Below are 52254 nucleotides of genomic sequence, written 5' to 3' on the forward strand. Positions count from 1 at the left end.
GTTCAGTTGGTGCTTAGCCCAGACTTTAAGCAAGTCGTGGAGTCTACGCCCATGAAGCAGTTTGAAACCATCTATGACCACAACCTGCGGGTCAGGGTAGGTTGGAAAAAGGAAATGTTCAGCACCTGGTACGAGCTTTTCCCGCGGTCAACGGCTCAGGAGCCTGGCCAGCATGGCACTTTCAAGGATGTGGAACGGCTATTGCCCCGGGTACAGGAGATGGGCTTTGACGTCCTCTACATGCCGCCGGTACACCCCATCGGCAAGATCAACCGCAAAGGCAAAAACAACAGCACCAATGCCCAACCCGGCGAGCCGGGCTCCCCCTGGGCCATCGGTAGCGATGAGGGCGGCCACAAAGCCATCCACCCCGGGCTGGGCACACAGGAAGACTACGAAGTGCTGATTGAGAAAGCTCGTGGTATGGGTATCGAAGTGGCGCTGGACCTGGCGTTTCAGTGCGCCCCGGACCATCCTTACATCAAGGAACATCCAGAGTGGTTTGCCTGGCGGCCCGACGGGACCATCGCTTACGCGGAAAACCCACCGAAGAAGTACCAGGATATTGTGCCCATCAACTTCGAAACCGAAGACTGGAAAAACCTTTGGGAAGAACTGAAAAGCGTGGTCATCCACTGGTGCGAAGCGGGGATCCGGATTTTCCGGGTAGACAACCCCCATACCAAGCCATTCCGCTTTTGGGAATGGTGCATTACAGAAGTGCAAAAGGAATACCCCGATACCATTTTCCTCGCCGAAGCCTTCACCCGCCCCAAAGTTATGGCAGAGCTGGCTAAAGTGGGCTTCAACCAGTCTTATACGTACTTCACCTGGCGCAATACCCGCAAGGAGCTGGAAGAATATATGACCGAACTGACCCGGACTGAGTCCCGGGAATACTTCCGGCCTAACTTCTGGCCCAATACGCCGGACATCCTGGCTTACGAGCTGATGAACGCCGGCCCGTCTACCTTTGCGAAGCGTTTCCTGTTGGCAGCAACGCTGTCTTCCAACTATGGCATGTACGGGCCTTCCTACGAGTTCATGGAGCACAGCCCTCATACCAATGGCAAAGAGGAGTACCTCAACTCTGAGAAGTATGAAACCCGCCACTACGACTGGAACCACCGCAACCGGCTTACGGAGCTAATCACGAAGGTCAACCACATCCGCAAGGAGCAACCGGCCTTGCAGGACACCTGGAATATCCATTTCACCCGCACCGACAATGAGTCACTGATGAGCTATGTCAAGCTCACAGGGGACAAGAGCAACATCATCTGGTGCGTCGTCAACCTTGATACCGATTACCGGCAGTCGGGTTTCGTGGAAGTGCCTAAGGCATTGCTGGGTGTAACCGGCAACGTCAACCTGCGGGTGACCGATCTGATGACCGGGCAAATCTACCATTGGTTCAATGACTGGAACTATGTGGAACTCAACCCCGATCAGCAGCAAGGGCATATCTTCAAAGTAGAACTGAACAACCGGCGATAGGCTATGCCTGAAATATTACAACTCAGTGGAGGGGATGCCTCTGACTACGTAGAGCACCTCGCCCGGTTGCGCATTGAGGTCTTCCGGGAATACCCCTACCTCTACGATGGTGATTTGGCCTACGAAGTCGCTTATGTGGATACTTTCCTTCAGGCCCGGCAAAACTTCATGGCGGTGGTGAAGGATGGGGATGCTGTGGTGGGTGCAAGTACCGGGCTACCGCTTGTAGAAGAGACCGACAACATCAAAGCCCCTTTCCTGGAAGCCGGATGGGACATCACTAAAATTTTCTACTTCGGGGAGTCCGTGCTTTTGCCGGCTTACCGGGGCCAGGGCATTGGCAAGCAGTTTTTGGAGCTGCGGGAGCAATTTGCCCGGCAGCAGGGCTTCTCCACGCTAACCTTTTGCGCGGTTGTCCGCCCCGATGACCACAAGATGCAGCCGGATGGCTATCGGCCGCTCGACCCGCTGTGGCGCAAGCAGGGGTTTCAGCCCGAAGATTTGCATTGCCTGATCAGCTGGCAGGAAGTAGGCGAAGCGGAAGAGTCCGCTAAGTCCCTCCAATTCTGGATTAAGCAGTTGTAAAAGCCGGGCTGCACAGACTGATTCATACCCGGATTTGAACCCTGCCGCTAAATGGGTGTACCTTGCTATAACTCAACTACACCTCAGTAATGAATAACCTGCTGTACTTTCGTTTAATGTGGGGAGCAGGTCTTTGTATACTGCTATCCCAGTGTACCCGGCCCGCCATCCTGCCTCAGCCCGTTGCTGCTTATTTCCCAGCCCCTACCCTCTTGCGGGAAGGGGTCGCCCAAAAGTACTACTTCCACTATCAGCGCCCCGGTCATTCAGAGACCTGGACCGATATCAATTACCTTTCCTACCAATGGAATGATGCTCAGGAGCTCGTTATTACCAACTACCGTACAGACCTGACGCCCAATCGGATGCGCAGAGTCACTTTTGAAGAAGGCCAAATGAAAACCCTGGAAGATGTGCAGTACAATGGAACAGACACCCTCCGGAAAACCCTGCTGCAACCGGTCATGCGCAACTGGCAGAGCGATACCGCCACTTCGGTAAAAACCAGTACGGAGGGCATATTCCTGGACCGCTCTGTAGAACGTCAATTGCAACGGAGAGACACCCTGGTGGAAAACCGCCCCGCCATCCTCTTCTCGGGCGTGTACGAATCCGTCCGTATTTCGGATAGCGATACGCTGCGGTTCTCGAGTGCCTTTTCGGAAATCTATGCGGAGGGGATCGGCCTGTATGGTCAGGCTTTCCAGTCAGACCGCTACCAGGGCAGCCTGGAACTCATTGAGCAAATGACCTTGCAGGAATTCAAACGACGTCAGCAGCACGGGCTAGAACGAGCCGCCTTTATCGATCCGGCTACGGTCCTGGGCTACCGGCCTGATTTCAAGCTTTGTACCCGCACCGAAGACATCATTGACTACTACAACCCCGACCCTGATATCCACTACCGGGGTGGCAAGTATGCGCTTTGGAAGGCGATAAAGCCACAGCTGAAAACGGAGCTGCTGAAGGGGGCATCCGGTTACCTGACCTTCCGGTTTGTTATCAACTGCGAGGGGGAGGCCGGGCGCTTCATCCTGGAGACGGCAGACCTGGACTTCCAACCGACCTCATTCCCGAAGGCAACTGTAGCCCATTTGGGTAAAATCACTGCCGGGCTTACCGACTGGCCACCGGTGCAACTCAGGGGCGAACCGGCTGACGCCTACGCTTACTTAACCTATAAAATCCAGGAGGGTGAACAAATTGAATTGCTTCCATAGCCTGGCTCTGTTGACCCTGCTCCTGCAGAGTTGCCAGCCGAAGCCTGTGTTGTACCAGAAAAACATTCCCGAGGCAAGCCGCAAAGCTTTGTCCCGGCAACTGGTTAGTGGCCATCAATTCCACTATCAGGGCACCGTAAGTGAAACCCTGCTGATGCAGGAAGCCTTGCTTTATGATTCGACCAATGCGGTCCCCTACCGCGAACTGGCAGCACCGGCCGTTAAACGGGGGCTCACCAAAGATTTCTACCGGTATTATCAGGGGGCTGTACGCCACGACCCGATAGAGTGGCAGGGCTGGAGGGGCTACCTGTACCTTTACTTCTACCACGATTACGAACGTGCCCTGGCTGATTTTCAGGCGCTGGATGCTCTGACGCCCAACTTCGTCGACTATCCGCAATCGACTTCCATACTGTTCATGAGCGGCATCTGCTACCTGCAACTGGAGGATTACGACCAGGCCATCCTGTTTTTTGACCGCCACATCAACGAGGAACTGAAAACCGTGGAAGAGGCCTACATCGGTACCGAGACGTTTTTGTTCAAAGGCATTGCACAGTATAAGCAAAAGGACTGGGCCGCCGCCAAAGCTACCTTCGAACGGGGGTTGCGCAATGCAGATGGGAAAAGCGCTGACCTTTGGTTTTGGCTGAGCCGGACAGAGGCTGAGCTGGGCAATCCGGAGGCAGCAAAAACTGCGGTGGCGAACGCCCAGCTGCAATTTGACCGCGGCTACTACCACGATCGTACTTATGTGGATGAGTTCTACCAGACTTACCGGGAACAACTGGAAGACTGGGCCGGTCATTTTGAATAAGAGCTTGTTGGACTTTCACACTTCGGGCGGCTCTTGCTAAAGCTACCGGGCAAACAGTTGCCGCAGTGCCTGTATGTCTTCCGGCCGGGTGCGGCAGCAACCGCCGATGAGCCCCGCCCCCGCCTGCAACCACGCTTCCGGCAGGGAACCAAATCCCTTTGGCACCCGATAGGACGGCAACCAGCATTGCTGTTCAGCGTCCCACCCTTCCCCGCTATTAGGGTATATCACGAGCGGTTTGGAGGTATGCCGGGCCAGATTGGCCAGCAGGGCCGTGCCCAGATGCGGTGGCACACAATTGAACCCAATCGCCACCACCTGAGGGTGGGCGCCCAGCAACTGGCCAGCTTCTGCCAGAGGTTGCCCTTCGCTTATGTGGGCAGCATCCTTTGCCGTGAAGCTAAACCAAGCCTGTGCTTCAGGGTACGCTTCCAGCATCTCCAGCAATACTTTTGCCTCCTGCAAGCTGGGCAGGGTTTCAAAAGCGAGCAGGTCGGGGGTTTCGGAGAGTAACCACTCTATTCTGGGCTGATGGAAATCCCGCAGAGCCTCGTCACTTAACCCGTACCGACCTCGGTATTCAGCCCCATCGGCCAGGTAGGCACCGTAAGGGCCAACCGATGCCGCAATCAGGGGCGTAGACATGCCGCTGCTTTCGGAGCAAAATAAGGTGCGGGCCTCTTTTGCCAGTTTTACACTACGCCGTAAGAGCGCCTCTGCCTCCGTAGCGCTGTACCCTGCCTGCAGAAAACCTGGTAAAGTCGCCTGGTAACTGGCTGTAATGGCCACGTCTGCTCCCGCCCTGAAATAATCCAGGTGAACCTCCCGGATGAGCTCCGGCTGCGCTTTCAGGATATGTGCCGACCACAGCCCTCCGGACAAGTCTGCCCCGCGGTGCTCCAGTTCGGTGGCAAGTGCTCCATCCAAAAGGAGTGGTAAAGCCCGGTTTAATAGTCGTTGCATTCGTAATGGTTTTGATAAAAGCCAGCATGAGAGGTGCTTATAAGGCCTTCTTGCTGTTTGGCGCTAGACTACGAAGTAGATGCAAAGCGGATTTCCAGAACTGTAAAACGTAAAAAACCGCCGGCAAAATCATTGCCGGCGGTATTACAATATTTGAAGGAAAACGTGGTGTTCGAGTTTGAAACTACCCGAATATCATGCTTACAACCCCTCGAGGGCAAGCATGATATCGGATAGGGACGCCGCTTCGGGCGTTATACTAATGGTCAGATTCTCCATAATGGTTACGGTCTTTTCTTCCAGGAAGTACATCCCTTCTTCTCCTTCCGCAATCACAATAATTTTGGCGGGTTCGCCTGAAGGCAGGCCATCCCGACAGCAATCCGGGCGGAGCGCATTCTCCTGTTCAAAGGGAATCGTCGTTAGCCCGTTGTAATCGCGCAGAGCGATGAAAGCAACCGTATTTTTAGCATCGAAGCTGTAAGGCAGGTTGAGGCAAACCTCAGCAGTGCCTTGCTCATCAGACAGGTAACTACCGCATTTCAGGTACCCTAATTCGGGGCTGGAATATTCAAACCCCGGAACAAGCTGCCCGGACTCCGGGTCTTCCAGTTCGACGGAGCGTACGGGAGCTTCGCCCAGGCTATACTCTACCCACTCCAGGGTCTCATCCTCTGCCAATTTGCCTGTGAAAAGGCGCATCCGTGAATTGTAACGGGCGGTAGCCATCTGAATACGGATCATCTCATCCTGCTTCAGCCGAAGCGCTTGCCCGGCTTGCTCCACCTCGATGAAGACCGTACCTGCTGATTCGATGATGCCATCAGCAGTGGCGGTGGTGATCCGATTGCGCAATAAATCTTCTTTGCTGTAAAGCTCAAGCACTTTTGCCTGAACTGTTCCCGATGCTTCTGATCCATCCGGGAACAGAAAAGCATTGGGAGGAACAATTACCCGGCCGTAGCCGGGCAATGTGATCAGTTTCTCTTGCGATGCGTCCCAACTAACCAAAATTGGACTGGATTGTACCGCCTCAAAGAAACGGTTGATATTGCCGGAAGTAAGCTCTAGGGGCTGGAATTGATCAACTTCTTCCACGCACCCTGTCAGTAGCACCGCAATTCCAAAGTATGTAAAAAGCCTTCTCATTCAGTATAGAGATTTGTCTAAACCTCCGGTATTTTCCGGCAATTGGATTGTATGTATATTTGCTAGACCCGGTAAGTTGCCTGTGCGTTGCCTGACCTCAAACTTTTTTTTACTTTCGGTTGATTGTATTATCCATTTCACACCAAATGCCCATGCAAGAGAAGCTATCCTGCCCCGAATGCCGGTCGCCCGTAGCCGCAGACCAGATCAATATCAACCTGCTGCTGGCCAAATGCAGCAAGTGCGGTATGGTATTTAGTTTTGAAGATCGGGTGGCGGCAGTGGTGCCGTCTGCACCGGCTATGCCCCCCCGCCCTCGGGTGAAGGACCGGGGCTATATCCCTATGCCGCCCGGCATTGAAGCACAGGCGATGCTCAGCGAGCTCAACATCCAAATCAGGTGGCGCAACCGGGTACAGGGCTTCCTTGTCTTTTTTACAATTCTCTGGAATATTTTCGTATTCCCTTTCGCCATATTTGCCTTTTTGATCGGAGAGCTTCAGATACTTTTGTTCATGAGCCTGCATTTGTCCGTTGGCGTGTGGCTACTCTATACGCTTGTTGCCAACCTGGTCAATAAAACGACCATTCAGGCCACCAATCAAAAGCTGATTGTCGAGCATGCCCCCCTTCCCATCCCTTTCCGGGGCAATCAGGAGGCAGACACTCGTGACATCCGGCAATTGTACGTAGAAGAGTACGTCGCAAGTACCACCAACGGCCGCCCAAACATTCGGTATGCCCTTTCTGCCCGTATGCATTCCGGGCAACGGCTGGAGTTGATAAAAGGGCTGAAAAACCCGGAGGAAGGCCTGTATATTGAGCAGCAAATTGAACGTTTCCTGGATATTGAAGACCAGGCAGAGGCCAAAGAAATTTAGCTCCTCGTCTATTAAGGCTTTACAAGCTCCCGGATTTTACTTACTTTCTAAGTCCAAATGCTAAAAAAACTGCTATGAGCCTGAAAGATGATCTGAAAAAACTGCTGTTTGGGGCCAAGTCTGCCGCCCGTTCAGTAGGCCGCAAGGCAGAAGAACAAGGCACTAAACTGGGTGAAGAACTCAGCGAACAATCCAAAGATTACTACCAGAAAGCCAAGCGACGTATGGAAGAACTAGATGATGAATACCGCCCAAAAGTGAAAAAGAAAGCTCAGGAGGCCCGGGGCTTTGCCGAAGAATTAGTCAACGAAGCCTTCAAAAGTGCGGAAACACCTGAGACCGAACCCGAAGTAACGCATACCAATACTACTATGGACGACAACAAGAAAAACGAAAAGCTACAGGAAGACGAGCCTTCCTTCGAAGATATTTTCTCCGGTAAAACCACGCCTCCGGAAAAGGAGCCTCAATCAAAAGAGAAAGATCCGGGGCAGCGGTCAAAGGTTGACGAGTTCGGCGAGGAGTTTTCGCGGGTAGCCGGGGAAGCAGGCCGCAAAGCAGCTGATCTCTCTGAGCGCGTTGGCAAGCGGGTCCTCGATACCAGCGACAAAGTCAACGAACGCCTCTTCGAAGAAGGCGAAAAGCTCTGGGATAAAGCCAAAGAGAAAGGCAGCACTTTCATGGACCGCTTTGAGGGCCTGGTCGATAAAGCCAATGAGGAAGCGAAGAAAGAATCTATGGACGACCTCACAGAGCAGGCCAAAAAGATGGATGAAGAACTCGAGCGCCGGGTGAAAGAACGCGGGCAACGCTCTAACGCGGAAAACCTGGAACGGGACCGCAAAAAAGAACCCCTCGGTGGCATGGACAGCTTCTTCGATAAGGCCGAACGGTATGTCTCCGGGGATTACGCCGATGAAGGCCAATCTGATAAAGACCTGACCATCCGCAAAGACCCTGATTATAAACCTAAGAAGAACACCGGCAAAGTCAAAGGTTTTGATGACCTCGACGGGGACGGGGACGAAATCATCGATGACGCTATTCTTGATGATGGCGATGACAAATAAACGCTAAACATGCAGGCAACTGCCAGGCCCGACTGGGAACGGCTGCGCGCTGAACCCGGCCCTGAACTCAAAATATTCAACGTCCGCTTCGACTACATGCGCAATCCGCGGAATAAAGCCGTGGAGCGCATGGTGGTCCTCGAATCTCCGGATGCCGCTAATGTCGTAGCCCGCAGAGCCTCCGACGGTAGTATACTCTTTGTAGAGCAATACCGCTTTGGCATCGGGCGGTACACCCTGGAGCTGCCCGGAGGCATGGTAGACACCGGAGAGGCACAAGAGATAGCCGCCCGCAGGGAGTTGCTGGAAGAAGCCGGTGCCACTGCGCAGTCCTGGCACTTTCTGGGCAAAATCCCATCCAACCCCGTTTTTCAGGACAGCTATATTTTCCATTGGCTGGCAGAAGATGTCCGCCTCGTGCAGCAGCCCACCCTTGATGCAGGGGAGGATGTGTACCTGCAGTGGCTACCCGAAGCAGAGGTACGGGAACGCCTCTACAGTGGGCAATTCGAGCACCCGCATACCGTCAATGCCCTCCTGCTCTTCTTTCATCATCTCCAAAATAGCTGACTATGCACTCCAATGACTTTACCGCAGCCCGGGCGCTTGTTTTTGATGCCTATGGGACTTTGTTCGATGTGCGCAGTATCGATCAGGCGCTGAAGGCAGCGTTTGGCTCAAAAGCCAGCCATATAGCGCCTGTTTGGCGGCAAAAGCAACTGGAGTACACCTGGCTCCGTACCCTGATGGAGCAGTATAAAGATTTTTATGCGCTCACGGAGGATGCTTTGGTATACGCCCTGCAGGCTACCGGCACAACCGCCAAACTGGGGCAAATCCGCAAAGTGATGAGCGCTTATTATGACCTTTCTGTATTCCCCGATGCCCTCGAAGCCCTGCCCATACTTGCTCAGCACTACCGCCTCGCCATTCTTTCCAATGCCAACCCTTCTCTTCTGGAACGCGCCTGTGTGCACAGAGGTATTGACACCTACTTTGAACACCTCATTAGTGCAGATACCATTCAGGCTTATAAGCCCGTGCCCGCCGTTTACAGACTGGCCGCAAAGCGCCTGCAGCTTCAACCCGGTCAAATCGGCTTCGTGTCCGCCAATACCTGGGATATTGCAGGTGCCGCATCAGCCGGGCTTTCCACGGCATGGCTCAACCGCAGCGGAGGTGTACCTGAAATCCTCGGCCATACGCCCGGGCAAATCGTACAGTCCGTCCTTCAACTGACACCATAAAAAAAGCCACCGGTTACTGCAAATGCAGCACCGGCAGCTTCAGAAACCTGATACCTTAATTCTTAGAGCACCGCCGCTTACCTTCAGTGTGCGACCTGAAGAGGTAGGCGCCACATATTATCTTTATCGACCACCACCATCCAATACATGCCATTCGGCAAATCAGCGGTGGGCACTTTTATTTGCTGGAAGCCCGCAACCAGTTCTGCTTCATGGAACCACAAGCGGGCACCATCGGCTTTGAAGAGGCTGAATTGTACCCGCGCCTCAGCCGGTTGCGTCCATTCCAGTGTCGCCATGTGGCTGGCCGGGTTAGGATAGACTGATGGCGGTACTACTGCGGGCATTTCCTGACTTGCCGCATGGTATCGTTGCGACTGCGCTACAGGATCGTTTTTGCCCGCTTGTAAAGGATCGACACCCGTAGAAGGGTCCTGAGTGGCAATAATCAGCGTATAATCTTCCGTTTCCCCCCAGACGTAATCCTCGCAGGGATCAAGGTTCGGTGCGTAGCTCATGATCACCCGCATACGGGTCTGGCCAGGAGTGGCAGATGCCGGAATCGCGAAGCTGCCGCCATTTTGGAATGGATAATTATTCCGGGTATAGACTTCTTCGCCGGGGTCATTGAAATCTCCGTCTATGTTAAAATCTACGTACACGCCCCAGTTTTCGGGTATAGACGAACCGTTGAAGCCCGGCGTCAGGGTAAAGTCCACGTTTTCCCCAATGATAGCGGTGTGCTGCATGGACAGGAAGCTGCCATAGCCCCCGTTATTGCCGGAGTTGTTGTTGATATCGCCAATTTGTACACTTGAAATCCACTCCATAACCGAGCTCGTAGCTGCCGCGCTGCAATAGATGAGCGGTTCAACAACATTCACCGTGTACTCTTCCACTTCACCGTAGGCTACATTGGCACAAGGTTGAGGCGGACTGCCATACTTCATCGATACACGCATGGTATAGGAGCCCTCATCAATGGTTGCCGGCAGCTCCATGAAGCCAGTCACGCTGCTATTAGAAGGGCCGGAAGTAAACAACAATTCATTCGGATCGGAATAATCGCCGTCCTGATCGAAATCAATCCAAACCCGCCAGTATTCGTTAAAGGCGAAGGCCGCGTAGCCTGGCGTGAGCACAAACGGATTTGTGGTGCCAGACTCCAGAGTAATAAGCAGGGCCGGATCACCTTTAAAATCGCCCAGCCCACCGTCATTGCCGCTTTGGTTCACAAACGCGCCAAAGGCCACTTGCTCAATCCACTCGTACTGTGTAGAGTTGCCCCGGGAATTGCAGGGAGACGGCGCTTCATTCTCGATGATAAAGGACAGGTTGATAGAGCACCCATTCGCATCGGCAACAGTCACCTGATAGCTGCCCGCTCCGAGGTTGCTGGAAGAAGCCGAGGAAAGGCCATTGCTCCATGCGTAATTATAAGGCGGTGTGCCACCATTGGTGTTAATAACTGCGCTGCCATTAGAACTTACACTGGCACCTGTGGTAGATACGCTCGCGTTGAGTACTGAAGGCTGTTGCACGACAATATTGGCAGAGGCCTGGCACCCCAGTACATCTACTACCGTCAGGCTGTAGCCACCAGGAGAGACATTCTCCAGTGTCGTGGTAGTTGCGCCCGTATTCCAAAGGTACTGCCCGTAATTGCCGGAGCCACCGGAAACGGTAGGCACCACACTGCCATCGCTGCCCCCATTGCAGGAGACATCCTGTGCCGTAAGTGACACCTCCAACTCGTTAATCTTTTTCACTTCCGTGGAAGCCACTACTGTACAACCATTCTGATCGGTGACGGTCACCTGATATACGTTCGGATTCAGGCCGGAAATGATATTGGTAGTCCCGCCATTATTCCAAGCGTAGGTATAACTACCCGTGCCACCGGTTACGGACACTGAAGCAACGCCATTGGCAGCGCCCGTGCACGTTGCATCCGTTGAGGTCGCCTGAGCGTTAAGAGCCACCGGAGCTGTGAGGCTGATGGTGCTCGAAGTTTGGCAGCCATTCTGATCCGTGACGGTAACAGAATAGGCACCTGCACCTAAACCACTCTGGCTCTGACCGGTACTGCCATTGCTCCATTCAAAAGTATAGGGTGATTGCCCGCCGTTGACGATGAGGGTCAGTGCGCCATCATTAGCCCCTGCACAATCCGGATTGTTGCGGATGAAGCTCAGGGTGATCGAAGTGGTCTGCGGTACATTAACCGAAGCTATTTCCAGACAACCATTGGCATCAGTAACGGACACCGTATAACCGCCAGGCAACAACCCGGAAACCGTTGCGGCAGTTGCCCCATTGCTCCACAGGTAAGTGTACGGAGGCGCGCCACCATTAGCATCAACGGTTGCTGAAGCACTACCTCCGGAGCAGCTGGCTGCGGCCGCAGAGGTAGTAAGTGTGATAGAAGAAGCCGTTTGTACAATGCTTTGCTCAACCGCGCTACAGCCATTCATGTCCGTTACCGTGAGCATATAAACCCCGGGTTGCAGCCCTGTAGCAACAGAGCCCTGAGCGCCGTTGCTCCAGCTATAGGTGTACGGTTGCGCGCCACCGGTAACCGTTGCGGTGATGCTTCCTTCTCCGTTGTTATTGCAAGGTACGTTGGTTGCGCTTAACCCTACATCAAGGGGCTGGGCAGCACCAACAATTGCGTTTTGCGCTACGGAGCAGCCGTTGGAGTCGGTGATTGTCACCGAATAGTTGCCCGGGCTTAGGCTGTGGATGGAGAGATTGTTCGAACCATTACTCCACTGCACACTGTAGTTTCCTGTGCCACCCCCGATAAATTGAATAGAGGCACTGCCATCGTTGTTGCCAAAACAAGATACTGGTGTGGAAGCGATTTGTGTAGTGACCGGGCTTGGGCTCGTCAGTGCCGTTGAAGCTTGGGTGGTACACCCTTTGTTGTTCGTCACCGTGACGGCATAAAAGCCGGTGGCAAGACCGGTGACATAAGACCCGGTGCTGCCGTTGCTCCAGGTGTAGGCATAGTCTACTTCCAGCCCTTCGCTTACGGATACGCTAATGATACCGTCTGCCACACCACTACAGCTGGGCTGTACAGTATTAAAAGTAACCTGCAGAGGGTTTGGCTGTGTGATGGCCACCATCTGTGTGACGCTCTGAGCTCCATCCGACACCGTAACGATATAGGTACCGGCGCTAAGGTTGCTGATTGTTGGGCCTGACAATCCGTTATTCCAGGCGTAAGTGTAAGTACCGCTACCACCGGCAGCAATTACGGTAGCACTGCCGTTACTGCCGCCGTGGCAAGAAACCGCATTCACGCCAGTCACCTGAACGGTCAGGTCGTTGCCACCGGTGGGGTCGAGGCAGAAAGGTGTCACCTCCTGACTTCCAAATTGCCCGCCGTTGGCCAAAAGTACGCCATTTTCATTCCTGACTTCGTAAGAGCCGTTTCCATTAGAACCACAGCACATCCCATCGCTGTAAGTGTCCTTAATGACAAATTCAAAGCATCCGTAAGGGAGGCACTCAGTCACTGTAAGGGAGGACATCGGCCCCTGCTCGATATAAGGCCCGCCGGACGCGATCACGTTACCTGAATTATCACGAATTTGCCAACTCGTTTCCTGAGGCCGCAAATCAAAGTTCAGTGTGATTTCAACATCCGTCTGACAGGCAAAGAAAGTGTGGGGTTCAGCTTTGGTACGCCGCCCGAATCCGCTACCGGCAATACCTGCTTCCACAGCATACCAGCCTTCTGCTCCTGAAGGTGCGGCCATTTCGAAGCTCGTGCCACTTGTGGCCCCTTGCAATTCCATAAACTTACTACCTAAGCGGTATACTCTGTAGGTATTAGCACCATTGACCGGGCTCCAGGTGAGCCGCACCTGATTACCGGGGATGGTGCTGACCTGGAAATTAGGCTGGCCAATAATAGATAGGTTACCGTCCGTTCCGCTGATTTGTCCACCCCGGCGCACACGTACCTGCACAGTACCACTGGCAATATTAGGTACATTCCAGTTGAAATGCCGGCGGCTGCCCAGGATACTGCTGGCAATCGTATTCCAGGAGTTACCACCGTTGGTGGAATAGTCGAGTGCGAAAGACCCGTTTGTACCGTAAGCATCCCAACGGATCGTAGTAGGCTCGCCGGGCACAAGGCCGTCTCCCGCCTGTGGGTAAACCAGCTTGACATCATTGTACAGAAAAGTGTAAACCACCACGTAGTCTTGTGTTTGACTAGGCACGAGGTAGCCGTCAACCTTAACGGTGTATGTTCCGGAAGCAGGGTCTACGATACTGACCTGCTCCATATTATTCAGCCGGTCTACACCATTATAGGCAGGCTTGGTAATACTGTCGATATGGGGCACGGTACTAAGCTTCCAGGGATGCCGGACCTGCCCTGCCGGCGTTGCTACAGAAAGGTCCAGATCATTGACCAGGGCTTTCGCCGCAACGGGGGAGCCTTCGGCATCGGTCCAGTAGATCATGATGCGGACCTCCTTCACGTTCACCGGCACAAAGATGTCGTGCGTATTGGAGCTACCATCTGATACGGTAGTCTCATAGTACTGTTGGTTTTCGATTACTTCCAGAGCACGGCCTGCGTGTACCCGGCCCCAGCCAAAGTCGAAGTCTGGTCCGGGGCGCCCCAGGTCATCGGCTGTATTGAGCAAAGTGCCTTTAAGCAGTGCTGCAGTTGGGTCTTGATTGTGCAGGCTACGGAAGGCATGCACCAAAGACGCGGCCGTACCCGCCAGGCTTGGAGAAGCCGCAGAGGTGCCACCGCCGGGCCCGTAACCGTTGTCAGGGCGGGTAGAGTAATTGCCCTGCCCGTGGGCGCTCAGGTCAGGTTTGATCCGACCGTCAATGGCAGGGCCGCGGCTACTCGAAGCGACGCGGTTGTCATCGTAAAACAGGTTAGCAACCGCAAAAACATTCTTGCCTACTTTGCGCCCCCCGGTAATGTTGCCGTAGCGGAAGTTATTCAGCACCAGCGATCCGTAAATTGGGCTGCAAGCTGAAGATGCGCTATTACCCGCTGAGAAAAAGTGCAACAGATAACCATTATCATACACCTGCTTGTCGATGTCGCGGGAAGTAGAAGTATAGAGCCCCCCGCATCCTTCACCAAAGGAAGAAGAGGTGACCACAAAGCCCTCGCTGGCTTGTAAGGCCGGTGCCGCACTGATATGCGGATAGCCGGAAATATCGTAGAGTTTTAGAGAAGCACCCGGTGCCGCACCTATGCCAAGGGGGTCAATATTACCGGCTCCACCGGCAAGCCCCAGCGTCATATCTCCGTGAGTACCAAAGTTGGTATTGGTCAGATCTTCTAACCGTCCACGGAAATCTTCGTGGCTGACACCGCCATCATCACCAATAAGAATATAGACGCCTTCACCATCGTACTGCAAGCCCGGGCCGGTGCTCAGGAGGTTAAGACGGTGGGACGTACGCCCCACAAAACCTTCACGCACGGGCGGGGCCTCCGGAAGATCGACATACTGTATAGCCGGGTGGCGGGCGATGCTGAGCAGGCTGTCTTCAGGTATGGTAAGGGAAAGCTCTGTTGGCAGTGTATCCAACGGAGCATACCCAAGATCCTCGAGCGCGGCTTTCAGTGAAGCCTTTGTGACACTGGGCCAGGGGCTGATGACTACGTTAAGCTCCCCGTTGTTGTAAGCATAAGCAGGGAAGTTATTCCCAGACAATTGTGCAGGGAGCTTAAAACTTCCATCGTAAGGTGCAAGTGCACGCGCCTGCAGCTCGGCAAAATTGACCGTCTCCGGCACCTTGGCCAAATAAGCGTAGTTGGGAATATAAGCAAACAACTCCACCCCATCTTGCTCAAGGACTTGCAGCGCCCCAGCATCTGGAATCGCATCAAACTGTATGATAATGTAGTAATTGCCTTCGTAGAGGAATTCAGCGAATAAAGAGTCGCTTTCTGAACTCGGCAGGGCAAAAGCATCAGAGGGGACCGATCCGGACTGAAAACTTACGCCGTAGTCTTGGGACGCCAGGGGCGAAACTCCAACTAAAAATAGTAGAATGATGAACAGTAAAGTACATCTCATGTCCTGTCTGTGTTTTTGTCTGGGCGGTACAACTTACCCTTGATCAAAACAAGCGTAAGTGACCTTTAATTTGGTTCTTGTGCACTAATCAAGAGGGCTATTCGCGACACAGCGAATCCCTCATCGTGGACTAGGCTGACCAACCATAAGTTAATTCAGCCCAACCTCAATGGATGCCCACAGGGTATACCGGTAGGTTGTTCCGTATTTGCAAAAATTGTGTGAAGTTCCGTGTTTGCTGACAATAGTCCTGTAAACCTAAAAAGGGGGAGAATTCAGCTTGGCATTTTATGAGGAGGAACAAAGCGGTTTCAGCTTTATTCTTTGCCTTACAAAGTTATGGGAATATTACTTATAAGTCAAACCTTCAATCAGTTTTAATTGTGACATAGTCAATATATTGACAAAAATTGAATATTTTTTATTTTTTTTGGTTCCACGGGCTCTTACCTGACCACAATGCCCTTCAGGTACACCTGCTGCCCAGTCCGGACCAGTAACTGATAAAGCCCGGGGGTAACCGCGTCAAGGTTAAGTTTGAACTGTTGCAGCCCCTTGTGGCCGTCCTGATGGTTTCGGACCACAACCCGGCCCAACCCATCGTAGAGGACTGCTTCAATGGGTCCGTCAAACTCTTGGGCAATGGCATAATTTAACACCTGTCCAGCGGGTATTGGCCACACTTTTAGTGTACCGGCGTTTTCAGGAATTCCGGCCCGTACCTGAACGGGCAATGGTGAATTGCCTGCACTCCTGAACCCGGGCGGTGGTGCAATCATGAACTGATAGTCTTCCACCTCTCCCCAGGAGAAATTACTGCAGGGATTGAGCACCGCATTCCATCGCATATTGATGCGTACAGACAAAGGCCCCGGTGTTGCCGACTCCGGTATCTCAATGTTGCCGAGCACCGGGCCTACTGCCGGACCAGACTGAAAGACCAACTCATTATCGTGATTGAAAATACCATCCCGGTTGAAATCAGCCCAAATGCTCCAAAATTCTACCATCGGCGATCCACTGTAGCCCGGTATGAGCGTTATTGGTACCACCTCGCCGGCACTTGCTGTCAGCGACAGGCTCGTATAGTCCCCATACCCCTCATCGTTTCCGGACTCATTTATCCAGGTGTTTGTTTGTACAGCTTCAATCCACTCCTGAGACGTACTCTGCCCTGATGACGCGCAGTAAGCAACCGGCCCGGTCACCCTCAGGCGGTAATCTTCGGTCTCCCCGTATAGGTAAACCCCGCAGGCGCCCGGCGGAGCAAGGAAGCTCTGACTGATGCGCATGACTTTCAAGCCAGGCGTGGTTTCTGAAGGCAGCTGAAACAGGAAGGACAGTGAATCCGTGGTTTGCTGGCCAGAGTGGAAGCGCTGCTCGCCCTCATCCTCAAAGTCGCCATCTTCGTTGAGGTCAATCCATACCCGCCAATAGACGGGCAACGTGCCACTTTGGAAGCCAGCGTAAAGCGACATAGTGTAAGGCTGCCCTGCCCGTACAGAGATCAGCAGCTCATCCGCCCCCTCAAAGGAAACATAGGGCTCTTGGTTCTGCCCGGTATACCGATGAGCGGTGTCGATCCGGACCGCATCAATCCAATTGTAAGCATTGGTAGTGACCTCGGGAGTGCAATGCGCTGGCGCCTCCGACGAGACCTCCTCACTCAAGATCCGCTGACAGCCATTGGCATCCGTTATGGTGAGCTGGTACACCTCGCTTTCGTTAATGGATAAAGAAGAGGCCGTAGACCCATCCGACCATTGGAAGCTATACGGTGGCACGCCTCCAAAAACGGAGACTTCGAGGTGGCTAAGCGTGTCCGTGTAGGTGATATCCGCACCAATGGGCGTGGGCCCTTCCAGCTCAATGTGGCCAGTTGCCGAGCACCCTAGCCCATCCGTTACTGTCAGCTGATAATTGCCAGTCTCCAGTCCGGTAGCAGTTGGAAAGGTGCTGCCGTTGCTCCATGCGTACTGATAAGGTGGGTACCCCCCTACTACCGAAACGAAAGCCGCTCCGTTCTGCGCATCCGCACAAGTGGGCGCATCTCCCGCCAGGTAAAGTGCCAGCGGGCTCGCATCTAAAACCTGTGCTGTGGTAGAGACCATACAGCCTTTACTATCGTATACCGTAACGGCATAACTGCCAGCGGGTATTTGGAGGAGCTCCTTGCCGGTCTCCCCGTTGCTCCATTGGAATTGATAAGGGGCTGTTCCTCCGGATACCATGGCGTTCACCATACCATTCCCTATTGAGCCACAACCGGAATCTTCAGTAGCAATCATTACGCTTAATGGTGCGGGGTCAGATATGATAACACTCGACATTACGCTGGTGACTTGGTCAGAAATGGTCACCTCGTAAGTCCCTGCTAACAGGCCTGTAATTTGTTGTGTCGTGCCTCCGTTGCTCCAGCTGAAGGAGTAGTTGCCCGCACCCCCACTCGGGTATGCAACGGCCCAGCCATCTTCTGCACCGTTGCAGCTGACTGTTTCTGCCGCTGTAGCGAAAGCCTGTAAGGTAGGCTGATTGGACTCCATGCAGAAGAAAGCAATACCATTGCCACCGAAGTGGCTACCTTCAGCCAGTAGATGTCCCTGATGATTATACAGCTCATATTTGCCTGCTCCGTCCTCGCAGCAGAGGCCGTCATTACCACTATCCTGTACCGAAAGGGTAAAGCAACCGTCGGGCAGGCAAAGCGGAACTTCCACCACCTCGCCCGCCATGTAACCCGGATAGGGTCCGGCAATCACCATTTCCTGACCGGCTTCATCCACGAGCGACCAGGTGGTTTCCTCTGGCTTATCGTCCAGGTGCAATTTCAGCAGCGCCTGATTGTTACAAACAGTTTGCCGGTAGAAGTGGGCGCGGGCCCGGGGGCCGGGGATGTTATTCTCCATGATGGCACGAATGCTAAACCAGTTGCCGGTACCCTGAGGAATAGGGAATTCAAAGGAGACTTCGCTGGTGCTCCCCAGTAGCTCCATATACTGTTCGCCCAATGCAAAAACTTCATAACTGACCGCCCCTTCCACCGGAGCCCAATGCATGGTCGCCTTTTGAATACCAGATTGCTCGATATAAAACCCTGGCTTAGCCAAAACGGTGAACACCTCTGAAGTAACGGCTTCCTGGCTATTGCTCAACCTGATTTGAAAAGAACCGTGCAGAGACGCTGGCACCTGCCAATTGTGCAACCAACTGTGGCCGGAGAGGCCTGATGCAAACGTTGTCCAGCCTGAGGAACCTACCCTGCGGTAAGCCAGCGTGTAAGGCCCGGTTGCCCCTCCTTTGTCCCAGACCACTTTCAGCGGGCTGCCGGGTGCTACTGCCGACTGGGCAACGGGGTGGCGGATTGCCAATCCTGATTCCTCAAAGCGGTAGACGATTTCAGCAGACTGTGGGCCTTCCGGCACCAAGTGCCCTTTCACCTTTACAGTATAGGTGCCCGGAGTAGGGTTAGCAATCACCACTTGTTCTACATTATTCAGCCGGTCAATGCCTGGCTTGGCATTTGCGGTCAGGCTGTCGGGGTGCGGAAAACTGGAAAGCACCAAGGGGTAATACAATTGCCCCTCCGGCCCCAGCACCCGAAGATCCAAGTCATTCACCAATGCTTTTGCTGCGATGGGAGCGCCAGCGATATCGTGCCAGACCAACATGATCTTTGCTGTTTCCGTATTGCCGGGTATCTGAATCGTAAAGGTACGTTCTGCACTATGAGATAGCTTGGTTGAGTAATATTGACCGCTCACAATCATTTCCGTAGCGGCTTCGGCATCAGCTAACCCCCAGCCGTGCTGGAAATCGGGGCCGGGGCGCCCTAAATCTCTGGCCCCATTCAACAACGCCGCTTTGAGCAATGCAGATGGGGGGTCCTCCCCACTGTGGAGCCCGCGGTAGGCCTCTGTCAGCTGAGCCAGGATACCAGCTACAGCTGGTGCAGCAGCGGAGGTTCCGCCTGCCTTAATATAGCTGTTACCGGGTCCATTGGCCACTGCATTTTCTCCTACAGCCACAATATCAGGCTTCAGGCGGCCATCTTCCGCCGGGCCAACGCTGCTGCTCTGCGCCAGAATGCCGTCGGTATCTACATTCCCTACCGTAATAGCGTTCTTGGCAGCCTTGCGCCCGCCGGTGATGTTGGCGAAGGGGCTGACGAGGTCGAAATCGAGCAGCGCATAAACTTCACTGCAGGTACCTCCCCCTTCATTGCCTGCCGAAAAGCAGTGCATGAACACAGGATGCTGATGCATCTGATCATCAAGCTCAGCTGCTTTTGAATTGTAAAACCCACCACAGCCGTCTCCATAAGAAGTAGAAGTGATGGTGACTTTATGCTGGTAATAATTTTCAACGGCGGCACTATGGTGCAGGTAGTCCAAAATAAAACTAAGGTGTATTTTTGCAGCTGGTGCCAGCCCCTGAGCTTCAGGCAGCAGGTTGCCAGCGCCCGCGGCAATACTGGTGGTCATTTCGCCATGGCTGGTCCCAAAATCATCGCTCAGGTCCAGAATCAACCGGTTCTGCAGGTCTTTGTGGTAAACATTGCCATCATCTGCGATACCGATGACTACCTGTGCTCCGGTGAACGCACTTTCTCCATTATTGTGCAAAACAGGAGCGCCCATGACCGCACCATTTTGTAAGCCTTCTGGCTGGGGGGCAGCTTCAGCGGCTTCTATCAACCATACGCCAGGGTGACTGGCCAAGGTGCGGATATCCGCTATGCTTACTGCACCTTTCAGGTACTGGGTACTGACCTTGTCTATTTTGAAAGAGGGGGGCAGGGAAGGGAGCAAAGCCTCTGCGTTAAGGCCCGGCATTGGCAGTACGGTGATGTCCATGAGTCCGCGGCCGCCCTTTTGGTTAATCTGTGCCGCACAGTTGCTCGTCAACTTGAAGGTGCCCAGCATAGGCAGAAGGGTAGGAAAAGGCAGGTCTGTTGGTGAGAACCGGGCCGGTAGCGCTACCAAAAAGGAACGCTCGGGCAAAAACTGCAGAAAACGCAGCCCTTTCGCCTCCCAGGCTTTACGCTCAGTCGCCGTGGGCAGCTCCTGAAACTGTACAATGAAGTAAGTCTCGCCCTGAAAAGCGTAATCTTGCCAGGCTTGCTCCTGACGTGCGCGGTGGCTGAGTGCGGCTACAGCTTCTGTAGAAAGTGAAGCAGACTGTAGCCGAAGGGGCGCCGTTTCCTGGGCTTGGCAAAGGATACTAACGAGTAGCGGGAATACTAGTAATAGTATACTATTTCTCATGTTTTTGTGCAGTTACCAGTGCTTTCTTAATGGCATAGAAAGCCTGACTCACAGGAGGGGTCTGTCCTGTAAGGTTGGGTCGTCTTCAATAATTTTTAAGTGCTACGTGGGCTTAGAGCTTGTTGGGATTTTACACTTCGGGCTACTCTTGCCAAATTTTGTCCTGCTCTTTGTTGTTCTCCCGCCTGCCATAGTCTTGTACGGCGGACAGGTCGGTCACGTAGCTAAGGCTATATTCCCTCATCACGCCTTAATCAGAACAAAATTTGGCTGCGTTCGCTCCAAAAGCAAAATCCCAACAAGCTCTTAGCAAACAAGTCCAACAAGACAGAATTTGAAAAAACTCGCCTTGGCGGACTGTAACGTCAGTTTGGGGGGATAAGCTCTCTCATGGATTATTTAGTTTTTGTGCAAAGGGAAGTTTCCCTTACCCTCCTGCTGTTTGGATAATAGTATTAAAATCGCTTAGTGCTGTGTTGGGAAGGCGTGCCTGTTTAGGAACTTTCTATGGGGAAGAAACTCGCACCGTATAGCATGGCTACACGATAATGCATTTGCAAATATATTAAAAATATAAATATTGATCTAGCTCACCGAGAGTTTCTTGCTTAAAAGCCGCTCTCGGAAAGCTTTACCCCATTGTTTTTCAAAGCATTACGACTGAAATAAAAAAATTAATCCTGCGAAATTTCTACGCCTGACGAATTGTTTTCCTGTTGTACGTTCTTAACGAGCCGACCTACAGTAAGCCCCTGAACGATAATGGAGAAAACAACTACAATATAAGTTATGGTCAATATCGGTGTTCTGCTCATATGCTCAGAAAGTGACAGGGCAAGTGCTATAGAAATACCGCCACGCAGGCCGCCCCAGGTCATAATCAGGTTGGTTTTAGGGAAGAAATCCAGCCGGTTTCGAAATAACGCGATAGGGGTAGCCAGAGCCATAGCACGGCACAACAAAACCAGGGGGATCGCAATCAGCCCGGCAATTAAGTACTGAGGAACGAACTGCAGAATAACAATTTCCAAGCCAATAAGGACAAACAGAACAGCATTAAACAAGACATCCATCAGCTCCCAGAACTTGTCGACATAACGCTCCGTTTGTTCAGACATGGAGGAAGTACGAAAGCGCTTGTGCCCCACCATCAACCCGGCGACGACCATAGCCAAAGGTCCGGAAAAATGCAGGCTCGCCGCCAACAGATACCCTCCCATTACCATAGCCAATGTGACTAAAACTTCGACCTCGTAATCGTCAATAGTCCGCATCATGTAGTAGCAAACATAACCCAGTACAAGCCCCAGAGTAATGCCTCCACCGACTTCTTCCAGGAATAGGAAAGCTACTTCTCCTGCTTCAAAGTGCCCGGCGCCCGATTGCACCAATTGATAAATGCTGATAAATACGACGACGCCAATACCATCATTAAATAAGCTTTCGCCCACTATCTTGGTCTCCAGGTCTTTGGGCACGCCTGCTTGCTTCAAAATCCCCAAAACGGCAATCGGGTCAGTGGGGGAAATTAGCGCACCGAACAGCAGACAGTGCAGGAAGGGAATCGTAATACCAATCGCATTAAACAAAAAGAAAGAAAGCGCCCCCACCAGAAAAGTGGACGTGACTACACCGAGAGTAGCAAAGAGCAATATGGGCCAGCGCATACTTTTAAGGGAATTAAAATCGACATGCAAGGCTCCTGCAAAAAGCAGAAAGCTCAACATACCCTCCATAAGGACTTTATGGAAATCAATCTGCTCCACGAGGCTCTTCTCCAACTCAAATAATGCCGGATAAAACTGACTGACAGCCATCGTTAGCAGGGAGAACCCCAGAGAAATGATCATCAGCCCGATAGTGACAGGCAATTTCAGGAAACGGACATTGATGTAGCCAAATATAGCGGCTACAACAATCAGGATGGTAAGGATCGTAAACAGGTCCATGGTTTTTTCGTTTTGGATAGCTAAAAAATGCTGGCAGCAAAGATAGCGTTCCATCCTCACTTTGTGCCTGCCCTAAAAAGAAAACCCGGTACACTATTAATCTTGATGCGTCGGGCCAGTACAGTGCGAAAAATGCGCTATTTTCAACCGCGCTTTGTCAACTTATCGCTCACCGCGTGTAATTAGTATGTTAGGCGGCCGCTCCCGGAGCGGGTCGCAAGACCGTCTGAAAAAAATCACCCTACCACCCTGTTTGGCTGGAATCCCAAAACGACTTACTTTGTAAGCTATTCAACATCAACGCACAATAAAATGAAAAAAGCACTTCCCCTGCTCCTGGCTTTTACCACATTACTCTTGGTATCTCCCATGCAGGCTCAAAAAAAGCAGAAAGATGAAAAAGAAAAACACTACCTGGAAACCGCAGCTCTCAGTGGCCTGAAATTCCGCAACATAGGTCCGGCGCTGACTTCCGGCCGGATTTCCGACTTTGCGGTGCACCCAGACAACCGGGCCGTTTATTACGTAGCCACCTCCTCCGGCGGCGTTTGGAAAACGGAGAATGCAGGCACCACCTACGAGCCCATATTCGACAGTCAGGGCTCCTACTCCATCGGCTGCATCACCCTCGACCCCAATAACCCGAGCGTAGTCTGGGTAGGCACTGGTGAAAACAACAACCAACGCTCCGTAGCCTACGGCGATGGCGTCTACAAATCGGAAGACGGTGGCAAGAGCTGGCAGCACATGGGGCTAAAAGAATCCGAGCACATCGGTAAAATCATCGTCGACCCCCGTGATTCCCGTACCGTTTACGTAGCTGCTATCGGCCCGCTCTGGAGCAGCGGTGGAGAACGGGGCGTGTATAAATCTACAGATGGAGGAGAACACTGGGCGCTCATCCTGGAGCTGGACGAGCACACCGGCGCAACCGACCTGATCATGGACCCACGCAATCCGGATATACTTTATGCAGCAGCCCTGCAGCGGCGCCGGCACGTCTTCACCTACGTAGGCGGTGGCCCGGGCAGCGGCATCTACAAAACTACAGACGGCGGGCAAAACTGGAGCAAAGCCAATAAAGGGCTGCCTTCCGGTGATATCGGCCGTATCGGGCTGGCGATTTCACCGGCCAATCCGGAATACCTCTACGCGATGGTTGAGGCGACCGACAAAGGCAGCGGTTTCTACCGCTCAGATAACCGGGGCGCAAGCTGGTCTAAAAAAGACGACTACTACACCCGCGGGAATTACTACTCTGAAATTGTAGCCCACCCCACTGATCCGGAGATGGTCTTCGCCATGGATACCTACATGCACTACACCAACGACGGCGGCAATACCTTTCAGCGCGTGGGCGAGCCCAACAAGCACGTCGACAACCACTGCATGTGGATAGACCCGGAGCAGCCTGAATACTACCTCGTAGGCTGCGACGGCGGCATTTACGAAAGCTTCGACGCCGGTAAAACCTGGAACTACAAGCCCAACCTGCCCGTCACACAGTTTTACAAAGTAGAAGTCGACAACGACCTGCCCTTCTACAACGTCTACGGGGGCACACAGGACAACTTCAGCCTGGGCGGGCCTGCCCGTACCCGCAACAGCACTGGCATCACCAATGGCGACTGGTTTGTCACCCACGGGGGCGACGGTTTTGAATCGGCTATCGACCCGGAAAACCCCGACATCGTCTACGCACAGTCGCAGTACGGCGTGCTGGTACGCTACGACCGGGCGAGCGGAGAGGAAATGGGCATTCAGCCCAAGCCCGGTAAAGGGGAGAATGCTTTTCGCTGGAACTGGGATGCGCCACTGATGATTTCCCACCATAAGCCCACCCGACTCTACTTTGCTGCCAATAAGCTGTTCCGTAGTGACGACCGCGGCGATTCCTGGACTACCCTGGGCGATGACCTGACCCGTCAGCTCGACCGCAACACCCTGCCGGTCATGGGCCGCATTCAAAGTATTGATGCAGTAGCGAAGAATGCCAGTACTTCACCCTACGGCACTATCGTTGCCTTCTCAGAGAGCCCGCTCAATGAGCAGTTGCTCTATGTAGGTACCGACGACGGGCTGATCCAAATCTCAGAAGACGGCGGACAAAACTGGGCCAAAGTTGATGTCAACAACATCAAAGGCGCGCCTGAGCGTACCTACGTCAATGCGTTGCTCGCCTCTCAGTACGATGAAAACGTGGTATATGCCGCCTTCAATCACCACAAGTACGGGGACTTCAAGCCTTACGTCTTCAAAAGCACCGATAAGGGTCGCACCTGGACGTCCATCAGCAATAACCTGCCTGAGCGTGGCTCTGCTTACAGCCTGGCCGAAGACCATGTGGATGCGGATTTACTCTTTGTCGGCACCGAATTCAGCTGTTTCTTCAGCCCGGACGGTGGAATGCACTGGAAAAAACTGGGCGCCGGCCTGCCGACTATTGCGGTACGGGACATCGCCATCCAAAAACGGGAGAATGACCTCGTGTTAGCCACCTTTGGCCGTGGCTTCTACGTGCTGGATGACTACTCGCCTTTACGGCAAATCAGTGAAGAGCAGCTGGAGGCAGACGCCCACATTTTCCCCATTAAGGACGGGCTCGTCTATATTGAGCGTGACCCGCTGGGCTACTCCGGGCGTGGCTTTCAGGGAGCCAGTTATTACATGGCTGAGAATCCGCCCATCGGCGCTACCTTCACCTACTACATCAAGGAAAGTGCAGAGACGCTGAAAGCTAAGCGCCAAAAGGACGAAAAAGAAAAGATTAAAGAAGGCGAGCCCATCCGCTACCCCACCTACGAGGAACTAAAGGCAGAGCGGGAAGAGGAGGATGCCTATCTGCTGTTTGCCATCATGGACGCCAAAACAAAGGAAGTAAAGCGGCAACTCAAGGCCTCCGTCAGCAAAGGGGTGCACCGCCTTACCTGGGACGGCCGAATGCCGGATGTATCGCCCATCCGCCGCCCCGGCTCCCCCAATGATGACTCCGGCGTTATGGCTGCACCCGGTGACTATCTCATTGCCCTTTATCAGGTGAAAGGCAGTGAACAAACCGAGCTGGTTGAACCGCAACCGTTTAAACTGAAAAGCCTGGGCGGTGTCACCCTACCCGCTGAGCCTCGGGAGGAGCTCCTCAACTTCCAGGCGGAAGTACAGGAGACCAACCGCCGCCTCAACGGGGCAACCACACGCCTGAGCGAAACCGAAGAAAGACTGGAAGCTATCCGCCACGCCCTCTTTCTCACTCCGGATGCAGACGAGGCCCTCCGCACCCGCGTACTGAAGGCCGGGCAGGAACTCCAAGCCCTGCAAACGGAGCTGAACGGAGACCGTATCGCCTCCGAGCTCGATCAGGGTGCGCCCATGGGCATCATGGACCGCCTCGGCTGGCTGACTTACGAGATGTGGGGCTCTACCTCTGCGCCTACGCAAACACAGCGCGATGCCCTCGCGATTGTAAAGGAAGAGGCACAGCCTATCCTCAAACGTATGCGGCAACTGACTGAGGTGGAAGTCAAAGCTATCGAGAAAGCACTGGAAGAAGCTGGCGCGCCGTATACGCCTCAGCGGCCGATTGGGGCAGGGGAATAATCCTCTACTTTCATCAGGACGAAAGAGCAGCCCCGGATGTTGGCAAATGTCAATGTCCGGGGCTGTTGTGTTTTAGCAGGAGCTACAAGGCTGGATGATGCTAATTATCGTCAATAAAAGCATCATTTTTTCAATAGGTCGTGAACAGCTGATCATTTTATACTACTTTAATGCAAGGTACAAACCACCCTTCATGAAAAATACGCCTTTAATCCTTTTCCTCCTGGCCTGCCTTCCGCATTTCGCAGCAGCCCAGTGTGCCTTCACGGAAGTCCACATCACTACAGTCACCGCTGAATGGGGCGCAGAGGTCAGTTGGGAACTCCTCGATGAATCAGAAAACCCCCAGGCCAGCTTTCAGGCGGATGCCGATAACAGCACTTACGACACCACCCTATGCCTGCCCGATGCCTGCTACCTGCTCCACGCCCGGGACAGTTATGGTGATGGGTGGAATGGAGGTACGGTGAGCATTGCTATCGGAGGAGAGGTTTTAAACTATACCCTGGAGGAAGGTGAGGAAGGCTTTTTCGCATTCGGCGTCAACACCTCCGGCTGTGAAGTGGAAATTCCGGGCTGTACCGATCCCGATGCCGTGAATTACAATCCTCTGGCAACGATAGACGATGACTCCTGCATGAGCATACCGGAGATACTCGAGCAGCAAAGTATCACGATGCTTTTGGAAAGCGGCCCCAAAGACAACCGCATCAACTGGGCCATTCAAAACCGGGGCATGCCGAATCCCGGTAATGCCTTTGTTGATGAAGCTCAATTTGTTGGCCTGCTGCAGGACAGCCTGTTGCCCACCTTCACACCGGGCAGCGTGCTGGAAAAGGAACCCTACGCCCGCTACCGCAATTTTTTCAACCTCTCCGCCTGGTGGTGGCCAGATGCCCCAAGCCAGGAGACCGGCTGGAGCTGGGCAATTCTCAAAGGTATACGAGACCTGCATTTCCTACCCTGGGCGGATGAGGAGCATGGATGGGCTACTCTCTTCTCCATCTCCCGGACCGGTGGTGGCGGCGGGGCCGGCCTACAGCCCGAAACGCGGACCGGCGATGGCTTGATGTTTGGTGTGGGTTGGGAAACGCTACTGCATGAATTCGGGCACACTATGCCACAAGTGCCCGACGAGTATACGTCCAGCGGCGAATGGTCAGGCGGCAACTGCTGGGAAAGCGCCAATACCACCCGGTTTACCATTCAGGACAGTATCCCCTGGCGAAAATGGATTGAGCCGGAGACCCAACTCCCTACGCCCTATGTTGGCGACAACCTGGACAAAATCGGGGCTTTCGAAGGGGCGCTAACCAACTACTTTGGCTGCCACCGCCCAACCGCCCGGGGCTGCTACATGGGAGCTGGCGGATTCGGATGGGGCTACGGGCAGGACCTCTGCCCGCCCTGCCGGCAACGCGTAGTCTGCCACCTTTACAAATACGTAGATGTGATCGAAAGCCCGGTGCCAGCCTCACCACAACTTGAAGTCACAGGAACTACGACGCTCTCCTTTTCTGCTGATATTGTCAAGCCGGAGCCCAACACACAGGTCTACACCTGGCTGCTGAATGGCAAAGTCATTGCGCAAGGCACGGAAGCCGTCAACGTCACCTTTGGCAGTTGCGACACCTACGAGCTGACGCTGACCGTAGAAGACACCACAAGCTGGGTGCGCTACGATGCCCACTTTGATGACATCTACCCCCGCCCCTTTGAGTCACATACCTGGTATATTGAGCAAACTGACGTAGACAGCTACGACCTGTTGGCCACACCTTTCGCTACAGACACCGATTGCTCCGGTATGGATAACGGATCTATAGGTTTTAACTTTAGCGGAGGAGAAGGGCCCTACGAGGTATTTTGGAATGGATCGTCCGTAGGCACTGCGCACACTGGCCTGGCACCCGGTTTTTATGAGTACTGGGCAGCAGATGGGAATGGGTGCGGCGTGGAGGCTTCCGCCAATATTGAAGCGTCACCGGTACTGTCGGTTGACCTTTGTACGGCCTACGACGAGGACTGGTCAGCGACGGTTTCCACTTCAGGGTATCCGTCGGAAGACTTAAGCTATCAATGGTCTACCGGAGACAGTGCAGCTGAGGTAACCGGCCTTTCAGACGGCACCTACACCGTCAGCGTGACCACTCCTGATGGCTGCACCGTTGAAAAGGACATTAACCTTGATGCCCCGCAAGAGCCCCTCTCGGTTAGTGCGGAATACTTCACTTCTTCTAGTGAAGGCAACACCGGGGCTATTTACTTAACCATAACCGGAGGCCGCCCCGACTATGAAATTGCCTGGTACGAAAAGACGGTACAAGACCTGACTGCTACCGGTGGAACCCCAACGGCTAGTGGGTACAACTTCGGCCATTTACCGGAGTATGCTTTCGACGACGACCCGTTTACCAAGTGGTTGCAATTGGGAGAAGCCGATGTTTGGCTGAGCTACTATTTCCCGGAAGGGCGCAGGGTGCAGTCCTACAGCGTAATGTCCGGCGATGATGTGCCCGGGCGAGACCCCGCAGCGTGGCGCCTGGAAGGGTCAATGAATGGTATGGACTGGGAAACGCTTGATACCCGGCAGGGCATAGACTTTCCGCAGCGGCGTCAACAGAAAGCATTCCAAACCACTAATGAAGCGGTCTACCTGTATTACCGTTTTTACATTACCGCCAATAGCGGAGCAGATGCCATACAGCTTCAGGAACTGGAGTTTATCGGGCTGGACCCGGACGAGGTCTGGCAATATAACCCCGCCGCCGGCAACCAAACGGTCCGCCGGGGACTGTCAGCCGGTGCCTACCGGTATCAGGTGAAGGATCAAAACCAAAGCTGTACGGAGGCAGACTTCCTTATCGAAACTGCAGCCACTTTTGTAGCCGCCAACCTTCATGTAGTTCAGGAAAACAGCTGTCAGGTCGCCATCGAAGCCCCCCAACCCGGCATAGACTACTACTGGCTTGCCGATGAAGGTGCCTCGGAAATACTAGCTATCGGCCCCACCTTTCAGCCGCCGGCACCAGGTAATTACTGGATAGCCGCCGTACAGCAAGCCACCGGGCTTATGAGCAGCAACCGGCCCGGATTCTCCGTTACCATGCCTGTTCAGCCGGTGGTTAGTGAGGTAGAAGAAGGTATCCTGGGCGTAGAAGACGCTGACCCTGACTTGATTTACTTCTGGTACACCCAGTCCTGTGGCGATACGCCTGTACACGAGGGCACCACTTTCGCCCCCGGCCCGGAACCCAGGGACTATTGGGTAGCGGCCTGGTGGGCAGCGCCCTTCCCGGAGCCGATGGACCCCATGCAAATCCCCGGTCTGATCGTCCGCATGGATGCTTCCGACCTGGATGGGAACGGACAAATGGATGACCCTGCCCCGGTTTCCAGTTCGTTATACGAGTGGGCTTTTACACCAGAAAACGGCTGGAGCGATGGCAGCTGGTTCGCGCTTCGGGGTAATCAGCAGAATGGGCTGGGCATAGCTGACTTTGCGACCATCTGGTTCCAGTGTATTCAGGAAGGGTTCTCGGGCTACCAAACGGTGGTGATGGCTTATGAGGAAAATGCCTTATCCTGGAGGGGAAGCGCGCCGTTTTTCGGCTTGTCTAATGTCATGCCTTATTCCGCCATGCCTGCCGAACAGCTATACGCAGAGACTACCCCCGCCAGCACCCTCAATGGGCAAACCTACCTCAATGGAAAAGCAGTTGATCCGATGGCCACTGCTAATCCAATGGATTTCTGTGTGCTGGCGCAGAGCTTTACAGAGCCGGTGGGCTGGACCGACTGCACCGACACCCACTGGGAAGGCAGCATTGGCGAACTACTTTTTTATGAAGAGCCCCTTGATGAGGAACAGCTCTCCGGGCTTTCTGAATACCTGAGGCGCAAGTGGATTAGTACTGCGGATCTGGAGAGCAGGCGTACAGGAGTATCTTGGGATGGGATGAATACCCGCACAGTTGAGCCTGAGTCTGATTTTGCCCTGCAAGTTTCGCCCAATCCGGTTACTGACCACGCTACGCTGCTCATCAAAGAGGGCAGCAATCAGGGCGTAATGGAAATCTATTTGCACGATGCAATGGGAAGGATTTTACAGCAAGCTCCACTGGAAGCCGGGCAGCAAACCTTCCGGCTGGACAATTGGTTGAAACCATTGCAAAGCGGGCTGTATTTCATCACGGTACGGTCCCAAAGCGGGAGGCAAAGGAATATATCCCTGATGAAATCTTAAGTCTCAGGTCTGGTCCAAAGGAAAAGCAGTGGGTACAGTAGAAGCGCTGGCAGCCCGCACCTAAAACGTCAGCGCCTTAATTTTATCCATATACCCGCGGCTTACCCGAACCACGTCTCCGTTCTGCATCTTCACGTCATAGCTGCTGGCGTACTTATCGACGCTCTCAACGTAGCGGATGTTAATAATAGAGGAACGGTGGACACGAAGAAAAACTTTCGGATCAAGCCGGTCCTCAATTTTTCCGATACCGTAATTGCTGAGGTAAGTTTGTTCTCCGGTAATCAGGCGGGAGTAATCGCCATCGGCTTCAACACGGATGATGCGCTGCACGGCCAGGTTGATCAACCGGCGCCCGGATTGCACAAGGATGCGCTCAGGATAGGTTTGTTTTTCTTCGAGCAGGCTTTCGGTGAGGTGCCCCGCCTCCGTTTGGCTTTCGGATTGCAGTACCCGCTGAACGGCTTCATGAAAACGCTCTTTGGTGTAGGGCTTGAGCAGGTAGTCCACCGCATGTACCTCAAATGCTTTGAGGGCGTACTGATCATAGGCAGTAGAAAAAATGATCTGCGGAATTTCTTCCAAATGGGTAAGCACTTCAAAGCCATTCATACCCGGCATCTGAACATCCAGGAACAGCAGGTCCGGCTGAAATTCATTAATCACTTTGATGGCATCCACGCCGTTATTGGCTTTTCCAACCAAAACGAGTTCCGGATATGCTTTCAGGTATTGCTGAATAAGCTTCCGGCCGGCAGATTCATCGTCTACTAAAACGACCTTCTTCATATTACAAATTCAATTTTTAGGCCGCGGGGTTGATTATCGCTAATCTTCAGGTGACTGTTGTATTGCTTTTCCAGCCGCAAGCGGGTATTCTTGAGCCCTACACCGCCATTGCGGAACAGGTGGGCTTTTTCCTGAACCCCTGTACCGGTATCAGAGACTTCAAAGGCTAACCGCTCGCCCTGTAGCCGGATGCGGATGAGGACCTGCCCACCCTCAATAAGGTTGGAGATACCATGCCTGATGGAATTTTCCACCAGAGGTTGCAGGATCATCGGAGGGACTTTCCGTTCCCGCAATGCCTCCGGCACATCTACCACAACCTGCAGTCGGTCTTCAAAGCGTGCTTTCTCCAGTGCCAGGTACTTTTCCACAAAGCCCAGTTCTTCTCCCAGGGCGACCTGCTCTGTTTTGGAGGCTTTAAGCTGATACCGGAACAGGTCAGCCAGTTGCGCGATCATCTCCCGCGTCTGCTCCTGCTCCGGTGGTACGGAAGCGCTGATGGCGTTGAACGTATTGTACAAAAAATGGGGATTAAGCTGCGCCTTGAGTGCCGCCAGCTCGCTCTTCAGTGCTGCTTCACTGAGCGCCGCTTTGAGCTGAAGGTTACGCTGATTGTTGCGGTAGTATTCGTACCCGTGGAAGATACCAAACTGAATAAAGTAGAACAGCGCCGGGATGTAAATGTCCCACACCTGCCCCCAGCCCCCCATGTGCCCGAACCCCAGCTGCTCTGCCAGCCAGTAGTAGCCCTTCCAGCCTGCCAGTACGAAAAGGGGCAGCCCAGGCAGGTGCAGCAGCAGCCGGTATTTCAGTTCCCAGTGCTTCAGCCCCCGGAAGACCACCCACCAAATAGGCAGGGTGAGCAGGGCCATACACAGGTACTGTAACCCGGCATTGTCCATAAACTCCTTTAAGCTGAACAGGCTTTCTCCTTCCTCCCTGAAGTCCATACTGTTGAGCCACAGCGTCAGGTGGTAACTGAAGGCGAAAAAGAGGTACAGCCCCAGGACGACAAAGTATTCGTACACCGAAACGCCCAGCATTTGACGCCTCCAAAAAGGGTATTTAGGGTTCATCCGGATGGATTTTTGTTTGAGTTCTTGTGGCTGTCCAGGGTGCGATAAACTTCCGTTGGGGGCAGTAGGTTTGCCCTTGCAGTTCCTTGCCATCGAAGCGGGCAACATGGTAGTACGTATTGTTCCGGTCGCGGGTCTCAAAAGCTAAGTGCAGGTCTGCCCACTGCGTATTCAGGAGTCCTTTTTTAAATTTTGACCCGTAAAAGCTACCGGAAAAGGTGCTCCCGCCAGGCTTTTTGATAACAAGCGTTTGCCAGTAGGGTTGTGCATCCGGTGCGGGCCTGAGGTCGACCTGCCAGTCTCCTTCAAGCAGTGCCGGGTCGACAGGCGTATCCTGGGCATTTAAATTCATAAAAATTTGCGAGCCTGCCCAAAAAAGCCCAATCATGATAATATTTATCAATATCTGTAGCTGCGGAAAAGGGGGTATTAACATCCTCATAGCGTGGTGTTGATTTGGAGCTAGTTTGGATTTTACACTTCTGGCTGCGTTCACTCCGAAAGCAAAATCCCAACAAGCTCGTAAATATTCAATCGGGTGATCCTTACACCCACAAATATGAGCGCTTACAGGACGCCACACCAGCGCTAACCGGCCAATCGCAATATAGCCCGATGAATGAGCAAGCTTAGACTATCTTACCCCCCAGCCGTTGCTCCATCAACCTCCTCGAGGCAGAAAACAATAAAGGTACTCCCCTTCCCTTCCTCGCTTTCGAGCCGAATCTCCCCACCGAGCTTACCTACCGCCAGTTTGACGATAGCCAGGCCAAGCCCGGTGCCCCCGTATTCAGCCCTCGAATGCAGTCGTTTGAAGGCTTCGAATATCTTCTCCTGAAAGGGTGCCGGAATGCCAATGCCATTATCTGTCACCCGCAGCTCTATGTTGCTACCCTGCCGGGTACAGGAGACGAGCACCTGCGGTTGTTCACTTTTGTTGTACTTCAGCCCGTTCTCAACCAGGTTTTTTATGACCAAAAACAACATGGACCGGTTGACGCTTACCGCCTCCAAGCCCCGGTATTCTACTTTCCCCGAGGCATGCTGTTCAGGGTCCAACGTCTTGGTCAGATTCTGCATAAACCTTCGCATATCAACCTGCTCCGCTTCCCCCTTGTCTTGTCTGGCCAGGTCGGAGTACCGCATAAAGTCTTCAATAAGCGTGTACAATTGCCGACTGCTGGTTTGAATGATTTCAAAGTAATCTTTAAATTTTCGGTCTAACTCCTCCGGCAACTGTTTCCGGATGAGCCCTGCGTAATTGCTCATCACCCGTATGGGCTCTTTGATATCGTGAGAGGCGATGTAACTCAGAGAGCTGAGCTCGTAGTTAGCCTGCTCCAAATCCCTATTGGCCCGTTGCAGAGCGTCAGTACGCTGAGCTACTGTAGCTTCCAGTTGCTGACTGTAGCTTTGCTTGCGTTTGAGGTCGCGGTAAATCAGGCCAATGACGAGCACCAACAGCAGCAGCGCAAAAGCACCTACCATCATCATGGTATTGCGTTGGCCGATGATCACCTGATCTTTCCCCCTTTGCTCTTTCAGATATTCATTTTCCTGTTCCGTTTTTTCCACTTCATAGGCCATCCGGAGCTGATCCAGGTTTTGCTGCCGTTGCTGAACCCCCGCAGAGTCGCTTGCTGCTGCGTATAAAGAGCGATACTCATAAGCCTTATCGTAACTACCCTGCCCGGCATACGCTGTACCCAATAGGTCATAGAAGTCAAGTGCAGCCTGTGTATTGCCATCCTCTACTGCAAGCAACAGCCCTTTCTGCCCCCATTCTATTGCCCCCTGATAGTTGTCCTGCTGTAGTGCAGCTTTAGCCAGCACCGACAAGACAGAAAGCCGGCCAGTGGCATACCCCAGCGCATCGCTAATCATTAGAGCCTGCTGAAGATAGTCCTCTGCTGCTTCAAAACGTCCCATTTTTACGTACAGCCGGCCTATATTATTGAGTAGCGAGATTTTCCCAACCTGGTCCTCGATTTCATCTTTAATTGCCAGGGAACGCTGAAAGCCCTGCAGGGCCCCCTGAAAATCCCCCTTCGCTTCCAAGCAGCTACCGATCCCGGATAGCAATACGCAGATCGTCAATTTATTGTCTTTAGCTTCCGCCAATGTAAGGGCTTGTTTCAGGTACCGGAGGCTTTCGTCGTAATCTCCCTGCTGCCTTAATGAAATAGCTACGTTATTGAGGAAAGCCGGCAAGGCGTACCAATCAGAAGAGTCTTTTGCATGCTCTTCAATGTTGCGCACTGATTTAAGGTACCATTCAAAGGCTTTATCATTACGGCCGAGCCGCCGCTCCAGATGCCCGCGGGTACTGTACAGGTTAGACAGTTCCACGACATTAGGGTGACTCCGGAAATGCGCTTCTGCCTGCTCCGCAATAATGTTTACGGAATCTATCATCCCTTTGTCCAGGTATGCTACACTTTTGTTGGTCAGTACTTTACCCATATGGTAGTATTGACCTGTACGCTCTGCCAGTTCGCTGGCGCGATTAGCAAAATGAATCGCTTTGTCCAGATCGCGCCTCATATAATAGCTGCTAAGCTTCGTGAGATATTCCACTTGCAGCGTGTCTGGCTGACCTCGTTCAACCATTGACAGGACACTATCTACAGTTAACTGTTGGCTGAACAGAGGAGTATAGGCAAGTAGGCAGCAGCACACCCAGAGCATCAACTTGAGGCGGTCCGCCATAGCTTGTTCTGGTTGATTCCGGGGCAAAATAGCAAAAACCTTTCAGTAAATACTGAAAAATCAACTTCTGGCAATCAAAAATTTCACCCCTTGACTACTACCTTCACGGAAAATCTCCTACTCCAGCCTAAAGACCATAGAGTTGATTTGGCGGGGCGTTTCATCGCCGGGGCATAGGCACCGGACCTCATCGAAGTAGGTCATAGTACCTGGTATAGCTTTGGACATCAGCCGCTTAGCTGGCTCTGAAAAAGCGGCGCCCTTCATGACAACCTCCACCGGGTCCTGCTTTGGGATAATTTGAACCATAGTGAAACCGGATACTTCACAAGGTTGATTAAAGGTTGTGGAAGCCGACAGGCGGACCCGCTCCAGCCTTTTGTAAACTTCTACCTCCATCTTTCCGCCTTTGAGCCCGGCCAGGTTAGCAGTTGGGTCAGGATAACGCTCCACACTAAAGTCAACGGACACTTGCCCCAGGCCCGGCGCTTCGATTTCAAGGGTAGCACCGCCTGGCTGTACCGGGCGGGCGACATAAAGCCCGGCTCCATCTTTCTTCAGGTTCAGGTGATCTGGCGCAGTGACCACTACATCCTTATCCGACACACCGGATATCGCTATGGTCAGAGGGTTGTCCGTGTTTAGATACAAGGTCTTCGATACGCCCTGATCGATGCTCACCACCGGCTGAGACTGAAGGGCTGGCACAAAGCTAATGGTGGACAATGCCAGGATCAGCAACATTCCACTTAGGCCTACTGGCATGGCGGCCTGCGTACTGAAGGAGGAGGTTGGAAGTTGCAGCAACTGCTGGATACGATTGGACAAATGAGCATTAGCATTCATAACTAAAGTAACTTTTGAAGATGAAGAAAATCGGGCGGATTGTATAAGGGCTTCTGCATAGAGCAAGGGGGGCGTGCCAGTCTGGCAGACCATCTCGTCGCAGCATTCTTCCCGTAATTCCTTCAACTGCTGACTGAGCCACCAGATGCCCGGATGAAAAAAGAAAAGGGTTTCAAAAAGTCGAACGATCAGATTGTGCAGGTAGTCGTTGCGCTTGATGTGGGCCAACTCATGTAATATCAAGGCCTCCACCTGCGCTTCTGTCAGCTGGCTAAGCATACCTGCCGGGATCAGTATCATGGGTTTCAGGTATCCGAAGGTGCCTATGCCCTTAAGCAAAGTGGACTCCAGGAAAGTAACTGCACCGCTTACCCCCATTTTTTGCTGTAAAGCTTCGAAGCGCACTATCCAGTCTTTGGATGGTGCCTGCACCCCATAGTGCCGAAGGTGCCTGAGGAAGATATATTCTGCAATTTGCTTAAGGCTCAGAAGAAGCACCCCTAGTATCCAGAGTTTTACCATAAACGGTAAATAGCCCGACCACTGATCAAACAGGCCTTCTAAAGCTGTCGGCGCTTCCGATAATGCCCCACTCTCCGGTAGGGGTTGTAACGGTGCTTCAACAGGCATATCCGCTATTGCACCCGTATGAGGAGCCATGCTGAAATAATGGCCAAATGTCACCCCAAAGGACAGTCCGCAGACCAGTAACAAGATAAAACTAACCCAGTACTTTGAGGCCTTAGAAAGGCCAAACCGAAAACGTTTGACACTTGCTCCCAGAAAAGCCAGCAGGGTGAACTGCCAAAGGCTGTGCACGAGCGCATGGCCCAGCGCCGTCAGCATATGCCCGCTAATAAGTACATCAACCATCTTTTTGCTGTTTTTTCTTTTCTGCAATGAGCTGCTCCAGTTGATCCAGTTCATCTGCTGTGGGGTCGCCATGGCCAAGGGCCTGTATGACCAAATCCATAGCCGAGCCACCAAACGCTTTCTCCGTTAGACGGCTTAGCAGGGAGCGCTGCACTTTAGGCGCTTTCAGAGATGTACTGTACAGATGTGCCCGCCCGTCCTCCTGCCGGTGCAAGGCGCCTTTGTCCAGCATCCGCTGCATTTGCTTGAGGGTGGTGGTGTAGCCTACGTCTTTGATTGATGACAGTGCTTCGTGCACTTCCCGTACCGTCCGGGGCTGCTTGTCCCAAAGCACCCTAAGAATGTCCAGTTCTGTATCTGATGGGTAATAATCCATAATTACGACTTTTGTCGTACAAATATATACGACACTTGTCGTAAAGTCAACACCTGCTGTGAAAAAACTCAGAACCAACTGGTACAAAAAGTACCAGCCGAGGTGTTTTGTACCGGTCGGCAAGGCTAGTAACTAGGTATAAATTATTGATATTCAGCAATATAAAATCCTGGCACGCCAATTGAATACCCATCATCAAGACCTAACCAAATCCGATGGTGATGATAACAGAAGGCAAACGACTGATGGACAGCAGAGAAGTGATGGTACTCGAAGGGGTGGCCATGTTGGGGTTAAGCGTAGTGGCGCTATGCTACACCGTAGAGCAGCGCCTGCCTCTGCTCACGCCACTGGGGATACTTCTGGGCTTCAGCGGCATCACCCGGCTGATCTTCAGTGCCTGGTTTTTCCGTAAAGGCAGCTCCTGGCGAAAGCTCATCCAACAGAGCGCCCTGATAGACCTTTTGGCAAGTGGTGCAGCCCTTGTGCTGCTGTATCAGGGCAGCAACCAATTGGCACTGCTCCTGGGGCTATGGCTCGTCTTGTCCGGCTATTTCCAAATCAGGAGGTATGCCTACCTGCGGCAGCAATGGCCAGCTTGCACCCCCGCCGGGCTAACCGGTATTTTATCCGTGAGCATGGGAGCATTTCTCCTGGCCAATATTCAGGGGCAGTGGCTGAGCGCTCCTTTTGACTTGTCCCTTCCGCTTGCCCTGCTTGGGCTGTTCAAAATTTACGCTTTTATCAAACTCGGACAGATGCGCCAACGTTTTTCAAGTGAAGCATCATTTGCGGATCAGGGACCCTTTCCGCCCTATTCTCCACTAAATCTAAATTGAATATATGCCCGAAGCCAGCCCTGACGTTGTACACGCCTTGCAGGAACGCATCAAAGAGCTGAGCTGCCTGTATGAGATTTCGAATATTGCTGCCACTTCCACCGCTTCCCTTCCGGAGAAGCTACAGGAAGTGGTACAGGCGCTGCCCAAAGCCTGGCAACACCCTGACTTCGCCGTTGCTGCCCTCCTCCTCGACGATCAGCAGTACCGGTCCGGCAGCCTGGCATCCAAATACGAGACGCAGCAGCACCCCATCGTTGTACGTGGGCTTGAGCGCGGGCACCTGGCGATGCATTACAATTACCTGAATGGCGCCCCGCCTCCGTTCCTGCACGAAGAAGCTTTGCTGCTCAAAACCCTGGCTCAGGAAATCAGCGGCATCATTGAACGGGACGAGCAGAAAGCCCGGGAAGCCCTACTGCGCCGAAAATTCGAGCAGGCAGACCGCTTGTCTATTCTCGGAGAAATCACGGCCGGCATTGCCCACGAGCTCAACACGCCTCTGGGTAACATCCTCGGCTTCGCTCAGCTGATTCAGGACCGTACAGATGATCAGCAGGTGGGACAGGATATTGAAAAGATCATCAACTCCTCTATGCACGCCCGGGAGATCGTCAAAAAGCTCATGTTTTTCTCCTGTGAAATGCCCCAGCAAAAGCAAAATACGGATATCGGACTGCTCATTGAGGAAGCCCTCCAACTGCTGCGGGTTACTTTCGAACAAGCCGGCATTACCCCCCGGCTCTCCTTGCCCGACCACCCGTTGGTGGCACAAGTTGATCCCATACAGTTTACGCAGGTGGTTTTCAATCTTTTAATCAATGCCCTGCACGCCTCTGCCCCGGGACAGGAGATATGGCTTACCCTCATACAGCATGAGACCAACCTGGTGCTACGCATACAGGACTTTGGGCTCGGTATCGAAAAGGACCTGCGCGAACGGATATTCGAGCCCTTCTTCTCTACCAAAGCGCCCGGTGAAGGCTCCGGGCTTGGGCTGAGCGTCGTGCACGGTATTGTAAAAACCCACGGCGGGCAGATCGAGCTTGAAAGTCAGCCCGGAGAAGGCGCTTGCTTTACCCTCCGCTTTCCCTTAACTTCCGGGGCATGAAGAAGCGGAGTATTTTGCTGGTGGATGATTCACAGGATATGCTGGAAGTCCTGCGGCGGCAGTTGAATGCCCTTCAGTACAACACCTTTCAGTCTACCTCCGTCACCGATGCGATTGACCTGCTACAGCATGCCCGGATTGACCTGCTCATCACCGATATGCGCATGCCGGGCCTCGATGGGATGCACCTGGTCAAATATGCAAAATCGAACTTTCCTAACTTGCCGGTGCTGGTCATCACCGGCTTTCCTTCCGTTTCCGGCGCAGTGGAAGCAGTCAAATCAGGCGCACTCGACTATCTGTCCAAACCGTTCACGGCAAAAGAGTTGCAACAGGCCGTGCAGCAGGTTTTCCGGCAGCAAGATGGCAAAACCGACACTACCGTCTCCACCGCTACGGAAGAAGAACAAACAATCGATTACCACGGTATCATAGGGCAGTCTCAGCCGGTTATGGAACTGATCGACCTCATTGAGCGCATTAAAGATACCCGGGCGACCACCCTGATTCAGGGAGAAAGCGGCACCGGCAAGGAGCTGGTTGCCCGAGCTATTCACTACAGTGGCCCCTACCGGCAAGCCCCCTTCGTGACGGTTAACTGCGGAGCAATTCCGGAGCATTTGCTGGAGAGCGAGCTTTTTGGCTTTGTAAAGGGGGCATTCACTGGCGCGAACGAGACCCGCCCCGGTTTTTTCCACGCGGCTGACGGAGGCACCATTTTTCTGGATGAGATTGGGAATGCTTCAGCTGCGGTGCAAACGCGATTGCTTCGAGTCATTCAGGAAAAAGAGGTTAAAATGGTGGGTACCAATACCGTGCAGAAGGTAGACCTGCGCGTCATTGCCGCGACCAACAGCGATTTATATACCCTAAGCCAGCAGGGGCAATTCCGGGAAGACCTGTACTATCGCCTGCACGTGATCGACCTGCACACGTCTCCCCTCCGTCAGCGCAAGAGCGACCTCCCGCTGCTGATACAACACTTTCTGGACAAGTACGCCAAATCCTATGGCCGGCCCAAGCCCGGGGTCACTCCAGAGGCTATGCACCGCCTGAAGGCGCACGACTGGCCCGGAAACATCCGGGAATTGGAAAACGCGGTGCAACGGGCGCTGATTCTTTGCGATGGCCAGATTGAAGTAGCAGACCTGCCTGCGTATCTGCACGCAGCGGATAAGACTGAACGAACCGCTCAACCGCAGGCCCTGCTTTCCCTCCGGGAAATGGAACAGCAGCACATCAGGCGTGTCCTCGACTCCGTGGACGGCAACAAAACCGCTGCTGCGAAAATCCTGGGCATCAACCGGAAAACGCTCCGCATCAAGCTTAAGGAAAGGGAATAGGATGGCTCTGCAAAAGCCCAAATCCCCCTGCATGTCCTGGAAACGCCGGGCTTATCAAACTTCTTAGTGTTTTTGAGCATACGTTCTGAAGATGGGGCTTGTATCCTTATCTTTACGTCCATCCATCCTAAATTAAGAATGTCCTTGACTTTCATTTAACCCCTTAAACCTAATGGAACCCCGCATTATCGTCACCATAGCCTTATTGAGTATACTGATTATTCTTTTTTTCGTCTGGTTCGTTCGAAAGAGAAAGCGCCCCACTGGCCCTTTTCCAGAGGCATGGCGGAATATTTTGCTGGAAAACGTCCACTTTTACCGTCAATTAACGCCCGAAGAACGTACCCGTTTCGAATCAGAAATTCAATTCTTTTTTCAGGAGATCACGATCACGGGTGTGGATGTAGAACCGACGGATACCGATCGGCTGCTGGTAGCTGCGAGCGGGGTGATCCCACTCTTTGGTTTCCCCGGCTGGCATTACCGCAACCTTAACGAGGTGCTCCTCTATAACGACCGCTTCAACCTCGACTTCCAGACAGAAGGCGAAGGACGAAACATCAATGGCATGGTAGGCACCGGCAGTATGCAGCGTATGATGATCCTTTCCCGGCGGGCACTGCATAAAGGCTTCAGGCACGCTGACAGCCGCAATGTGGGCATTCATGAATTTGTGCACCTGCTGGATAAGTTCGACGGAGACACAGATGGCCTACCCGCTCAGTTAATGGAGCGACAGTACACCATTCCCTGGCTGAAATTTGTACACAAAGAGATGGAGTCCATTCGCGGGCGCAAATCTGACATCCGTCCCTATGGGGCGACCAACGAAGCCGAATTTTTTAGCGTAGTTAGCGAGTACTTTTTCGAGCGGCCTGCCCAGCTCCGCCGCAAGCATCCCGAGTTATACGAATTGCTGGAGGAAATTTTCAGGCAGGATCTGTTGGACTAGTGCGACTAGACCGAAATAGTTGACAATCTTTTCATGCTTGAGGGCTTACTGGTGCTGGGCGTTAACTGTCAAACATCTACGGCTCAATCCACTAGCCATCTAATCACTTCAGAAAGTCGCTAATGAGGCTGTTGACTACTTCAGCCTGTTCGTAATGGACGAAGTGCCCGGCTTTGTCAATCATATGCAAGGTGGCATTCGGCAGCTGTTCAACTCCTTTCTGACCGATACTCTCCGTGGTGCCCCCATTCAGGAAGCGGTTGGGGATGAGGTTGTCCTGATGCCCGAAGATGGCCAGTACCGGCTGCTCAATCTGCGGCAGGTAGTCGAAGACCGGCTCGTCGACCATGCCTTTTACGCATTCCGGTATGATGTAGCAATACGCATCAAAGTCTTCAGCGTGGCGCATCGCGATGCGATCGGTAATCATAAATTCGGCATCTTCCGGCATATCGTAGAAATTCCAGGCAATGTTGGTCTTGATTTGATCAACCGTGGTTAGTTTAACAGCTGTAGGGCTCAGGACTTCGCGGAACCACTGCCGTTCGCCTTTGTGGAAGGTCTCGAAGCCGGCGGGAGCCATCAATAGCAGCTTTTTCACTTTTTCGGGATAGGACAGGGCAGCAGTCATCGCGATCTGCCCGCCCATGGAGTGGCCAGCCAGCGTGGCTTTTTCCAAACCAAGGGCTGCCATAAAATCTTTCACGATAGTGGCGTAGTAGGTCATACTTGCCTCGTATTTCCCTTTGCTCGATTTGCCGTAGCCGGGCAGGTCGATGGCGATACATCGGTAGCGGTCTTTCAGGCCTTCTATGTTGTTTTTCCATGCCGGAGCGTAACTGCCCAGGCCATGGATGAAAATAATGGGCTCGCCTTTCCCTTCGTCAAAGTAGGCAACGGTCTCCCCGGTTTCCAGCTCCACTTTTTGGGTTGGGAAAGGGTAGGGAATGTCCTCAAAAGTCTGCACCTTGGGCACCTTTTGAGACCAGCTGCAACTGCTCAGGAAAAGGAGACTGAGGAGGAAAAGTGTATTTCTCATCTGGACTTCTGCTTTTTTGAAATTCAGGTTAAAACATCAACCACTTAAAAACGACGAGTGCGGTGTAGGGGTCAACCGGTCGCACATCCGCTCCGCCGTTCACCGCTGGGCTGTCGTAGAAGTCGCCCAGCCACAGGTAAGCGCCGTGGAGTTCGATTTCCATAAAGGTGCCCAGGGTGTAGCCGACTTTGAAGTTGCCTTCCACGCCCATAAACTGCCCGCCTCTGGCCGGTGCGACGTTGCTGATGGCCGTAGCCATGCCTACTTTGCCGTTCAGCTTGTAGGGGATAAAGTCGCGACTCAGGTTTACCGTACCTCCGGTCAGGCCGAAGCCCATATTGGAAATATCCGTCACGGCAGCCACGTAGCGGTTCACTACATTGGCATGCGGGAAAAGGAGATAGCCACCGTGCGCCACATTCAAACCACCGGGTGTTGCCCAGGTATTGCCGGTCATTACACCACTATAGCGGTCATCATTGATACCATTATCATCGCCACTTGTGAACATCAGGTCAGTAGAAATCGCATCGTTAGGCGTTTTGCCATAGCGGTAGCCAAGCCGGAGATTGGCGCCAAACCCGCCGATAGATGGCCCGTCTTCCCAGGTGCCTTCTTCCTGTAGTTGGGTACGCCCGAGATTATAATTGACGTAGCCCGACAGGAACCAAGTGTCTGCCATTTGGGTGAGGTTGTAGTCGAAGTAGGTACCCAGCCATGCCACATCCGCCCGGTAAGGCGTACTGCCGAATGGGAAGCGGTAAGTACCGTTGTAGAGTGTGAGCGTACTGTTGAGCCCCTGCCCGAGGATAGAAGGCCCGCCCTGCCCGTTGGAGCGGTCGCGGACATAGTATAGAGAACCGCCCCAGTGCCACTTCGTACCGAGTGACCGCTGATAGTTGAATTCCATCAAGTGCACATCGTCCACCCGCTGAATGCTGTTTTCATAAAGTTGGAAAAAGCCCGCTTTCCACTGATAGTAGTCGGCATTTCGGCGCAGGGTAATGCCCACGCCGTCCGTGCCCCAGTAGTTGAGCCGGTAGGCCGAATTGAGCATATCGTCGAAGAAGGTCCGGTAGGGATTGTAGGGCGTATCGTACATTCGCTGCAAGCCCAGGTTGATGGCCCAGCCCGGTGCGGGGATGTACTCCAGCTCCAGGTTTTGGGTTTGCAGGTTGACCTGATCGCCGGAAGGGGCCGAGCCTGAGTTACCGCCAGTGCCGTAGGCCACATCACCCCAGGTGTAGTCGATCTCAAAGGAAGCTCTAAGGGTGACGCGGTTGTCAAACAGCTTAGGCTTATAGATGAAGAAAGGCAGAATGCGCTGTTCAAAAAAGGAAGACGTCAGCGAATCAGAAGTTGTCGTTGTGTTCTGCCCAAACAGCCGCCCGATGACCTGCCCTTTGAGGAAGTCATTGGTGGGGTAAATATTGCTGTTGTTGTAGTGGTTATAGAAAAAGGCAATGTACTGGAACTCTTTTTCGGATTCTTCCGGAATCGCCTCTTCGAGCTGTTTAAAGTAAGGTGGAACCTGCGCCAATGCGGCAAAGGGCAGGCACAATAGCAGCAGTAGCCAAAGTTGCCGGTTTTTCATGGTAGGGTAAGGATTGGTTTTGCTGGTTGGGAAAGAAGAAGGCGCAGCACAAAAAAATTGCGCTGCGCCTTTTGGGAAGCGGATGACCGCTTACTCGATTTTCTCGTAGGTCTGAATATTCAGGTTGCCCAGTGCACCGCCGTTGGTGCTACCGAAGCCAGCGGCTGCAGTGGGTGGTACAGCGCCGATATCCGGCTCCGTTTGTACGATTTCGTACTGCATCGTTGTACCCGTAATGGAGAAAATACCCACAGAAGTCAGGGCAGCAGGTGTAGACTGGTTAACCGTGATATCCCAAATATCGGCTGTGCCACTTTCCGTTTGCTCGTAAGTACCCTCGAGGGTCAGCAAAGCGCCGGAAGTATCGTACTGCTCAACCGTGTAGGTCAGGTCAGTGCGGAACTCAGCATAAATACTGTCTGTACCAAAGAGGTTGACCAGCAGCGGTGCTACATTAGCACCAGAGCTCTGCCACTGCCCCTGAATGCCCACTTCACAAGGATCACAAGTGCCACCGCAGTCGATACCGGTTTCGTCACCGTTTTGGATGCCATCGGTACAGGTGGGCTCTGGCTCATTGTCCCCATCGTCATCACAGCCCTGCCAGGTCACCATTGCGCCGGTAAGGGCGAAGAGCATCAGCAAAAACTTAAAATTCTTCATAACGGTAAAATTTGATTTTAGTCTGGTTTGCAAAATTAATTTTGGAAAGCGCCGGTCTTTTCAAAAGACCTTTACAGCAAAGCGAATGTAAGAAAGCCTAATATCGGGAGTAATCAAATGACAAAAATCAAAGGGATGACTTAAAATTTAATCTATTCAAAAATTGACCATAAAACTCTGGTAAACAATATTTTAAATTCAAAATTAAAACCCCTGACTAAAACACCAAAACCAGCCCGCCCAAAACATAAATGCCCTGCTGAAGTTGATGACCAAAAAACCTATGAAAAAACCCTCACATAAAATTACCGTCACCCAACGCGATGGCCAACAGGTGAGCTTTCAGGCGGAACCCGGCACCAACCTCCGGCAAGCCTTGCTACAGCAGGGCATCAGCCCCTACACTTCCTACACCCGCCGGCTCAACTGCGACGGCAGGGGCCTGTGTGCCACCTGTGGCGTATGGATTAATGGCGATGTGCCTGCCCCACAGCATTGGCACGACAAAGCAGCCCGGCGCTTCGGCTACCCCCGCCTTAGCTGTCAGGTGACGATAGACCGGGACCTGGAAGTGGAAATGGTGGAGAAGTGGATTTGGGGCGGGCGGCGGAAGAGTTAGATGGAGAATCAACCCTTATTCTCAAACCCCACAACCCGGAGCCCGCCAGTCCTCCACATCCTGCCGCAGTTTTTTCAGGTAGGCGGTAATCGCATCTGTACCGCTGATCACTTTGTCGTGCTCCCTTAGTTCCGGTTCCTTCAGCTCAGGCGAAGCTTGCAGGCGGTAGGCGACGACCATCTCCCGGAGCTGGCTTTCCCAGCTTTGCACCGCTTTATTGTACTCAGGATAGCAAATCGTGATCATTTTTTGTAACGTTTTGAATGGGGCAGGTATAAAGAAAGTGAAGAATAGGTAGATGTCTTAGGAGCGCCGCCGGGGGGACCAGGCGGTGCTCTTTTTTAGTCTAAAAACCGCCAGTTGATCCCAATCCGGAAGACCGCCCGGTGGTAAGGGTACAGGGCCGTTTGGTAGAAATAATCATCCAAAAAAGCAGCCGTGCCGTTTTCCCATTTGAAAAAGGCCCGGAACCGGGTGACTTTCATCAGGAAGAACGCATCCGCTGCGGGGTAGAAAGGGATGGTCTGCTCATCCTGCAGCTGAAACTGCCCGGTGATAGGGTTGTAGTAATTGGCGCGGAAGGCTTCATTATAGCGCAGGTCCACGCCCAGCTTAACGTCTAGTACCCGGAACCACTTACCGGAATAGTAAAAGCTGTGCTTCCCGAAGAAGGTGGGCAGGCGCAGGACCTCCTGTGAGGACTGCTGCAGGGCGAACAGGTTATCGAAGTGCAGGTTCCAGAACAGGTTGAAATTTTTCTCGACGATCAATTGCCCGATGCTGATGGGCACGCCGGTCTGCTGCGGTAGTCCGTCCGTACCGAAGTAGATGAAGTTGTTGAGCAGGTGATAGCGCGCCTCGGCGCTAAACTGAATGCCCGGCAAAATATACTTGCCCTGCAGGGTGGTGGATAGGGTTTTATCAAAGTTATTGCGGTAAAGCTGCCGCTCAGAAAGGTACATGCGGTGCTGCATAAGGGTGGGGCTGTACAGCTGACTGACGCCCCTGAGCTCCAGCTGACCAAGCTTTTTGAAATCAAAGAATAAGTCGCCGCTTACCCGGTAGTCCCCGGCATTCGCCAGCAGGCCCAGGTGCCCCCGCAAATCGATCAGCAGGCGCTCACTTGGATTGAGGCGGTAGCGCCCCGTCAGAAAGAGGTTATTCAGGGTGGAATCCCCATTGGTCTGCACCAGCTGATGCAGGGTATGCACAGCACCCACTTCCAGCAAGTCACGCTGCTGTACGGCCTCGTCTCTGCCCTCCCCCCTCAGCTTAAAGGTCGCCAGTTTGAACTCATTCTCGTACTGCCGGTGGCGCAGGTAAAACCGGGCGCCCCGTGGGTCGATCAGAAAAGCCGGGAAGCGATTGTAGAAACTATCCACTGCGGGGTTATAAGCATCGGCATATTTGTACAGGCTGTTTTGGAAACGAGCCTTATGGGCAATTGTGTAAGCCCGGCGCGTCCCTTTGATGGAATCCTGCCCCCCACCGAAGCGGTAGTAATGCGTGTAGGACACTTCGCGGTGCGAGTGACGGGTGCGGGCATCGCCCAGGAGCACTTCGGCAGCGCTGGGGCTGCTGAATTCACCGCCCAGTGCCGGTTCTTCCCATACCCCGCCGTTATCTTCCATTTGAATGGTATTGGCGGCTACGCTGAAAAAGGCTTCGTAGCGGTTATTGGGGTGCTGAAACCAAAGCCCGTTGTTGAAGGTGGTATTGCGAATATTCTGATTGGGGTACTGGGAGTTCTCCCCAAACTGTGTGATGCGGTCGTAGTCGAGCGTATAGTTGAGCCCGTTGGCGAAGTTGCGGGAAAAGTCGGCTTTGGTATAGCTGTCTGCCTGTTCCGAGCCCAAAGTGTACCCAAAAAGTGAAAACGGCTTCTCCAGTCGGTAATACCGGAGCTGATCACCGCTGGTCATGTAGAGGTCGTATTGATGCTGCCCGATGTCGAAGCCCCGGCGTACGGGGACTTCAAAGACAATCGGCTCATGAGCGGACCCCAGAATACCCAGCTGCCGGTAGTCAAGCCGGCGGCGGCGGGTGGGGTCGTATTGCCGGAAGAAATCGTCGAGGGTGGTATCCGAAAAAGGGATTTCCAGGTTGGGATTGTCTGCATAAAAGTAGAACACATCGAAGGTATCGAGGAGTACATCCAGTTGATCGAGCCCCTGCTGTTCGCCCTGCTGCTGTTGCTGCCGGTTGGCACCGGGGAACTGTGCCAGGGCCTTCTCTGGCAGGGCGAGCAAAAAGGTAAAAATAAACAGTAAAGGCAACGTCGGCTTCATGCAAACTTCTTTAAGGCGGCAAAGATAGGAAGAAAACGCATGTAGCGCAGTATCCATGCACGGGAAGCCAGTGCTTAACGTTTTGTTGAGCTTTTGAGGAAAGGGGCAGAACATTTACGCTCCGCCCCTTTGATTTTATTGCAGCAGCACCTTGAGCGTCAGTGCACCGTTTTCACCAGTGATCCGCAAGGCATAAAGCCCGCCGGGCAGGCTACCAGGCCGGCTGAACTCCAGTTGCTGACCGCCCTTACTCAGGGTATGGGTTCCAAAATCGGCTACCTGTTGCCCATTAAGGTTCCAAAGGGAAAAGTGAGCCGGTGCCACTGCCTCAGGCAATTCCACGTCCACACCAATTGTGTTTTGGGCAGGCTGTGGAAATACGGACACCTGCGCGCCTTCCACCCATTCCTCCACGCTTACCGGGTTGAGGCAGTCGAGGTTGACGGGCTCTAATTGCTGATTGGCAGCGCAGTTGTCGCCCATGCCTTCAAAAACAAACAGGCCCTCCTGCATGTCGGAGACCAGGATATTGCCAGAAGGCAGGAGCGGATAGATACCCCAGGCGCCTTTGTAGCTTGTGCCATTAGGCTCGTTAGAAGTATCGTAGTACAATACCTTCTCTGGATTAGCGGGGTCTGAAATATCGTACACCACAATACCATCGTAGTAATAAGACACATACAGATAGTCGCAGGCAACGATTTGATTGTGGGTGATGCTCGTCGGGTTATTAGTTTCGGCATCAAATGTTCCGGTGATGTCAGGCTCACAGGGATCACTCACGTCGATGGCTTTGATGTCGTAGCCGTGGTTTTCATCCGCCATGTAGTAGTACTGCCCGTCATCCGTCAGCCAGCCAGAGTGGTTGTAGCCCCGGAATGGATAGTCGGTGATGGTGCTGATGGCTTTCGGGTTGAAGGGGTCTGAGAAATCGACCATAGCGAAGCCCGATCCGCCCGCATTCAGGAAAGCTACGCCGTCACGCACGTACCCATCGTGGATATGCCCGACATTCAGTCCACCGAAGTTGTTGTACTCCCCGATAAAGTCCAGGTTGAGTGGGTCAGAAATATCGTATACCCGCAATGCAGAATAGTTTTGCGGCCCGCCGTTCATGGCGAAACCGTACAATTTGGCATGGGTTGTATCGATGAAGATGTTATGTGCCGTTTGGATACGGGTGGGCGCATCATAGGCAACGATTACGGTGTCCGGCAGCTGTGTGATGTCCATAATCTGCAGACTGCTCTGCCCTTCGTCGCATACGGCGTAGAGGTAACCGTTGTAATCATGATAATCGCGGTGAATGATAACCGGCCCCTGCGCAGCGCCCGCCACAAAGTGCGCTTCAAAGGGCTGCGTGGGGTCCGTTACATCTATGAAGTGCGTCCCTGCGGTAGACCCGAGCACAGCGTATTCGTGCCCGTTGACAGCAAGGCCCCAGATTTCATTGTAGATATTGTTGTAAAAGGCTGAACCGACCAAAGAGGGATCGCTCCAGGTACCCAGCAGGTTAGCTTCTTCCTGTGCAGACAAGGAAGATATACTCAATAACAGGGCTAAAGACAGTAGCTTGATTTTCATACCATTTGTAATTTTAAACGAAAGTAACAATTTCCAGCCCTTCTATCGGTCAACTTGCTGACAGAGTGCACCTACCTTTCCGGGAATACCGGCTCATACTGCCGCTCGCGCTTCAATTCGTACTGATAAAGGATGCGCCCAATCTGCGCCAGAGCCGGAAAACCAATCGTATCGTACTCATATACCCCATCGTTATAAATCTGATTGGCATTGACATGAATGTTAGCAGCGACCATGAATTCCACCTTGTTTTCATCATCCACTACGTAAGCCACATCGGTAAGAAAGCCGTAGGCATCGCCCACCTTATTGAAAATACGGATGTGGTCCGGGATGGGCGATTTGGAATCACCAAACAGAAAAAATTTGACATAGCTGTCCCAATCGGTATACTGCGGATACGCAGGGTAGTCGCTTTCCCTCGGCAGCATGCTCATGTACCTGCGTAAAAATTGATAATCAGCCGGGGTGAGGTTGAACCGGCGATGGGCGGGCACCGCCTCCGGGAAAAGCACCGCCTGCAGCATATCGTGCAAATCCTGCAACCCCACATAGTTTTTATCCCGAAAATCGAATGGGGCTGGCACGATCTGCCCTTCCCCATCCATAAAGCCCTGCCCGCGAACTTCCTGCTTTAGCTGTAAGGGGCTGTCAAAGCTACTGTACACTTCACCCTGATGGTACAACAGCCTGTTGCCGGGAGCCGTAAAAGTTACCGGATTGGTGTAGCGGTTGGACTCGGCATCATAGCCCGGTGCGGAAAGCCGGTGGATGATGCGGGAACGGGTGTAGCCTTTTTCCTGTAGCTTTTCATTCAGATAAGCCTGCCCCAGGAATTCATACAGGCGGTTGTAGGCATCGTTGTCGCTGACCAGAAAAATCTTCTTAATGTAATGCGCAACCGAGGGCAGCCCTTGCGCTGCTGAGGTATCTGCACGCACGGCCGTTTGTGGTGCCTGCCCTTTGCCGGTAAACATAGGCGTCTCAGCATCAAGCCCCTGAATGCGCAGTTCATTGAGTTTCTCAAGCGCCAGAAAAGCAGCCGGCATTTTTACAGTACTTGCCGGATAAAAATACAGATTGGAATCTACGCCAAGGTAGTGAGTGGTAAAGGCAGGATGATTGTCTTCATCCCGGTCTATTTGGGTGTAAATCAGTTGCAGCTGAAACCTTTCCGGAGCCGCCATTACCGCCTGCAAAGTACTGTCTCCGGAATCTCGCAGGAGCTTTTGCAGTAATGCACTGTTCGATTGGGAAAAGCCACACCGCCCAAACAGCAGTAAGGCAAAAAGAAAAATCTTTTTCATACTAAGTTGGTTTTTAAGCTTCAGGATTGCCGCAAGGTCGCGCCGGTACCATTCCGGTTAGGGAATATAACGCCATCCGGCCTTACTTCTACTCCGACCGCCGGGTCTTCTTTTAACAAAAGCGCCCCGTCCATATCCACGTAATCAAGCAGGGGGAGTAGCTGAGCAATCGCAGAAATGCCCACCGAAGACTCCGTCATGCAGCCCACCATCACTTTCAGTCCAAGGCTGCGGGCATGCTCTGCCATGCGGCGTGCCGGGGTAAGCCCTCCGCACTTCATCAGTTTGATGTTAACCCCGTGGAAGAAGCCATAGCAACGGGCAACGTCTGCTTCACCGTGGCAGCTTTCATCAGCGATGACCGGGAGGACGGATTCAGCATACACCCGCTTCATGCCCTCCCAGTCATCGGCTTTGAGGGGCTGTTCGATAAATTCCACGCCCAGTTCCTTCAGGCGGGGGGCATAGGCAATGGTTTGCTCAGCAGTCCAGGCGGTATTGGCATCAATGCGGAAGACAGCATCCGTCTTGGCCCGGAGCGCCTCAATAATTTCAAGGTCATGGTCGGTGCCTAGTTTAATTTTGTAAAGCGGCCAGGGCTGTTCAGCCATTTTCGCAGCCATTTCTTCCACGCTCGCTATGCCGATGGTATAGTTGGAACGGGGCGTAGTGGCTCGCTCCAGCCCCCAAAGTTCATATACCGGAGCGCCATGCACCTTACCAAATAAATCGTGCAGGGCTTCGTCCAAAGCACAAAGCAGGAAGGGGGCATCTTCCAAGTGAGGCTGCAGTTGATCCCAGAGCATTTCGGGCGACTCCAGAGGCAAGGCTTCAATGACCGGGCGCAGGGCTTCCAGGCGTTCGGCCATCTCGCTCAGCGCTACTCCATAGTACCGGATCTCAGTAGCTTCCCCAAAACCGGAATGTATGCCTTCCGAAAGCTCAACGATCAGGCTGGGCGTTGCATCGCGTGAGCCATGAGCGATGGAAAAGGTGTGCCTGAGCGGCAGTTGGAAGGTGTGAATGCGGAGTCTCATAAACTTATTTGTTTGAACTTATTTATTGCATTAGTGCGGTTTTGTCTTATTTTGGGGGATAATCACTAACGCGATGCCCCGAAAGATCAGAAAAGATATCCTTTGGAAGGGAATTCTCGAAGACTGTTTTGAGGATTTCTTTGCCTTCTTTTACCCGGACGCAGTTGACGACTTCGACTTTTCCCGTGGTGTAGCCTTTTTAGATAAGGAGCTGGAAGCCCTTTTTCCGGAAGCTCAGGAGAAAGACCGCATAGCGGATAAACTGGCTAAGGTCTTCACTGCCGATGGCCATGAGGAGTGGGTGCTCATACATGTTGAAGTGCAGGGTTATAAGGATGAAGACTTTTCCAGGCGGATGCTCACCTACTTTTACCGTATTTACGACCGGTATCAGGTGCCGGTGCATGCGATTGCTATACTTACAGATGAGCAGAAATCTTATCATCCCAGGGCATTCGAGTATCATTTTTTAAAGACGCACTTGCAATATGAATTTGATACCTTTAAATTAAGAGCGTGTTGGGATTTTACACTTCGGGCTGCTCTTGCCAAATTTTGTCCTGCTCTTCGTTGTTCTTCGGTCACGTAGCTAAGGCTATGTTCCCTCATCACGCCTTGATCAGAACAAAATTTGGCTGCGTTCGCTCCAA

35 protein-coding genes (1 of these 35 cut by a window edge) are annotated in these 52254 nt (G+C 53.0%); 16 read left to right on the top strand and 19 right to left on the bottom strand.

Translation table 11 applies throughout. The features are described from left to right. The 4 genes from RIC19_RS02945 to RIC19_RS02960 all read left to right on the top strand — a co-directional run. Positions 1 to 1497: the 3' portion of an alpha-1,4-glucan--maltose-1-phosphate maltosyltransferase gene (locus RIC19_RS02945; RefSeq protein WP_350176666.1), read on the top strand. It extends 456 nt beyond the left edge of the window; only the last 1497 of its 1953 coding nucleotides appear in the window; its start codon lies off the left edge, out of view; the stop codon is at positions 1495 to 1497. A 3-nt stretch (positions 1498 to 1500) separates the two neighbouring features. Then, the gene (locus RIC19_RS02950) at positions 1501 to 2082 is read left to right on the top strand and encodes a GNAT family N-acetyltransferase (protein ID WP_350176668.1); all 582 of its coding nucleotides are present in this window, start codon (positions 1501 to 1503) and stop codon (positions 2080 to 2082) included. An 89-nt stretch (positions 2083 to 2171) separates the two neighbouring features. Next, complete coding sequence (locus RIC19_RS02955; protein ID WP_350176670.1) at positions 2172 to 3302, top strand: hypothetical protein; 1131 nt, start codon at positions 2172 to 2174, stop codon at positions 3300 to 3302. Further along, a complete protein-coding gene (locus tag RIC19_RS02960; RefSeq protein WP_350176672.1) occupies positions 3277 to 4122 on the top strand; it encodes a tetratricopeptide repeat protein in 846 nt (281 codons plus the stop codon). The genes RIC19_RS02955 and RIC19_RS02960 overlap by 26 nt, the downstream gene beginning before the upstream one ends. 42 nt (positions 4123 to 4164) lie before the next feature. Here the strand turns inward: RIC19_RS02960 and mmuM are convergent, their stop codons facing one another. Beyond that, a complete protein-coding gene (mmuM, locus tag RIC19_RS02965; protein ID WP_350176674.1) occupies positions 4165 to 5085 on the bottom strand; it encodes a homocysteine S-methyltransferase in 921 nt (306 codons plus the stop codon). Positions 5086 to 5286: 201 nt separating this feature from the next. After that, entirely contained in the window at positions 5287 to 6234 is a 948-nt protein-coding gene (locus RIC19_RS02970; RefSeq protein WP_350176676.1) for a hypothetical protein, read from the bottom strand. Between the two features lie 152 nt (positions 6235 to 6386). Between RIC19_RS02970 and RIC19_RS02975 the strand changes: the two genes are divergently transcribed. The 4 genes from RIC19_RS02975 (at position 6387) to RIC19_RS02990 (ending at position 9432) form a co-directional block, all read left to right on the top strand. Then, on the top strand, positions 6387 to 7115 hold the full coding sequence (locus tag RIC19_RS02975; protein WP_350176678.1) for a zinc ribbon domain-containing protein: 729 nt from the start codon (positions 6387 to 6389) through the stop codon (positions 7113 to 7115). A 74-nt stretch (positions 7116 to 7189) separates the two neighbouring features. Further along, entirely contained in the window at positions 7190 to 8185 is a 996-nt protein-coding gene (locus RIC19_RS02980) for a hypothetical protein (RefSeq protein WP_350176680.1), read from the top strand. 9 nt (positions 8186 to 8194) lie between these two features. After that, on the top strand, positions 8195 to 8755 hold the full coding sequence (locus RIC19_RS02985) for an NUDIX hydrolase (RefSeq protein WP_350176682.1): 561 nt from the start codon (positions 8195 to 8197) through the stop codon (positions 8753 to 8755). Between the two features lie 2 nt (positions 8756 to 8757). After that, entirely contained in the window at positions 8758 to 9432 is a 675-nt protein-coding gene (locus RIC19_RS02990) for a haloacid dehalogenase type II (protein ID WP_350176683.1), read from the top strand. Positions 9433 to 9515: 83 nt separating this feature from the next. Here the strand turns inward: RIC19_RS02990 and RIC19_RS02995 are convergent, their stop codons facing one another. From RIC19_RS02995 to RIC19_RS03005, 3 genes are all read right to left on the bottom strand, one after another. After that, positions 9516 to 15506: a GEVED domain-containing protein gene (locus RIC19_RS02995; RefSeq protein ID WP_350176685.1), complete on the bottom strand. Its 5991-nt coding sequence runs from the start codon at positions 15504 to 15506 to the stop codon at positions 9516 to 9518. Between the two features lie 446 nt (positions 15507 to 15952). Further along, positions 15953 to 20770 carry a GEVED domain-containing protein gene (locus RIC19_RS03000; protein WP_350176687.1) on the bottom strand — a complete coding sequence of 1606 codons (4818 nt, stop codon included), beginning with the start codon at positions 20768 to 20770 and terminating at the stop codon, positions 15953 to 15955. A 674-nt stretch (positions 20771 to 21444) separates the two neighbouring features. Continuing rightward, positions 21445 to 22719, bottom strand: a complete 1275-nt coding sequence (locus RIC19_RS03005; protein WP_350176689.1) for a cation:proton antiporter — start codon at positions 22717 to 22719, stop codon at positions 21445 to 21447. Positions 22720 to 23031: 312 nt separating this feature from the next. On the opposite strand from RIC19_RS03005, the gene RIC19_RS03010 reads away from it, so the two are divergent. Beyond that, the gene (locus tag RIC19_RS03010; protein ID WP_350176691.1) at positions 23032 to 26313 is read left to right on the top strand and encodes a VPS10 domain-containing protein; all 3282 of its coding nucleotides are present in this window, start codon (positions 23032 to 23034) and stop codon (positions 26311 to 26313) included. A gap of 193 nt (positions 26314 to 26506) precedes the next feature. Then, on the top strand, positions 26507 to 30559 hold the full coding sequence (locus tag RIC19_RS03015; protein WP_350176693.1) for a T9SS type A sorting domain-containing protein: 4053 nt from the start codon (positions 26507 to 26509) through the stop codon (positions 30557 to 30559). A 60-nt stretch (positions 30560 to 30619) separates the two neighbouring features. Here RIC19_RS03015 and RIC19_RS03020 read toward each other — a convergent pair whose 3' ends face one another. The 6 genes from RIC19_RS03020 to RIC19_RS03045 form a co-directional block, all read right to left on the bottom strand. Further along, complete coding sequence (locus RIC19_RS03020; protein ID WP_350176695.1) at positions 30620 to 31348, bottom strand: LytR/AlgR family response regulator transcription factor; 729 nt, start codon at positions 31346 to 31348, stop codon at positions 30620 to 30622. Further along, on the bottom strand, positions 31345 to 32424 hold the full coding sequence (locus tag RIC19_RS03025; RefSeq protein WP_350176697.1) for a sensor histidine kinase: 1080 nt from the start codon (positions 32422 to 32424) through the stop codon (positions 31345 to 31347). The genes RIC19_RS03020 and RIC19_RS03025 overlap by 4 nt, the downstream gene beginning before the upstream one ends. Continuing rightward, positions 32414 to 32776 carry a hypothetical protein gene (locus RIC19_RS03030; protein ID WP_350176699.1) on the bottom strand — a complete coding sequence of 121 codons (363 nt, stop codon included), beginning with the start codon at positions 32774 to 32776 and terminating at the stop codon, positions 32414 to 32416. Before RIC19_RS03030 ends, RIC19_RS03025 begins: the two co-directional genes overlap by 11 nt. Positions 32777 to 33063: 287 nt before the next feature. Beyond that, on the bottom strand, positions 33064 to 35133 hold the full coding sequence (locus tag RIC19_RS03035) for a tetratricopeptide repeat protein (protein WP_350176701.1): 2070 nt from the start codon (positions 35131 to 35133) through the stop codon (positions 33064 to 33066). 117 nt (positions 35134 to 35250) lie between these two features. Then, positions 35251 to 36852 carry a M56 family metallopeptidase gene (locus RIC19_RS03040; protein ID WP_350176703.1) on the bottom strand — a complete coding sequence of 534 codons (1602 nt, stop codon included), beginning with the start codon at positions 36850 to 36852 and terminating at the stop codon, positions 35251 to 35253. Next, entirely contained in the window at positions 36845 to 37228 is a 384-nt protein-coding gene (locus tag RIC19_RS03045) for a BlaI/MecI/CopY family transcriptional regulator (RefSeq protein ID WP_350176705.1), read from the bottom strand. Before RIC19_RS03045 ends, RIC19_RS03040 begins: the two co-directional genes overlap by 8 nt. 215 nt (positions 37229 to 37443) lie before the next feature. Here RIC19_RS03045 and RIC19_RS03050 point away from each other — a divergent pair, with 215 nt between their 5' ends. The 4 genes from RIC19_RS03050 to RIC19_RS03065 all read left to right on the top strand — a co-directional run bounded on the left by RIC19_RS03050 (position 37444) and on the right by RIC19_RS03065 (position 41473). Beyond that, on the top strand, positions 37444 to 38067 hold the full coding sequence (locus RIC19_RS03050; RefSeq protein ID WP_350176707.1) for a DUF308 domain-containing protein: 624 nt from the start codon (positions 37444 to 37446) through the stop codon (positions 38065 to 38067). A gap of 4 nt (positions 38068 to 38071) precedes the next feature. Next, entirely contained in the window at positions 38072 to 39178 is a 1107-nt protein-coding gene (locus RIC19_RS03055; protein WP_350176709.1) for a sensor histidine kinase, read from the top strand. Further along, on the top strand, positions 39175 to 40521 hold the full coding sequence (locus tag RIC19_RS03060) for a sigma-54-dependent transcriptional regulator (protein ID WP_350176711.1): 1347 nt from the start codon (positions 39175 to 39177) through the stop codon (positions 40519 to 40521). Before RIC19_RS03055 ends, RIC19_RS03060 begins: the two co-directional genes overlap by 4 nt. A gap of 172 nt (positions 40522 to 40693) precedes the next feature. After that, on the top strand, positions 40694 to 41473 hold the full coding sequence (locus RIC19_RS03065) for a M90 family metallopeptidase (protein WP_350176713.1): 780 nt from the start codon (positions 40694 to 40696) through the stop codon (positions 41471 to 41473). 103 nt (positions 41474 to 41576) lie between these two features. Here RIC19_RS03065 and RIC19_RS03070 read toward each other — a convergent pair whose 3' ends face one another. The 3 genes from RIC19_RS03070 to RIC19_RS03080 form a co-directional block, all read right to left on the bottom strand. After that, complete coding sequence (locus RIC19_RS03070; RefSeq protein ID WP_350176715.1) at positions 41577 to 42512, bottom strand: alpha/beta fold hydrolase; 936 nt, start codon at positions 42510 to 42512, stop codon at positions 41577 to 41579. A gap of 28 nt (positions 42513 to 42540) precedes the next feature. Continuing rightward, the gene (locus RIC19_RS03075; RefSeq protein WP_350176717.1) at positions 42541 to 44106 is read right to left on the bottom strand and encodes a hypothetical protein; all 1566 of its coding nucleotides are present in this window, start codon (positions 44104 to 44106) and stop codon (positions 42541 to 42543) included. A 90-nt stretch (positions 44107 to 44196) separates the two neighbouring features. After that, positions 44197 to 44769: a hypothetical protein gene (locus RIC19_RS03080; protein ID WP_350176719.1), complete on the bottom strand. Its 573-nt coding sequence runs from the start codon at positions 44767 to 44769 to the stop codon at positions 44197 to 44199. Positions 44770 to 45052: 283 nt separating this feature from the next. On the opposite strand from RIC19_RS03080, the gene RIC19_RS03085 reads away from it, so the two are divergent. After that, entirely contained in the window at positions 45053 to 45388 is a 336-nt protein-coding gene (locus tag RIC19_RS03085) for a 2Fe-2S iron-sulfur cluster-binding protein (protein ID WP_350176721.1), read from the top strand. A gap of 21 nt (positions 45389 to 45409) precedes the next feature. Here the strand turns inward: RIC19_RS03085 and RIC19_RS03090 are convergent, their stop codons facing one another. From RIC19_RS03090 to RIC19_RS03110, 5 genes are all read right to left on the bottom strand, one after another. Next, positions 45410 to 45634: a hypothetical protein gene (locus RIC19_RS03090; protein ID WP_350176723.1), complete on the bottom strand. Its 225-nt coding sequence runs from the start codon at positions 45632 to 45634 to the stop codon at positions 45410 to 45412. A gap of 95 nt (positions 45635 to 45729) precedes the next feature. Next, the gene (locus tag RIC19_RS03095) at positions 45730 to 47676 is read right to left on the bottom strand and encodes a putative porin (protein ID WP_350176725.1); all 1947 of its coding nucleotides are present in this window, start codon (positions 47674 to 47676) and stop codon (positions 45730 to 45732) included. Positions 47677 to 47811: 135 nt separating this feature from the next. Continuing rightward, complete coding sequence (locus RIC19_RS03100; protein WP_350176727.1) at positions 47812 to 49260, bottom strand: choice-of-anchor B family protein; 1449 nt, start codon at positions 49258 to 49260, stop codon at positions 47812 to 47814. Positions 49261 to 49331: 71 nt separating this feature from the next. Continuing rightward, positions 49332 to 50567, bottom strand: coding sequence for a serine hydrolase (locus RIC19_RS03105; RefSeq protein ID WP_350176729.1), 1236 nt, complete (start codon positions 50565 to 50567; stop codon positions 49332 to 49334). A 20-nt stretch (positions 50568 to 50587) separates the two neighbouring features. Further along, the gene (locus RIC19_RS03110) at positions 50588 to 51604 is read right to left on the bottom strand and encodes a dipeptide epimerase (protein WP_350176731.1); all 1017 of its coding nucleotides are present in this window, start codon (positions 51602 to 51604) and stop codon (positions 50588 to 50590) included. A 73-nt stretch (positions 51605 to 51677) separates the two neighbouring features. On the opposite strand from RIC19_RS03110, the gene RIC19_RS03115 reads away from it, so the two are divergent. Next, positions 51678 to 52193: an RpnC/YadD family protein gene (locus RIC19_RS03115; protein WP_350176733.1), complete on the top strand. Its 516-nt coding sequence runs from the start codon at positions 51678 to 51680 to the stop codon at positions 52191 to 52193. Positions 52194 to 52254 lie beyond the last annotated feature (61 nt).

It is taken from the genome of Phaeodactylibacter sp., from assembly GCF_040219495.1.
Taxonomy (GTDB): Bacteria; Bacteroidota; Bacteroidia; order Chitinophagales; family Saprospiraceae; genus Phaeodactylibacter.

Bases quoted from the DNA above. Each gene is read 5' to 3' on its own strand.
- RIC19_RS02950 (WP_350176668.1), top strand. From the start codon at position 1,501: ATGCCTGAAATATTACAACTCAGTGGAGGGGATGCCTCTGACTACGTA.
- RIC19_RS02955 (WP_350176670.1), top strand. From the start codon at position 2,172: ATGAATAACCTGCTGTACTTTCGTTTAATGTGGGGAGCAGGTCTTTGT.
- mmuM (WP_350176674.1), bottom strand. From the start codon at position 5,085: ATGCAACGACTATTAAACCGGGCTTTACCACTCCTTTTGGATGGAGCA.
- RIC19_RS02970 (WP_350176676.1), bottom strand. From the start codon at position 6,234: ATGAGAAGGCTTTTTACATACTTTGGAATTGCGGTGCTACTGACAGGG.
- RIC19_RS02975 (WP_350176678.1), top strand. From the start codon at position 6,387: ATGCAAGAGAAGCTATCCTGCCCCGAATGCCGGTCGCCCGTAGCCGCA.
- RIC19_RS02980 (WP_350176680.1), top strand. From the start codon at position 7,190: ATGAGCCTGAAAGATGATCTGAAAAAACTGCTGTTTGGGGCCAAGTCT.
- RIC19_RS02985 (WP_350176682.1), top strand. From the start codon at position 8,195: ATGCAGGCAACTGCCAGGCCCGACTGGGAACGGCTGCGCGCTGAACCC.
- RIC19_RS02990 (WP_350176683.1), top strand. From the start codon at position 8,758: ATGCACTCCAATGACTTTACCGCAGCCCGGGCGCTTGTTTTTGATGCC.
- RIC19_RS02995 (WP_350176685.1), bottom strand. From the start codon at position 15,506: ATGAGATGTACTTTACTGTTCATCATTCTACTATTTTTAGTTGGAGTT.
- RIC19_RS03000 (WP_350176687.1), bottom strand. From the start codon at position 20,770: ATGAGAAATAGTATACTATTACTAGTATTCCCGCTACTCGTTAGTATC.
- RIC19_RS03005 (WP_350176689.1), bottom strand. From the start codon at position 22,719: ATGGACCTGTTTACGATCCTTACCATCCTGATTGTTGTAGCCGCTATA.
- RIC19_RS03010 (WP_350176691.1), top strand. From the start codon at position 23,032: ATGAAAAAAGCACTTCCCCTGCTCCTGGCTTTTACCACATTACTCTTG.
- RIC19_RS03015 (WP_350176693.1), top strand. From the start codon at position 26,507: ATGAAAAATACGCCTTTAATCCTTTTCCTCCTGGCCTGCCTTCCGCAT.
- RIC19_RS03020 (WP_350176695.1), bottom strand. From the start codon at position 31,348: ATGAAGAAGGTCGTTTTAGTAGACGATGAATCTGCCGGCCGGAAGCTT.
- RIC19_RS03025 (WP_350176697.1), bottom strand. From the start codon at position 32,424: ATGAACCCTAAATACCCTTTTTGGAGGCGTCAAATGCTGGGCGTTTCG.
- RIC19_RS03030 (WP_350176699.1), bottom strand. From the start codon at position 32,776: ATGAATTTAAATGCCCAGGATACGCCTGTCGACCCGGCACTGCTTGAA.
- RIC19_RS03035 (WP_350176701.1), bottom strand. From the start codon at position 35,133: ATGGCGGACCGCCTCAAGTTGATGCTCTGGGTGTGCTGCTGCCTACTT.
- RIC19_RS03040 (WP_350176703.1), bottom strand. From the start codon at position 36,852: ATGGTTGATGTACTTATTAGCGGGCATATGCTGACGGCGCTGGGCCAT.
- RIC19_RS03045 (WP_350176705.1), bottom strand. From the start codon at position 37,228: ATGGATTATTACCCATCAGATACAGAACTGGACATTCTTAGGGTGCTT.
- RIC19_RS03050 (WP_350176707.1), top strand. From the start codon at position 37,444: ATGGTGATGATAACAGAAGGCAAACGACTGATGGACAGCAGAGAAGTG.
- RIC19_RS03055 (WP_350176709.1), top strand. From the start codon at position 38,072: ATGCCCGAAGCCAGCCCTGACGTTGTACACGCCTTGCAGGAACGCATC.
- RIC19_RS03060 (WP_350176711.1), top strand. From the start codon at position 39,175: ATGAAGAAGCGGAGTATTTTGCTGGTGGATGATTCACAGGATATGCTG.
- RIC19_RS03065 (WP_350176713.1), top strand. From the start codon at position 40,694: ATGGAACCCCGCATTATCGTCACCATAGCCTTATTGAGTATACTGATT.
- RIC19_RS03070 (WP_350176715.1), bottom strand. From the start codon at position 42,512: ATGAGAAATACACTTTTCCTCCTCAGTCTCCTTTTCCTGAGCAGTTGC.
- RIC19_RS03075 (WP_350176717.1), bottom strand. From the start codon at position 44,106: ATGAAAAACCGGCAACTTTGGCTACTGCTGCTATTGTGCCTGCCCTTT.
- RIC19_RS03080 (WP_350176719.1), bottom strand. From the start codon at position 44,769: ATGAAGAATTTTAAGTTTTTGCTGATGCTCTTCGCCCTTACCGGCGCA.
- RIC19_RS03085 (WP_350176721.1), top strand. From the start codon at position 45,053: ATGAAAAAACCCTCACATAAAATTACCGTCACCCAACGCGATGGCCAA.
- RIC19_RS03090 (WP_350176723.1), bottom strand. From the start codon at position 45,634: ATGATCACGATTTGCTATCCTGAGTACAATAAAGCGGTGCAAAGCTGG.
- RIC19_RS03095 (WP_350176725.1), bottom strand. From the start codon at position 47,676: ATGAAGCCGACGTTGCCTTTACTGTTTATTTTTACCTTTTTGCTCGCC.
- RIC19_RS03100 (WP_350176727.1), bottom strand. From the start codon at position 49,260: ATGAAAATCAAGCTACTGTCTTTAGCCCTGTTATTGAGTATATCTTCC.
- RIC19_RS03105 (WP_350176729.1), bottom strand. From the start codon at position 50,567: ATGAAAAAGATTTTTCTTTTTGCCTTACTGCTGTTTGGGCGGTGTGGC.
- RIC19_RS03110 (WP_350176731.1), bottom strand. From the start codon at position 51,604: ATGAGACTCCGCATTCACACCTTCCAACTGCCGCTCAGGCACACCTTT.
- RIC19_RS03115 (WP_350176733.1), top strand. From the start codon at position 51,678: ATGCCCCGAAAGATCAGAAAAGATATCCTTTGGAAGGGAATTCTCGAA.